Here is a 57671-nt window from a genome sequence, read left to right on the forward strand (position 1 = left end):
TCTGCGTTGGATTGTTGGAATACTGCGGTTGTCTTGTGGGTCACTTTAAACAGGGCGGGTGATCCCCCTGTATCGACAAGTAACTTACCCCCGAGTAAGTTCACTGTCGAGTACAGCCCTCGTAACGCTGGGAGAAAAACAACAATGGCTAAGCAAGTTCGGAAGGTCGCCATCCTCGGCGGTAACCGCATTCCGTTCGCGCGCTCGAATGGTGCGTATTCGCACGCATCGAACCAGGACATGTTCACCGCGGCCCTCGACGGACTCGTCGCCCGCTTCGGGCTTCAGGGCGAAGAACTCGGCCTCGTCGTCGGTGGCGCGGTGCTCAAGCACGCCCGCGACTTCAAGCTCATCCGCGAGTGCGTTCTCGGCTCGCCGCTGAGCCCCTACACCCAGGCCTACGACATCCAGAAGGCTTGTGGCACTGGACTTCAGGCAGCGATCAACGTTGCCGACGCAATCGCCGCGGGCCGTGTCGACTCGGGTATCGCCGGTGGCACCGACACCACCTCGGACGCCCCGATCGCCCTCGGTGACAACACCCGCGAGGTGCTCCTCGGCTTCAACCGTGCGAAGACCACCCTCGAGCGCCTCAAGCTCATCGGTCAGCTGCCGGCGAACCTCGGCCTGGACATCCCGGCCAACGCCGAAGTCCGCACCGGACTGTCGATGGGTGAGCACGCTGCCATCACCGCAAGTGAGATGGGAATCGCACGTGAGGCGCAGGACGAACTGGCCGCGGCCAGCCACGTCAACATGGCTGCTGCGTACGACCGCGGGTTCTTCAACGACCTCGTCACGCCGTACCTGGGTCTGACCCGTGACGACAACCTGCGTCCGGGCAGCAAGGTGGAGAAGCTCGCGACCCTCAAGCCGGTCTTCGGCCGCAACCTCGAGAACCCGACCATGACGGCCGGTAACTCGACCCCGCTGACCGACGGTGCGTCGACCGCGCTGCTCGCGTCGGAGGAGTGGGCCGCCAAGCACAACATCGAGCCGCTGGCCTACTTCGTCGACGGTGACTCGGCTGCCGTCGATTACGTCAATGGCAAGGACGGCCTCCTCATGGCGCCGACCTACGCCGTGCCGCGGATGCTGGCTCGCAACGGCCTGACCCTCCAGGACTTCGATTTCTACGAGATTCACGAGGCGTTCGCGTCGGTCGTGCTCGCCACCCTCAAGGCGTGGGAGAGCGACGAGTACTGCAAGGACCGCCTGGGCCTCGACGGTGCGCTCGGTCCGATCGACCGCAGCAAGCTCAACGTCAACGGCTCGTCGCTCGCTGCCGGACACCCGTTCGCGGCGACCGGTGGTCGAATCCTGGCTCAGACGGCCAAGATGCTCAAGGAGAACGGCGGCGGTCGCGCCCTCGTTTCACTCTGCGAGGCCGGCGGTGGAGGCACCGTCGCAATCGTGGAGGCTTAGCCCCCAATAAGTGCCGGGTTGGCGGATTCGGTGTAACAGACACCCTCCGCCATCCGATACTTACGGTGACCCCGTGTTGCTGCCTGACCCCCGACCCGGCAGCCCCACGGGGTCATTCCATTTTCTGGAGCGACTTCGTGTTCTCGCCCATTGCTCCCAGAAAAATGCAGCCAACCCGTGACCTGTACCTGCCGTTTTGGTCCGCGGTTGAGATGCCCGTCCGACCTACGCTTCAGTTCAGCGAGTTGGGATCGGCATTGGAGGAACTCTGAGCGCGCGTGTGTTGCCGCCTGGAGGCGGTAGAGAAGCCATCGAGGAAATCACTGACGTCCTACCGCCGTATACCGGTGGGGGATATTCAGACCCCAAGCCGAAGACTCCACCGCCGCCACCGCGGCGCATCATTCCGGAGATCAAGGTCCCGATTCCGCGACCGTCACGCGTCGCGATGATCACCGCGGGTGCGTTCGTCGCCGCGGGGGCCCTTTACTCCCTCGATCTGGCGCTGACCACCGGCGAGATACCTCGTGGAGTGGAAGTCGCCGGGATCGATGTCGGTGGCCTCGACGCGCAGCAGGTCGACGCCGTGCTCCGCCATGACCTCGACCGCAAGCTCGATGAATCGCACAAGATCGTCGCGGGTGAGGTCGAGACGAACTTCGTCCCGTCGCGCGCTGGTCTCGGGGTGAATTACGAGCTGACGATCGCCGGCTTGCCGAAGCAGTCGTGGAACCCGATCACGCGCTTCGCGTCGTACTTCACGACGACTGAGGGCAATCTCGTCACCACGGTCAACGAGTCCAAGCTCAACAAGGCGATGGACAAGATCAAGGGCGTCGCCCAGCGGGACAAGGTCGAAGGGTCGGTCCGAATCAAGGACGGACGCGTCGTACCGATCTACCCGCTGAACGGTCAGAACCTCGAAGAGGACCAGGCGCGGACTGCGCTGATCGACGGCTGGGCCGAAAACGCTCCGGTTCGACTGCCGGTTCACATCGACCCCACCGGAGTCACGCAGGACGCGGTGAACTTCGCCATCAACGGCATCGCGAACCCGGCGGCGACTTCGGACGTCTCCTTCGAAGGCAAGGACGGCGAGAAGGCCACGCTCAAGAAGAGTGACATCGGGGACGTGCTGCGGTTCGAGTCGGACGGCAGCGGCGGCCTCAAGCCCGTCTACGACTACGACGCGGCCGTGAAGATCCTGGCTCCCCAGCTTGCCAGCACCGATGTTCAGGCCACGGAGGCGACCTTCATCTCCACGGGAAGTGGCGTGCAGGTCACGAAGTCGGCCGAGGGCGAGATCGTCGATTGGCCCAAGACGCTCGACCAGTTGCCAGACCTCCTGCAGCAGACGATCGGCACGCGTGAGGCCAAGGCGATCTACAAGAAGGTCCAGCCGAAGCTGACTCAGCAGCAGGCCAACGATCTCGGCATTCGCGAGGTCATCGGAGAGTTCAACATCGGCAAGCTGGACTGGTGGTCCGGCGTCAACATCCGTACTGCTGGAGCCCTGCTCAATGGCACGGTCATCAAGCCGGGCGAAACCTTCTCGTTCAACGACGTGACCGGTCCGCGGACGGCCGACGAAGGCTATGCGGCAGCGCCGATGATCGTGGACGGCCGGCCGAGTAAGGCCGCCGGCGGTGGCGTCAGCTTCCTGGCGGGGGCGATCTACAACGCGGCGTTCGAGTCGGGTCTGCAGATCACCGAGCGTCGCAACGCGCCGTACTACGACGGGATGATGCCGGTCGGTATGGATGCGTGGGTCGATGGCCCAGGTGCGGATCTGAAGATCAAGAACAACTCCAAGCACGGCGTGATGATCGAGGTATATGCGACGACCTCGAAGGTCAGCGTCAAGCTGTGGGGCACGAAGTCGGTTGACGTCGACCTCGAGACCGGCGACCGCCACGACATCACCTATGCGCAGTTCAAGCAGATCCCGAGGGGCCCGACGTGTGTGTGGTCGGACGGCGCCGAGGGCTTCACAGTGACCGAAACGCGAGTGATCACTGATGCCGACACCGGCAAGGAGACCGCGCGGGAGAAGACCGACGTGAAGTACGGCCCCAAGCCGAAGATTGCGTGCGTCTGATCGATCCGATGAAGAACGGCGGCACCCAACGGGTGCCGCCGTTCTCGGTGCGTGGGGTGCTGCGCGTCGTCAGTTGGCTTGCGGTAGGCGCGGGAGCCGCCGGAATCGCACTGGATTTCGTTCGCCTGCAGAACACGCTCGTCATCATTCTGGTGTCCGGTGTTCCGGTCCTCGTGCTGGCGGGAGTGATCGGGTTCGTCGGGCTGTCCTTACTCCAGCGTGGGAGAGAGGCGGCCGTCGCGGGCGTGTTGGCGCTCGTTGGAATCGGTACACAGCTTCCGTTGTTCGTCGCGTCGGACGTTCCCGACCACGGGGTTCGCGTCATCGTCATGCAGGCCAACGTCCTGTTCGACGGCGCTGATCCGAACGCGTTCGTCCGTCAGGTTCGCGACAACCACGTCGAGATCCTCACCGTCGACGAGTTGACCCCGGGTGCGGCGGAAGCATTCGGGAAAGCCGGCCTCGGGGAGCTCCTGCCATACCGCTACCTCGAGCCGGCGACCTTCGCGACCGGCACCGGGATCTACAGCCGATACCCGCTGTCGGACTTGGTGTCGCACGACGGCTACTTGATGAATCAGCTGTCGGCCAGTATCGATGTGCCGCGTTTGGGACCGGTGACCGTGCACGCCTTGCACCCGATTCAGCCCCTGTACGGATCGGCGGATTGGGTTTCCGAGCTGAATCGGGTGCGCGGGATTCTCGACCGCAGCAATCTGAGGCAGCCCGCGATCGCCGGTGGCGATTTCAACGCCACGTTCGATCACGCGCAGTTCCGGGCGTTGCTGGATCGGTTCGAGGATGCGACGGATCAGGCCGGCGCCGGCTATCTCCTGACCTATCCGACCGACAAGTGGATCGCGCCCGCGGTGGGGGTCGACCACATTCTCGTCTCGGGTGGTGTTGCCACCGAGGTCCGGACCGTCGATCTACCGGGATCGGATCACCGGGCGTTGGTGGCGACGGTGACTCTCACGGGCACTTGACGGTCAGGTTGTCGGCCCCGACCGCAGTCGCATTGCAGCCGTTGGCGATGGCGCGGTTGTTGTTGTTACTCAGGCCGGCTTGCGCGTATCCGCCGTTCGTCGCGTAGGCGTAGTTGTTGTTGCCTGAGGAACTAGCCAAACTGCCGTTTCGCGAAATCGAAGTGTTGTTGTTGCCGCCGACTAAAGCCGCACTTCCGCCCGACGCGAAAGCGCGGTTGCCGTCGCCGCCATAGTTGATCGCGGTGCTGTCGTTGGTGGCCACAATGACGTTGTTGTTGCCGTTGGCCGCGAACGCGTCGCTGCCGTCACCAAGGGCGATTGCCGTGTTGTGGTCGCCGTTGGCGGCGTCGGCATCGGCGTTGTCTCCGACGGCAATTGCCTTGTTTCCGGTTCCTCCGACGGCTTTCGCGTCGCTGTTGTCACCGGATGCGATGGCAACGCTGCCGCGGCCCGACGCTTCGCATGATGCGTTTCCCGAGGTGAAGCCAGATGTCCCCGCCGCATGGCTGACCTGAACACAGCGGTTTCCGGTGGGAAGCGCCTGGGCCGTGGGGGCGGCGGCGAGAACGAATGCGAGCGCGCTCACCGTCCCACCCAAGGTTGTTGCGATTACTGGGCGGTGGCGAGGCGTCATAAGGGTCCACAGTATTGCCGGTCCGGTCCGAAATCAGCGTTCTGTCCGGATTTCAACCGTTCGCGTCGAGAAATCGAACGGCGTCTGCGATCACCGCGGCGACCTGATCCGGGACTTCGTTCGGCAGTAGGAAGACCGACCCTGGAATCGTGACGAGTGTGATCTGCGGTGCTGCCGCAAGTGTTCGACGCTCGGCGTCGGTCAGCCCGCCGTCGCTGTTCTTCTCCGCGTGCACGACCCAGGTGGGGACACCCGTGGCGACGAGGCGACCGGCCGGGTCGTCGCTCTCGAGGTAGTCCAGGTAGGCCGCGCAGATCCGGGTGATGTCCCGGCCCCGGTTCGCGCGGGCGTCCGCGCGCAGTTTCTTCGCGTGGCTCGCCTCGATGTTCGCGGTCCGGATGATGAGCTCGGTCGCCCACATGAGCGCCCTCATGGGGATTGGTCCGACCCGCTGCGACAACTGCACCACGCGCCGGAAGAACGCGGATTCATCGGGTGTCGTAAGGCTGATGCCGAGCAGAACGGTCGGCCCGGTGAACTATCCGGACAGCACCATCTCCAACGCGACCGACGCACCGTGGGAGAACCCGACGAGAACGTCGCAGCCGTGTGCCCGCGCAAACGCGGCGGTCTCCGTGGCCATCGCGGGAATCGTGTGGTTGTCCGGACCGAGCGGTGCGCCGGCGTTGCCGGGCAGCGTCGTGGCGACGAGTCGGACGCCTTGAAGTGCGGGTTCCGCCATGACGAGTTCGTACGACCGTGCCGCGCACGAACCGCCCGGCAGCAGCAGCGCGGCGTGCGCCGCGTCAGGTGGACCTGATTCCAGAAAATCCCACTTCGGAGGCATGTTTTCTCTCCTCGAGAGAGTTGGGATAATCATGTCACCGTCAGGCGAAGCTGAGAATCGTCCCGGGTGGGCATGCACCACCCCTAGGAGTCCTATCTGGTGACTGTCACCCGGCCGCACCATTGACTTGTTCGACAATCACTAGGCCGAGAGGGACATCATGTCGGTCAACCGTAGGGGCACCAAAGCCATTGTTCTCATGATCAGCGCGGCAACGAGCATGCTGGTCATAGGGTGCTCGAGTTCGACCGACGACGGTCCTTCGATGCCGACGACTCATGCTTCGGTGTCAAAGACTTCCACGACAACGACGACGACCAAGAGTTCGGACAGCGACAACCCCTTCGGGTTTTCGTTCCCGAGCGACTCCAATTCGCCGGACGGAAACGACGATTCGGACAAGGGTTCCGGTGGTTCGGATAGCGATTCCGGTGGCGGGCCCACCCTGGATGCTGCGACCGGCTCCTACCCCGGCGACTGGAAGGGCGGGGGCCGGACGATGACTCTCAGCCCTGACGGCACCGGAACCATGAAGCTGGATGACTCCGAGTATGCGATCGCCTGGGCGAATGAAGGCGCCGGTATCACGGTCACGATCAAGTCGATCACCGTCAAGAAGGATGGTGCGGAGAAGGTCGGCAAGGTCTGGCACGGCGCACTCCAGAAGGACCCCGACAGCAGCAAGACCGTTCTGCACCTCGCGGACAAGGCGTCCGACCTCAAGGAGATGTTCAGCGGAATGTTCTGGTGCAACAACGACTCGGACAACAGCTTCTTGTGCGGCGGCGGCGAGTGACCGACTGACTGATTGACGAACACCAGAGCCTGGTCCCCGATTCGGGGGCCAGGCTTTGCTGTTTCTGCAGGTAAGAGGCTTGCAAGGGGGTGGGAACGTGAGCCCTAGGGTTCCTATTTGTGATGCCCGTCACACCGGACATTTAAGAGAGGCAGCGGAGCATTCAGCCGCTGCATTTTGTAGGAGTCCCGATGACCGACACCCTTGTCTTCGATACGCCCGTTCTGCCGTTCGAAGTCCCCAATCTGCCCGTGACGCAGGGAGCGCCCGAAAAACCACGACGACGGGGGCGCAAGTCGCGCCTGGTCATCGGGTTGATCAGCGTTTCGACCCTGGTGGGAACCGGCATTCTGAGCCACCAGCTGCAGACCGCGGCCGGCCCGCTCGACAAGTTCTACAACCAGACGATCCAGTGGGGGTCGTGTAAAGGCTTTGAAATGGGCGGACCTGAACTCAACCATGGACTGCAATGCGCTCGGGTCACGGTTCCGCTCGACTACTCGAAGCCCGACGGTGAAACCGCATCGATCGCGATCTCCCGGTCACGAGCGACGGGAAACAAGATCGGCTCAATCCTGGTGAACCCGGGCGGACCCGGCGGCTCCGGCCTGTCGATGCCGACGGATGCCGGCTACAGCTCCACGCTCGGCGAGAACTTCGACGTCATCGGGTTCGACCCGCGCGGAATCGGCGCCTCGACCCCGGCGATCAAGTGCACCACCACCTCCGAGATGGACCAGAGTCGTCAGAGCGACGGTTACGACAACACGCCCGCTGGGATCACGGCGCAAGAGGCTAGCACCAAGGCGTGGGTATCCAGCTGCGTCAAGCGGTCCGGACTCAACCTTCTCGCACATGTCGGTACACGCGACGTTGTGCGGGACATGGACATCATTCGTGCCGTACTCGGCGATGACAAACTGACGTACGTTGGCTACTCGTACGGCACCCGACTTGGTGCCACCTATGCCGAGATGTTCCCGGACAACGTGAGGGCGATGGTTCTCGACGGTGCTCTCGACCCCACGCAAAACCGGTCCGACCAATTGGTCAAGCAGAACCGGGCATTCCAGCAGGCCTTCGACGACTACGCCGCGTACTGTGCGCGGTTCGCCACTTGCCCGCTTGGTAACGATCCGACGAAAGCGGTATCGAACTATCGCGTGCTCATCGAGTCGCTGATCGGCAATCCTGCCGAGACCAAGGATGGCCGTGGCCTCAGTTATGGAGACGCACAGACAGCGGTGAGCCTGGCGATGTACTCACCCGCGTTGTGGGGCTACTTGACCCAGGGTCTGAGCGAGGTCACGCAGGGCACAGGTGACACGCTGCTGATGTTGGCCGACGCCTCCTATGGCCGCCGTGCGGACGGAACGTACACCAACGAACTCGACGCTCGCATCGCGGTTCGCTGCGTCGACGATCCCGCCGCCACCGACCGAGACGCACTCGGCAAACTCGACACCGCGATCCGTGAAGCTGCGCCGTTCGAGGACGATGGACGCGGCACTGGGCTCGCACCACTGGATACCTGCGCCTTCTGGCCGGTCCCGACGACCTCGAAGCCCCACGCCATCAACATCCCCGCCTTGCCGAAGATCGTCGTCGTCTCGACGACACATGACCCGGCAACGCCGTACCAGGCCGGTGTCGATCTAGCGCGTCAACTGCGTGCGTCGCTGCTCACCTACCAGGGCACCCAGCATGGAGCGTTTTTGAACTCCGGCAAGTGCATCGACGACGCCGTCATCGCCTACCTGCGGGACCTCAAGGATCCTGGCAACCTGACCTGCGCGCCGGACACCAAGTCCTGACCGCACAAACAGAAAGGCTGGCTCCCGGAAATCCCGGGAGCCAGCCTTTTCACGTTGACGTATCAGAACGCGGCTTCGTCGAGCTCCATGATGTCGTTGTCCAGCGTGGCCAGAACGTTCTTGACGCTGGTCAGCAGCGGCAGCGAGTTGCGAGCGAAGAACTGCGCAACCGCGACCTTGCCCTCGTAGAAGCTCTTGTCGGCGCCGGCAGCGCCATTGTCGAGAGCAGCCAGCGAGACCTCGGCGTGGCGAAGCAGCTGCCAGCCGATGAGCAGGTCACCGACGGCCATCAGGAAGCGCACCGAACCGGTACCGACCTTGTAGAGCTCGGCCGGGTTGTCCTTGGCGGCGAACATGGGGCCCATGAGCGAACCGGCCATGGCCTGAACGTCCTCGAGAGCGGTCTTCAGCAGCTGACGCTCGTTCTTCAGGCGACCGTTGCCGGCCTCACTGTCGATGAACTTCGTGATCTGGCCGGCGACGTGCGCGAGAGCGACACCGCGGTCCTTGGCGATCTTGCGGAAGAAGAAGTCCAGGGCCTGGATGGCCGTGGTGCCCTCGTAGAGCGAGTCGATCTTCGCGTCACGGATGTACTGCTCGATCGGGTAGTCCTGGAGGAAGCCCGAGCCACCGAGAGTCTGAAGCGACTCGGTGAGCTTCTCGTAGGCACGCTCGGAACCGACACCCTTGACGATCGGGAGGAGAAGGTCGTTCACGCGGAACGCCATGTCGTGGTCCGCACCCGAAGCGGCGAGAGCGGTGTCGTCGTTCTGGTGAGCGGCGGTGTAGAGGTAGATCGCACGCAGACCCTCGGCGTACGCCTTCTGGGTCATGAGGGCGCGACGAACGTCCGGGTGGTGCGTGATGGTGACGCGCGGAGCCGCCTTGTCCATCATCTGGGTCATGTCCGAACCCTGGACGCGGCTCTTGGCGTACTCGAGGGCGTTGAGGTAACCGGTCGAGAGGGTACCGATCGCCTTCGTGCCGACCATCATGCGAGCGTTCTCGATGACGTCGAACATCTGGGCAATGCCGTTGTGGACGTCGCCGACGAGCCAGCCGACGGCCGGGGTGCCGTGGAGACCGAACGAAACCTCACACGTGGCCGAAGCCTTGAGGCCCATCTTGTGCTCGAGGCCGGTGACGAATGCGCCGTTGCGCTCACCGAGGGTCTCGGTCTCGAAGTCGAAGTGGAACTTCGGAACGAAGAACAGCGACAGACCCTTGGTACCCGGGCCAGCGCCCTCGGGGCGGGCGAGCACGAGGTGGAAGGTGTTCTCGAACAGGTCGTCAGCGTCGGCCGAGGTGATGAAGCGCTTCACACCCTCGATGTGCCAGGTGCCGTCGGCCTGCTGGACGGCCTTGGTGGTGCCGGCGCCGACGTCCGAACCGGCGTCCGGCTCGGTGAGAACCATGGTGGCGCCCCAGCCGCGCTCAGCTGCGACCTCGGCCCACTTCTTCTGCTCGTCGGTTCCGTTGTGGTGGAAGATCTGGGCGAAGCTGGCACCAGCGGCGTACATGATGATCGCCGGGTTCGAGCCGAGGCCCATTTCCTGCAGGGCCCAGGTGACGGCGCGAGGTGCCGGCATACCGCCGAGCTCCTCCAGCAGACCGACCCGGTCCCAGCCACCATCGGCGTAGGCGCGGTACGACTTCTTGAAGCCTTCGGGGATCGAAACCGTGTGGGTCGACGGGTCGAACACCGGGGGGTTGCGGTCGGTGTCGGCGAACGACTCGGCCATCGGACCCTCGGCGACCTTGCTGAACTCCTTCAGCATCTCGCGCACAGTGTCTTCGTCGAGATCGCCGTAACCGCCGGCGGCGAGAACGTCACCAATACCAAGGACCTCGAACAGGTTGAATTCGATGTCGCGGACGTTGGACTTGTAGTGGCTCATCTTGAGACCCGTATTCCTTTGCTCTTCGTTGAGCTGGTGCGGACTAGAGTTCAGTTCCGCCCAGGGGTGCTACCCACCGGTAACTTAATAGCCATGTTACTGGCCAGTAGTTTTGCTGTTCAAGTGTTCAGCTAAGGCTGTGATGCGAAATACAGGTCCCCCCGCGCAAGGAGGATGAGTGAGCATCGCAGCGACGAAGGAGCGAGGAGCGGAGCGAGGGACGGTGCGCGCAGAAGGCGCCGTAACGTAGGTCTCATGCCGAATGAACTGCTGGTCACGACCAGTGCCGGTAATGCATCTGTCGTAGTGGATACCCCGACTGGCGAGCCTCGTGGACTTGTCGTCCTCACGCACGGCGCCGGTGGCGGCATCGAAACGCTCGACCTCCATGCGGTTCGGGATGCCGCGGTGGCGCGCGGTGCGGTCGTTGCGCGGGTGAACCAGCCGTACGTCGTCGCGGGCCGCCGGATGCCACCCCGCCCGCCGGTTCAGGACCCGGCCTGGATCGAAGTGATTCTGCAACTGCGGCAGCGCTTTCCGGGACCGCTGGTGCAGGGCGGGCGAAGCAATGGTGCGCGCGTGGCATGCCGGACGGCGACGTCGGTCGAGGCGGTCGGGGTCCTGGCTCTGGCGTTCCCGCTGCATCCGCCGGGCAAGCCGGAGAACTCTCGCGTCGAGGAGTTGCGGGGAGCAGGCGTTCCGGTCATCGTCGTGAACGGGGCGAATGATCCCTTCGGCATCCCGGACGCCGGCGATGCGCAGGAGGTTCACGTGCTTCCGGGTGAGGCGCATTCGTTCAAGAAGTCGCGTGCGGAGATCCGCGCCGCGGTGGACCCGTGGTTGGAGCGCTGGCTCAGCTAGGCCGGTGCGCGGTGACGAGGCAGTCGATAGCGACACCTTTTTCGGTCGCGCGGTGCAGCTTCTGGGCGATATCGATCGTCAACAAGTCCTCGACGTCAGACACGATGTCCTCCGGTGTGTAGAGAACCTCGGGGTCTTGAGGTCCGCCGACGCCCTCGGCGATGTTCGTCGAGTCATGCCCGAGGACCACGAGCGTTCCGCCCGGTGCGAGTGCCTGCGCGCAACGACGCATCAGGTCGCGTCGCTCGGTCTCTGGAAAGTGAAGATAGGCGCTGATGATGAGGCTGAATTCCCCGGGAATGTCCCAAGAGGTGAGGTCGGCCTCGACCCACGTGAGCCGATCGCGAGTCCGGCGGGGCAGTTTGGTGGCGATGGTCGCGCCCTTGTTGAGGGCGACTCGGGAGAAATCGACGGCGGTGACCGTCCAGGCGTTCAGGGCGAGCCATATCGCATGACGGCCTTCTCCGCAGCCGAGATCGAGCGCGCGACCGCGATGCAGCGGCCAGGCCTGCGCCACGATGACGGGATTGGGCGGAGCGCCCCACACGAGTTCGGTGGATGCGTAGCGGTCGTCCCAGGCTTGCGCATCCATACAGGAGAACCTAGCTCGTCAGAATCTTCTCTCGAAGGTCAACCGAGTGGTTCGCCCGTGCTTCTTGCGGCTGTTCGGTCGCACGGCAGAGCCTGCCGAGCACTAGCGCGACCGGAAGCGCCGCGAAGGCCCACAATGCGAGGGCGATGGCGATGACCATAGGTCCAGAATCCTCGAATTTGGCGAATACGCAACCATATGGCTATCGAAGTTTCTAATTAGTGCGCAATGTCATACGAATGTGATACACGGCATGGCCGTCGTCGTGCCCGAACGTTCTTGCTGGGCAGGGGATGTTTCTCCGCCGCGCGAGCATGCGTCGGTGAAGGAAACCAACTGGTTGGTAATGAAATTAGCTAAATAATAACTACGCTGAAATGAAAACAGGCCGCCGGCGAACTTCGCTGGCGGCCTGTATCGGTCGTCTAGCCGCCGAGAGCCGTGAGGAGTGCAATGACCGAACCGCCCGTGGCGGCGCCGTTCATGATGATGCCGAACACCGCGGCCAGCACTTTGAGAATTGCCATTTCAAACCCTTTCGATGCGAAGAACCCATCGCCGCGGAACTGAATTGAGCGTCGAGCGAGTGCTCATCAGCCGGAGACGCTCAGACCTGGTCCCCGAGTGGCTTGGATCAAGCGTATGGGAGGTTCTGGGCCAATCCGTCGATGAGACCTGATCGTTGGCCGACCGTAATCGGCGCCTCCCGAAAGTCCAATTCCCTTGGTGTAAATGGCTATTTGATTCCGAAGGCCGTTTCAAGCTCAACGACCGCGTCGCCGGAATAGACCGCGAGATGCTGCAGATGGGGAGCGTTGTCACGACAGCCGATGAACCCGACATTCAACGTTCCCGCATAACTCAAGCACGTGATGTTGAGTGCGGTCCCGTGCATCGGAATCGAGACCGGGTAATCCGATTCGAGTTTGTGCCCACGGAAATAGAGCGGTTCGGTCGGTCCCGGGACGTTCGAGATCATCACGTTGTAGGTCGGCGGCAGCACCTGGCCGAGTCCGGCCTGCGCGGTGCTGGTCTGGACGACGAACGGCGCCGACAGGATTGCTGTGTAGGCGAGGATGGCGTTGCGGGTCATCCCCTCCATCTGCTCTTTCGCGGCGCGAGTCGACGCGATGATCGACTCGATCCGCTCCTTCGGGTCGTCGATATGCGTGCTGAGGTTGGCAAGCATGCCGGCGACCGCGTTGCCGCCGCCCGGATCGTCCTTGGGCCGAACGTTGACCGGGATGAAGGCGATGAGGGGCTTGTCGGGGAGCTCGCCAAGTTCGCTCAAGTAGCGTCGCAAGCCGCCTGCGCAGATCGCCAGCAGGACGTCGTTGAGCGTCCCACCGGTGGCGGCGGCGATGCGCTTGAGACGCGGGAGGTCGTACTGCTGCGTCGCGAACCGTCGGTTGCGGCTGATCCGGTTGTCGAAGATCGTGCGCGGTGCCTGAAGTGACGGCACGAGTGCGTTCGCTTCGTCCCGGCGCGACCGGTTGACCTTGACGAGGGCCTTGAAAACATCGTTCAGCGAGGTGAACCCACTGCGGACGGTGTCCACGACGCCGCCGAGGCTCGGTGCGGGAGCCGAATCGAGCAGCGAAGCGCGCTCGCGACGCGTCGGCGGAACGGCGAAGAAAAGTGGTGTCCCGGTGTCGTCGGGGTCTTTCGAAAGAGCGCGGCTGAGCAGCTTCGCGGCGGTGTATCCATCGACGAGCGAGTGGTGCACCTTCACGTACAGCGCCAGATTGCCGTTCTCGAGCCCTTCGATCAGGTGCGCTTCCCATGGGGGTCGTGAGAGATCAAGGGGGCGAGAGTGCAGCCGAGAGATGAGCACGCCGAGTTCGCGCTCGTCACCCGGGCTCGGGAGAGCGGATCGACGCACGTGATAGGTCGGGTCGATCTCGGTGTCGGTCACCCAGCGCTGCATCGGATGCAGCAGGAAGTTCGGGTACGCGAGCTTGAGGTTCCACGGTGGCTCGACGACCACGGACGCGAGTTCGTCGCGCATCTGGGCGGTGATCTCCTCGGCCCGGGCCCCATTGGTGGGCTTGAACTGCAGCAGACCCGCCACGTGGAGCATGGTCTCCTGCGATTCGACCGTCAGAAAGAGCATGTCGAGGGGAGAAAGACGCTTACCGGCCACGAGTGCACATTAAACCGACCCCATATATCAGGGCCGATATCGGGGCAAACCCCGATGCCCGCGCGGACCGCCGACCCTAACGTTGGTGTCATTGATCGCGCAGATGGACTGGCGATCACGACGAAAGGTAAGGGGTCATGGCGACTCTGGTACGCACCCGCGACGGCAAGATGATCGCCGGTGTCTGCTCCGGCATTGCACGCACGTACGGCTGGGACACCACCGTCGTTCGTCTCGTGTTCCTGCTCTCGTGCCTGTTGCCGGGACCGCAGTTCCTCATCTACCTGGTGCTGTGGATCGTGATTCCGCAGGAGAAGGAGCCGGTCGGGTATTACGCACCGCCGGTCGTGACCACTCACCACGACGTCTGACAGATGGGGGCCGATTCGGCCCCCATCTTCTTTTTTGCGGTCGTAATGTCAGACCTAACGCTGCCCGCGTCATATCCATCAAGCGGAGGGAAGACCGATGGCCGCACCAGATTTCGACGTTCTCATCGTCGGTTCGGGATTCGGCGGCAGCGTCACCGCGCTGCGCCTCGTCGAAAAGGGGTACAAGGTAGCCGTTCTCGAGGCCGGTAAGCGCTTCGAGGACGATCAACTCCCCAAGACCAGTTGGGACATCCGCAACTTCCTCTGGGCGCCGGCGCTCGGTTGCTACGGCATCCAGCGGATTCACCTGCTCAACAATGTGCTGATTCTCGGCGGTGCCGGTGTTGGCGGGGGCTCGCTGAACTACGCGAACACGCTCTACATCCCACCGGAGCCGTTCTTCCAGGACCCGCAGTGGAAAGACATCACCGACTGGCGCTCGGAGCTGACTCCGCACTACCAGCAAGCCGAGAAGATGCTCGGCGTCGTCATCAATCCGCACATGACCCCAGCGGACGAGATCATGAAGTCGGTCGCGGATGACATGGGCTTCGGCGACACGTTCGTCCAGTGCCCGGTCGGCGTCTTCTTCGGTGAGCCTGGAAAGACCGTCCCAGACCCGTACTTCGGTGGCGCGGGCCCGGACCGCACCGGATGCATCGAATGTGGCGACTGCATGGTCGGCTGCAAGCACAACGCGAAGAACACGCTGGTCAAGAACTATCTCTACCTTGCCGAGAAGGGTGGCGCCGAGGTCATCCCGATGACGACGGTCACCCAGGTCAAGCCGGAGAAGGACGGCTCCTGGACGATCAAGACCCGGCGCACCGGCGCGAAGTTGGTCAAGCATCGCAAGACCTTCACCGCGGCGAACGTCGTCATGGCGGCGGGCACTCGAGGTACGCAGAAGCTGCTGTTCGAGATGCGGGACAAAGGCAAGCTTCCGGACATCTCGGAGAAGTTGGGCGTGCTGACCCGCACGAACTCCGAGTCGATCGTCGGCGCCGCGAAGTGGAAGGTCGACCCCGAACTCGACCTCACCCGGGGCGTCGCGATCACCTCGTCCATCCACCCCACGCCGGACACGCACATCGAACCGGTGCGATACGGCAAGGGATCGAACGCGATGGGCTTCCTGCAGGGACCGATGACCGATGGCGGAGGCAGCATGCCGCGGTTCCTGAAGTTCCTGCTCGCCGTGATCCTGCATCCGCTGCAGTTCGCGCGGTTGCTCACGGTCGCGAACTGGAGTGAGCGCACGATCATCTCGCTCGTCATGCAGCATCTCGACAACTCGATCACCACGTACACCAAACGCGGTGTCTTCGGTCGGAAGATGGCGAGCAAACAGGGCCACGGAGAACCGAACCCGACGTGGATCCCGGTGGGCAACGAGGTCACGCGAGCGGTCGCCAAGAAGATCGGCGGTTTCGCCGGCGGCACCATCGGCGAGGCGTTCAACATCCCGATGACTGCACACTTCCTCGGCGGCGCGGCGATCGGCGCGGATGCCGATAAGGGCGTCATCGACCCGTACCACCGGGTGTACGGCTACCCGACGATGTATGTGACCGACGGTGCTGCGGTTTCGGCGAACCTCGGAGTGAACCCGTCGCTGACGATCGCCGCGCAGGCCGAACGTGCTGCGTCGATGTGGCCGAACAAGGGCGAGGCCGATACACGTCCGGCGCCGGGATCGGCGTACGTTCGCGTCGATGCCGTCGCGCCGAACTCGCCCATGGTTCCAGCCGGCGCTCCGGCCGCGCTCGTGATCCCGACGTCGAGCCTGTTCCGGGACAAGAAGCCCGCGAAGGTGCCGAAGGAAGCGACGGTCCAGTAACGACCGATGGATTGCCGTATCAGGGACCCGATCAGGTCCCCGATACGGCAATCCATCGGCGTTTGGAAGCTGGATTCTCAGGTAAGCGCGATCACCAGGTCCCGCACGTAATTCGGGTCCTCGAGGCGCTCGCCGAAGATTTCGCGCAGCTGTCCCACGCGGTATCGAACGGTCTGCGGGTGCACGAAAAGGTCTTCCGCGACGAGATCGCGGCGGCCGTCGGACAATGCGTGCAAGAGCCACGATCGGAGCGTGACCAGCAGTTTCTCGCGAGCTGCCGGTCGGAGATCGTCGAGCGGCGCGAGAACTCGGTCGGCGAGGTCCTGGCGGCAGGCGGGGTCGGCATGGACGGTCAGCGCGGCGAGGTGAACGTCGGCCTCGGCTGGATCGCCGGTGATCGTGCCGTCCCGGACAAGCTCCAAGAGGCGCAGCGCACGGCGGTTCGATTCGGCGACCTCGAGCCAGGGCACCGAGGGGCCGACCACCGCGCGACGGCCCCGCAACGTCGTGACGAGGCGTTCGCGCGCTGCACCCGTGACATCGGGAACGAGGAATGTCCACACATCCGCACCCTCGAACAAGAGTGATCGCGCGTCGATCCACGCGACGACGTCATTGGCCTGCGAACTCGGGATCAGAACTGCGGTCAGCGTGTCTGGCGGCACCCATTCGGCCTGCTCAGCGGCATGTATGACCGATTCGGGTGTGGTCTCGGGGATCGTCAGCATCCGGGCAAGTTCACTGCGCAGCCGCTCGCGTTCACGACCCACTGCGTCGAGAGCGGCCGCATGTCCGGCCGCGCTCGCCAGTGACAGTTGATCCGTATAGGCGAAGACCGAGGCGGCGAGAAGGACGATGTCCGCTGGACTTGCCTTGCCTTCTAGAAGCGAATCGCCCATTCGGACCCACGCTGCACGACTCCCGACGCGGAAGGCGGCGTGCAAACCCTCCATCGTGCGGCCCGCATTCGCTTCGCCGCGCCCGAGTTCGTAGGCGCCGCGGATCGCGGGTGCCAGGGCGTCGGCCTCTTCCCGCTCGCCCGTGGCGGCGTCGATGAAAGTCCCCAGTGACAGCGCGACACCGAGCTGGATGTTCTCCCACATCCGGCTGCTCAGAGTTCCGGCGTAAACGGGGACTTCCGCGCGGATCGCCGCGACGGCCTGAACGCCGGCATCGGGGAGGACTTCGCGTAGCATGCGGCGGGCTTCGTCGGGCAGTTTCAGTTCCCCAGCGTTACGAACTGACCAACTGGGCGGTGTTGCCATATGAACTTTTATACCAGGCGAACAAAAACGTGATCTAGATTCACCAGTCACGGTCAAGCCATATTTCGCCGAAATCGAAACACTGGTTGCCATGACGCAAATCGTGGAAAAGCCTCGCTCTGCGCGCAAAGCGCTGGGGCAGCGAGTAGCCGCGTTCGCGCACCGAATCACGACTCCGTTGGTTCCGGACGACTACATCGATCTGTTCAATCCGCTGTGGTCGGCGGAGACCCTTCGGGGCCGCATCACCGCCGTCAAGCCGGAAACCGCGGACGCCGTTACCCTCACCATCCGTCCCGGCCGCGGCTGGTCGACGCATGTTCCGGGGCAGTACCTCCGCTTCGGAGTCGACATCGACGGCATTCGTCGCTGGCGGGCCTACTCGTTCACGAGCGACCCCGCTCGCCAGGACGGACTCATCGAGATCACCGTCAAGGCGATTCCGGAGGGGCTTGTCAGCAACCACGTCGTGCAGAACGCGAAGGTGGGCGAGTACGTCCACCTCAGCCTTCCGGAGGGCGACTTCGTCCTGCCGGAGACGAAGCCGGCGAAGATCCTGTTCCTCACGGCCGGTAGCGGTGTCACGCCGATCATGGGCATGCTCCGCACGCACGACCTCGATGACGTCGTGGTTCTGCACTCGGCGCTGACCCGCGATGGCGTCATCTTCGGTGATGAGCTGCGCGCGCTGCACACCGCCGGAACCATCCGTCTGATCGAGAAGCACACCGACGTCGACGGCCTTCTCGACATCACGACCCTGGACGAGATCGTGCCGGACTGGCGCGAGCGTGACGTGTGGGCCTGTGGTCCGGCTGGCCTCATGGCCGCGGCCGAGGCGCACTGGACTACGAACGACGTCGTCGACCGACTGAACATCGAGCGCTTCAAGCCGCACATCGCGGTCGAGGCAGGTGCCGGTGGCACCGTCTCGTTCACCAAGTCGAACGTCACCAAGGAGTTCGACGGTGGCAAGCCGATCCTTGATCAGGCCGAAGAGGCCGGAGTCATCATGCCGTTCGGCTGCCGCATGGGTGTCTGCCACCGCTGCGTGCTTCCGATGAAGAGCGGCGCAGTGCGCGACCTGCGTGACGGAACCATCACCACCGCGGCGCCCGGCGACGGCGTCATGATCCAGACCTGCATCAATGCAGCTGCCGGCCCATGTGAAATCGAGAACTGAGGTAGAGCATGACCCCTACATTGAAGGCTCCCGTATCTCTCGGCGGCGCAATCAACCCGCCCAAGCCCAGCCCGGTCGCGCACTTGACTGCTGCGGACATCGAAGCGCTCGGCAAGGAACTCGACGCCATCCGCGACGAGGTGCTGAGCACCCGCGGTGAGCGCGACGCGAAGTACATCCGCGCGGTCATCACGAACAACCGTCGACTCGAGCTCGCCGCCCGTGGCGTGCTGACCTTCTCGCTGTTCCCGCCGGCTTGGTTGCTCGGCACCGCCATGCTGTCGGTCGCGAAGATCGTCGACAACATGGAGATCTCGCACAACGTCATGCACGGTCAGTGGGACTGGATGCGCGACCCGAAGATCCACTCGAGCACGTGGGAGTGGGACAACGTCAACCCGTCCGAGCTGTGGAAGCACACCCACAACGAGGTGCACCACACCTGGACCAACGTCGTCGGCAAGGACAAGGACCTCGGTTACGGCGTCCTGCGCATGGACGAAGCGCAGAAATGGAAGCCGTTCTACCTCGGCGGACCGGTCTACAACACGCTCATGTTCCTGCTGTTCGAGTACGCCGTGGCCATTCAGGACCTCGAGCTCGGCAACCCGCGACTGCGCAAGTCGGAGCGCGCTCGCCGCACCAAGCTCGTGACCGAGAAGATCGCGAAGCAGGGCGCCAAGGACTACCTGCTGTACCCAGCGCTCACCGGTCCGTCATTCATCCCGACGCTGTTCGCGAACCTGACCGCCAACCTGGTCCGGAACATGTGGACGCACTCGGTCATCTTCTGCGGCCACTTCCCGTCGGATGTCCAGACGTACGAGTACGACACCATCAAGGACGAAACCCGCGGTGACTGGTACATCCGCCAGATGATGGGTGCCGCCAACATCGACGGCGGCGCGGCCATGAACTACATGACCGGCAACCTGTCCTTCCAGATCGAGCACCACCTGTGGCCGGACCTGCCGAGCAACCGGTACGTCGAAGTGGCACCCAAGGTGCGGGAGATCTGCGAGCGATACGGAATTCCGTACGTCAGCGGTCCGCTGCCGAAGCAGGTCTACGAGGCGTGGGCCAAGGTCGTTCGCCTGTCGTTCCCGAACAACTTCTGGGCCGACACCAAGCAGACGATCACGAACCTGCCGAACCGTCTGTTCAAGCGCGCTGGTCGTGTCGCCGGGAAGGTCATTCCGTTCCCGACGCCGCTGCGTCAGCGTCTCGCCGCTGCCTGATCTGACAACTCAAAACCGACAACGGCCGTCCGCGAAAAATCGCGGAACGGCCGTTTTCGTGTGGACTTGAGAATGGCACCCCGCTCAACCGTGGTGCCATTCCCCGGCGTAATAGCGCCGTGCTTTTCCGTGTTGCCGTGCCCGAGTGGACGTGGCCTCTTTCAAGGAAATCTCGGGACACGCGGACTTGGATTTCACCTGGCCGCGAAGGCCGTCTCCAACACGTCAGCTCGCGTGCAAGCGCGAACTGTTGAGTGGGGCCGGGTGGAATCACCGCGGGATCCTTTTCGCGGCTGCGGCCGACGTTGATGGGAACCGGTATTACCGGGCCATCGTTACGGACTGACCGAGGCAAATCCGTTCCAGTCCCACCTCAAGTACACGCCCGATGTGCCTCGGTGTCGATAGCTGGCACGGATGACCTCATCCAGAGACGATCGTGATTCCGATGAGCGTGTAGCTGATGAGGAGCGCGGCGAGAGGAATCTGGCCCAATCGCCGGAGTCGCGGCTTGATCGCGTCGGTCGCGATCGCTTGCGTGGTGAGTGCGGCGAGCACGGAGCCGCTCATGATCGCGATGAACTGAATGATCGCGATCGTGGTATTGGAAATGAACCCGTAGCGGGTAGCGCCGCCGCCGACGACGAGCAGGTAACCGGCCTGGCTTTCGAACAAGGCGGCGGGAAGGTGGGTCGAGATCGCGTACGAGACCACCACCGGAATCAGTACGGGCGTGAACGCGGTGAATGCCGACCGCCCGGACTGCATGAACTGGCGGATCGCCCAGGTGCAGGCAAGATAGAGAGCTCCCATCGCTCCGCTCGCAGCGACGAGGACGACGGTACTCAGGGCGATCGACTGAACGGCGTCTCCGTCGGGCGGGTTGATGACCAGGTCAACGCCCGGCCAGAAGGAAAAGTGCACGAGGCCGTCGAGCGCCGCCGCGCCCATGAGGATCATGACGAACGCGACGAGAGGGCGGTCGAGCGGCTGCGTAGGCCGGCGTCGGAACGGTGCCAGCCGAGCGATCAGGGCGGAGTAGACGGCGAACGTTTCGCAGCGATCGAACCATCGCGGACCGAACCAGGCGCCACCGGCAATGTGGATGACTGCGTAGACGGAGATGAAGACAGCCACCGCGCGCGGCCAGTCGCCCTCTTGGCTGACTCCATCGAGAACGAGATAGATGAGGAGACCAGCGACCGCAGGCCAGTACCCGATTCGATTCGGCAAGTCGGGACGGCTCGTCGTTCGGCGCAGTCCAGATATCAGGAGCGCGAGTGTCCGGAGGGGGTTCACGTACCGGTACACGTCGCCGAACAGCAATGACGCCGGCACCAAGCCCACCCAGAACCACACGTAGAACCAGGTGGTCGCCGGATTGGAGCCGACCGCGGAAGGACCGATCCATGCCTCGATCAGCAGAACGTCAAGAGCGAGGAGTCCGACGATCCGCAAGCAGGCGTGAGTGACCGCCGAGTCGCAGAAGTGACGGTCGGCTCGGGGTAGTGCAACGCCTGATGGGTTCCGCGGGTACCGGTTTGCGGTCATCGCGAAGGTGGCGATGACTGACAGGGACGCAACCAGGACCGTCAACCACAGTGGAATCGGCAGGCTGATTCGGGCGAGTTCGCCGTGGGCGAGCAGCACAAAACAATCTTGTATTGCTTTTCGTGCGCGGAATTGTGTTTGGGCGTTAAGTTCGGCCTGTGGCAGGCGTCGCTTCGCCGCGGCATGCCGCGTCCGTAGACCTCGAACCGAGGGGCCCGGTTACCCGGATCGAATTCGGGCGTCTCCTGGTCGTCACTGCGTTGGTCGGCGTCGGCGCAGGTGTCGGCGGCGCGCTGGTCACGCTCCTGCTTCACCTCCTGCAAAATGTGGCTTTCGGCTACTCCGAAGAGTCCTTCCTCACCGGTGTCGAGCAGGCGTCCGGTCTTCGCCGCGTCGTCGTGATGACGTTGGGTGGACTCATCGTCGGAGTCGGGTGGTGGGTGCTGAGGAAGTACTTCACTGTCGTGCCCACGACGGACGGGCTTCGTAATCGCGATCCACGGGTGCCGTTCTTCACCACGATCGCCGATGCGCTTCTCCAGGTCATAGCGGTGGCACTGGGTGGTTCGATCGGACGTGAGGGGGCGCCCCGGCAGGTGGGTGCGGTCATCGCCGTCTGGATTGCCGCCTACTCCGGCCTGACGGTTCAGCAGCAGCGTCGACTGCTTGCGTGCGGCGCGGGGGCCGGACTGGCTGCGGTGTACAACGTGCCGCTGGCGGGTGCGTTGTTCACGCTCGAGATTCTGTTGGTGTCGTTTGCGCTCGCCGATGTCCTGGCCGCGCTGCTCACGTCGGCGATCGCGGTCGGGGTGGCGTGGATTGCACTCGGAAACAAGCCGACCTACGACGTCGCCCCGGTCGTCATGTCGAGCGCGGTGCTGGTGTTCGGCCTGCTGATCGGACCATTGGCGGGACTGGTTGGTGTTGTCCTGAGCAAGTTGATGGACTTCGCGCAGTCTCACCAGCCGCACGGGTGGCGGATTCCTATCTTCACCACTGGGGTGTTCGCCGCGGTCGGAGCGCTGTCGATCGTGTTTCCGCAGTTGCTCGGAAACGGAAAAGGCCCTGCGCAACTCGCGTTCGACGGGGCGCTGGCCCTGCCGGTGTTCGCCGTTCTCCTGGTGCTGAAGCCGGCGGTCACCGCGGCGTCGCTGGCGAGCGGTGCAAAGGGTGGAACGCTCACTCCAGCCCTCGCGACGGGCGCGATGCTCGGGGCATTGATGGGCGGCCTGTGGTCACACCTCTGGCCGGGTGCGCCCACTGCCGCGTATGCGTTGATCTGTGCGGCAGCCGTGCTCGCGACGACGCACCGCGCGCCGTTCACCGCGATCGTGCTCGTTCTCGAGTTGACCCATACCGGCAACGCGCTGCTTGTTCCGCTCATCATCGCGGTGGTGGTGGCGTACATGCTCAGCAGTCGGTTGATGGCGAAGCGGATGACGGATCCGGTGTGATCAACTGGGGAGATAGCTCGCCGTCAGCACCTGCGGATAGGCGCTAAGTGCTTGAGTCTCGGTGCGCGCGTAGATCGTGAAGACCACGATCTTGTCGTCGCTCGGATAAGCCATCGTGAGCCGAACGGGGAAGTCCGGGTTCGGATTCTTCGTGTCCAGCCAGATCTCGATGCCGTCTGAATGGCGGACGGAACCCTCGTCGATCCCCGCGACCGAGGGGCGGCCTGTGCAATCGAAGGCAGCGCCGACCACGACCCAGCCGTCGCGATGGTTTCCGCCCGCGGTCTGGCCGGCGGAATCGACACCGCAGTCGCGGAGCACCTTCTCTTCGCCAGCCGTGATGAGGCTCCTCGCCAGTGCGTCGTGCAGAGTCATCTGTACGGAGAGCTGAGCGTTCGTAGTGAATCCCTCGAAGGGCAGCAGCAGCGGATCTGGCCGGGTCGTCACGACCCATGCGTACGTCGCGACCAGGGCGGCGGCGATGACCGCGGCGATTGCCTTCGGCGCCCACTTCGGTCGTGGGTGCTTGACCAGGAATGCCCGTTCGATGATCAGCCACGACACCGTTCCGGCGACCACCGACAACGCGAGGGTGATCGATGCATAAACGGCCAGCGTGCGAAGGGGGTCCGTCGGAGTGATGCGCTGCGAGAGCCACGCCAGGATCGGAACGTGGTAGAGGTAGACGCCGTAGCTGACCCAGCCGACGTACCGCACCGCAGTCAGTTCGAAAGGACGACGCAGTGCGCGGGGGCCGTAGGCCATTCCGAGAAGGCAGAGACCGAGTCCGATCGCGAACGGCACCCGTGAGTAGGCCGTCATATCCGCACTTGTGCCCCACGTCAGCAGAACCAGTTCGGTGACGACGATGGTCATCACACCGGCGACGAATGCGGCGATCGCGACGGGTCGCGACGTCCAACGCCCGGTCGCCTCGGGTGAAAGCTTCCGCACGACCTCCAGGCGGGCCAAGACCAGGCCCACGGCGAAATCGACCGCGAAAGCCGGAAGCTGTGCGCCGAGGCGATTGCGGATCACTTCGGCATTCGCCACGACTCCGGTTCGGAGTTCGGCACGCGCGTCGACCGTGTGGATCAGGTAGTTGACGACCGCATCGAGTGAATGAAGTGACACGTACGCCCACACGAGGGACACCACGATGGCGATGGGGAGGGCGATCCGCCAGCGTCGATACATGAATGCGGCGGCTGCCAGGGGAAGAACGAAATACCACGTGAGCTCGACGCCGAGGGTCCACCACGGACTGTTCAGCCCGTTGAAGTTTCGCGATGCGACTGGCACGTAGTTCTGCACGAACAGCAGCACGCTGCCGAGATTCCAGAAGCCGAGCGAGCCTTCGATCGCGCTTGTCGGCAGGGCCTTCGTGCCGGCGTACGCCGCGAGTACGGCGATGATGCTGACGTAGTAGGCGGGCGCAATTCGGTGGATTCGGCGCGACATGTAAGTGCGGAAGGAAGGCCACGGTCGGCCCCTCAACTCCGCGGTGAACCACGGTCGCGTCAACAGGTATGCGCTCAGGATGAAGAAGACGTCGATCCAGATGTAGCCCGTCTCGAAGATGATCTCGGCGCCGCCGAACCTCGGCCGGCCCGCGAACTGCCAGGAATGCGTGGCCAGCACCATCACCACGGCGAGTGCGCGGACGCCGTCCAGGTAGCCCTCGCGAGCATTGACCACTTCGTCGACACCCATGAGGTTTTCGAGGGAGCGGCGTGAGGTGGTGCTGACCTGGTCAGACGTCAGCACCGGTGGCCTCATCGCTCTGAGTATGCCGAAGTTCGAGGAAATAGTGTGTGAGCCCAGGGTCCGAAGGCGGTAGAACAAGAGCATGGGAAAGCATGCGGTCGTCGCGGTCTATCTGCTCGCGATGATTGCCATCATCGTCGGCGTAGACATCACGCTTTTTCGCCACTATCTGTTCCCGCGGCTGCTCGTGAACATCGGAATAGTCTTCGTGTTCGCGGCATTCTGGTTCAGGTTTCAGTGGAGCCGATGACGGGAATCGAACCCGCGCTGTCTGCTTGGGAAGCAGAAGTTCTGCCATTGAACTACATCGGCAAGGGGGCCTCCGGGCCCGATGTTGGCCACTGTAGCAGACGTGGTGCGGACCACATTTTCACCGCACGTTAGCCTTCTTGGGTGCTTCTTTCCGACCGTGACATCCGCGCTGAAATCGAGTCGGGTCGCCTCGGCATCGACCCCTTTGAACCGGGCCTCGTGCAGCCCTCGAGCGTCGACGTGCGACTGGACAGCCTTTTCCGGGTGTTCAACAACACCAAGTACACGCACATCGATCCGGCTCTTCGCCAGGACGATCTGACGACTCTCGTCGAGCCCGACAAGGGAGAACCTTTCGTTCTCCACCCGGGTGAGTTCGTGCTCGGTTCGACGCTCGAATGCTGCACACTTCCGCATGACCTGGCGGGTCGCCTCGAAGGTAAGTCGAGCCTCGGACGTCTTGGGTTGCTCACGCACTCGACAGCCGGTTTCATCGATCCGGGGTTCAGCGGTCACATCACGCTCGAACTGTCGAACGTCGCGAACCTACCGATCACGCTGTGGCCGGGTATGAAAATCGGGCAGTTGTGCCTCATTCGATTGTCGAGTCCGGCCGAGCATCCTTACGGTTCAAGCGCGGTCGGATCGAAATATCAGGGCCAGCGCGGCCCCACGCCGTCGCGCTCATACCTCAATTTCCCCGGTAAATGAAATAAACATCACGCGACACGCCGTTAAACAATTGTTATCACCAGTCAACTTACTCGTGTTGAATCTGTTACTGGAATAGACTTCCTTGGCAGGTGATTCGATGACGAATCGGCCTCCATGTCCAGACCGGGTGCTGCGAGTGAGGCGGAAGTGACGGCGGTTTTAGGTGTCTACGCGGGAGCAGAGGCAATCAGCCTTGTTCTCGTTTCGATGCTGGAAGCCACCGAAGATCATCACCAGACCATCAAAGTCACCGGCGATCACGTCGCGACCTTCGCTGAATGCATTGGAGTCGCGGTCGCCGCGATGCCCACTCTGGCCGGGCTCGGGATCTGCTTGGATGATCCGAGTCTTCGCGTCGAGCTGACCGAAGCGCTCCGGCACGAAGGCATCGTCAACTTCCGGATCGTCGATCGTAAGAGTGCCATCGCCTCGTACCACAAGCGCGTCAACAAACCTGCTGGGTTCATGAGCGCCACAACGGTGCTCGCCCTTGGCGCCGCGGAGTATGCCTACCGGAAACCGGTCCGGGGTTTCTCGGTCGCCGGGCGGCCCAGTCGCCTTCCCGGTGGTCCGGTTGGCGCCGCTGCGGCCGCAATCGTGTGTGCCGGTGCGGTGACAATGGGCTACGCGCAGACCGGTTTCAACGGTGCTTCGGAGAACGCGCCCGGTGGCCCGACTTACGCGTTCCCGACTCCGCCGAAGGGTGCGAAGCCGCGTCCGATCCACATGAACGTCCGGCCCGTATACAACGTGTCGCCGGAACCGGCGGACTCGACGCAGCAGTATTACTACTACCGCGCGCCGCAAACCCCGGATGCGCCGCTCGAGGTCATGATGCCCGACGGCAAGGTCATCAAGGTCGACCTGCCGCCGATGCTCGTACCGCCGCGCGACATTCGCACCTGGCTGCGTCAGTTCCTCATGCCGACGAAACCGGAACAGCAGCAGGCACTTCCGGTGCCGGCGCCACCACCGCAGCAACAGCAGCAACCGGCGCCGCCTCCGCCACCGCCACCGGCGCCCTGATCAATCTTTGGCGCGCGCCAGCAGAACCGCGATTCCCGTCGTGAGCGGTACCGACAGTGCGAGCGCCGAACCACCGATCGCGGATCGCACGATTTCGATGGCTATCGCATCTCCGGTGAGAACGTCGCTATAGGACCGTCCGGCGATGCTGAACAGCATCAAGAGGGGAAGAGCGCCACCCGCGTACGCCAGGATCAGGGTGTACACCGTGCTGGCGATGTGGTCGCTGCCAACGCGCATTGCGGAGCTGAAGATCTGCCGCCGCGAGAGGTTCTTGTCGAGCGCCGCGAGTTCGAACGCCGCCGACGCCTGCGTGATCGTGACGTCGTTGAGGACACCCAACGAACCGATGATGAACCCGGCGAGGAGCAGCCCCGTAATGCTGACCTTCTGGAGGTAGACCTGAACGAGGCTGTTCTGCTCCTCGGACAGTCCCGTGATCCGGGTGGCCGCGATCGCCGCGTAGGACAGGATCGTCGCCACCACCATCGAGGCAAGCGTGCCGAGCAACGCAGCGCTCGTGCGCATGTTGACTCCGTGCGCCAGATAGAGCACGGCGTACAAGATCGCCGCGCCGGCGACCATCGCGACCTGAATGGCGGGCTCGCCATTCATCAGGGCGGGAATCATGAAGAACACGAGGACGCCGAAGACGATCACTAATCCGGCGAGCGCGCGGAAGCCACGCCACCGGGCGACGGCGACCGTGATGATCGCGAAGATCGCCGCGACCACGAACAATGCCGGGCCGCGCGAGAAGTCGTAGAACCCGTAGATCGATCCAGTCTTGTCGCCGCCGTGGTCGAGCCGAATGCTGTCGCCGACGGCCAGCGTCGGTTGCCCCGGACCCTTGGTGATCTCGAGCAGGGTTCGCTTGCCCTCGTCCGCGCCGGATTCGATCGCGACGATGTTTCGCTGGCAGGTGTAGACCGCCACTGGCGGGGAGACGGGTTGGTCGGTGAACACCCGCCCGTTCGAGGGGCTGCCGCACGGGCCCTGGTTCTGGTCGACGATCGTGCCCGATTCGGTCTTCACCGCGGCGCCGCCCGCGGACTGATAGGGCAGCGGGATGGCCACCGTCTGCTTGCTGGGCCACAGCATCACTGCGCCGAAGAAGACGACTATGCCGCCGAATACCAGCAGCCCGATGACGATTTTCCGTGCGAAATCACCGATTTCGATCGGTTCGTCGTGGCTGTGCGAGTGCGAGTGTCCCACGCACCAAACGGTAGCTGAGACATGGGCGCACCGTCCCTCAGTCCGCTCCTCGCTGCGTTCCTCGCTTCGCTCCGGTACTCGCTGCGATGCTCCCTCGTCCTCCTTGCGCTACTGGGAGTAGCTCGCCAGGAAGTTTCCGAAACGTTCGATGGCAACTGCCAGGTCCCGCGCCCACGGCAGCGTCACGATGCGGATGTGGTCGTGGTTCGGCCAGTTGAACCCAGTGCCCTGCACGACCAGGATCTTCTCCTGAAGCAGCAGATCCTGGACGAGACGTTCGTCGTCGTAGATCTCGTAGACCTCGGGGTCCAGCTTCGGGAACGCGTACAGCGCGCCCTTCGGCTTGACGCAGGTGACACCCGGAATCGCATTGAGCCGTTCCCACGCGATGTCGCGCTGTTCGAGCAGCCGTCCACCCGGCAGGATGAGGTCCTCGATGCTCTGATGGCCGCCGAGCGCGACTTGAATCGCATGTTGCGCAGGCACATTCGGACACAGTCGGGACGAGGCGAGCAGGTCGATGCCCTCGATGAATCCGCGCGCATGCTCCTTCGGGCCCGTGATCGCCATCCAGCCGGCGCGGTATCCGGCGACTCGATACGTCTTCGACAGACCGTTGTAGGTGATGCACAGCAGGTCGTGCGCAAGGCTGGCAACGCTGATGTGCTTCGCGTCGTCGTAGAGGATGCGGTCGTAAATCTCGTCGGCGAGTAGCAGAAGCTGGTGCTGCCGGGCGATGTCGACCAGGTGCTGCAGCACCTCACGCGAGTACACCGCACCCGTCGGGTTGTTCGGGTTGATGATGAGCAGCGCCTTGGTCTTCGGCGTGATCTTCGATTCGATGTCGGCGAGGTCGGGCTGCCAGCCGTTCGACTCGTCGCAGAGGTAGTGGACCGGTGTGCCGCCGGCCAGGCTCGTCATCGCCGTCCACAGCGGGTAGTCCGGTGCCGGAATCAGCACTTCATCGCCGTTGTTGAGCAGCGCCTGCATGGTGATCGTGATGAGCTCGGAGACGCCGTTGCCGAGGTAGACGTGGTCGACGTCGAGCTCGGGGAAGCCCTGGACCAGCTCGTATCGGGTGACGATCGCGCGTCGCGCCGACAGGATTCCCTTCGACTCCGAGTAGCCCTGCGCATACGGGAGTGCGGCGATGATGTCGCGGACGATGACGTCCGGAGCTTCGAAGCCGAACGGCGCCGGGTTGCCGATGTTGAGCTTCAGGATGCGGTGGCCCTCGGCTTCGAGGCGAGCGGCGTGGGCATGCACCGGGCCACGAATTTCGTAGACCACGTTCTGCAGCTTTTCCGACTGACTCAGCACGCGGGGGTGCAGGTGCTTTTGCGGGCTCACGAGTTTCATCGTGCCATCCCGGTCAATTCGGCTCGCCCCCAAATGAAAAGTGGGCAGTCAACCGCAATCAATGCGGTCGACTGCCCACTACCGGACGATCAGTTGAGCGTGAGGCTGCCGACGAACGAGGTGTCGTGATCGGTTCCTTCGGCATCGGCACCCTTGAATCCGGCCAGGTAGGCGACCGATTCGTCCGGGCTGAGCGCGATCGAGAACCAGGTGTCGGTGACGCCGCCGAGGTCGGTCAGGATTCGGCCGCTCTCGCCGAACGTGGTTTCCAGCGCGCCGTCCTTGGTCAGCAGGACGACCATCGCGTTGCCGTTCTTCGACTCCTTCGTGCCCGATCCGGCGATGAGGATGCGTCCGTCGCTCAGGACTGCGACGTTCCGACCGCGGTCTTCCTCGCCGATGTGGTCGAGGCGGGTGACGCCGTTTGTGCCGAATGTCGTGTCGAGGTCGCCCTTCGTAGTGAACCGATAGGCGATCATGTCGACTTTCTGCTCTTCGGTGTCGCGGCCGTAACCGGTGAGGACGTAGTCGTCGCCCTGAGGCGCCACCCAGTACGACTCGGTGACAGCTCCGAGCACCTGGTGCATCGCGTATCCGCCCGTGCCGAATCCGGTGTCGAGCACACCGCTCTGGTCAGCGCGGATGACGACCGGACGAACGATGCCGTCGGCACCCTTGGCGTACCCGGTGCCCACGATCTTGTCGTTGTGAACGATGAGGTTCTTCGTGCTCGCGGTCGAGGTATCCGGGATGTCGATTCGCGTGACTCCGTCCGTTCCGAAGGCGGTGTCGAGGGCGCCGTTGTCGGTCATGCCGATGAGCACGAAGTCGGCGTCGGTGCGCCCTGGTCCCGCGAGGGTGCTGCCGAGGAGGGTGTATCCGCCCTTTGGTCGAGTCACGATGCCGGTCGCGGCGTCGCCGATGAACGTCTTCTCGTCGATGGCGGTGCCGGCGCCGAGGTCGATCCGGGCGATGCCTCCGGTGCCGAATCCCGCGTCGAGCTTCCCGCTCTTGTCGAACTGGACCGCGACGATGTCGGTGTCCTTGGCAGCGTCTCCCGCGGCTGCCCCGTCGTGTTCGGCGGTTCCGAGTACCAGCAGCTTGCCGTCGGCGAGAGGAAGCAGGGTTCGTGCCTGCTCTCCGGTCGTACCGGGGCTGACGTCGACAGTGGCGATTCCCTTGTCACCGAAGGAGGTGTCGAGTTTGCCATCTCGGGTCACTCGGGCCACCGCGAACTGCTGATCTTTGCCGACGGTGGTGAACCCGGCGGCGTAGATGGAACCCTCGGGACCCAGCACGACGCTCGTCAGCCGGTTCTTCGCATCTGCTGACAGCGGTACCGCAAAGATTCCGTTGTTGCCGAATGAGGAAGTGAAGCTGGCCTTTTCGGGCACGGTGGGGACGGGTTCGACCTTGGCGGCCTCGCTACTGCTGCACGCGGTGAACGCCAACGTGGACAACGTGGCGGTGCTCAGGAGAGCGCGTTTCATCAAGCAATCCTCCGGTTCGGTTAGGTAAGGCAAACCATACAACAGGATCCGCGATTGGTGCGCTTTGTCCGGTTTCGCGACAATGACGAAAGGCACGAGCACGATCGAACCGCGACGGTCGAGACAACGACCACGCCGACGGAGTTGGCTAAAACGCTCCCGGGAATTGTTCGGCGAGTTCGGCTTTCGAACGAACGCCGGGTACGTCCGCGAGGTCGACTCCACCACCAGCGAACAAGCCCTGGATCCGCTCCACGTTCCACGACTCGATTCCGCGCATCATGAACGACGGGGCCCCGGAATAGAAGCGGATCAGTAGTCGCTGGTCTCGCCGGCCGGGCGCGCCGTTCCGCAGCGTGTACACGCCGGCTTCGGCGACATCGTTGCAGTCGATCTCGTGCGTTCCACCCATGACCTTGTGAATCGTCACTGTGCGGCCGATGCGTTCCATTCGCGTCCGCCGGTGAACCAACTCCGCGAGACCGCCCGCGATTACCACGAGGCCGAGGAGGGCGATCCCGCCAAAAAGAACTCCGAACAGCTTGGTGACCACTCCCGCGCCAATCAGTACCAAGACGCCCAATACCGCCCACACGGTGGGCATGGCGGGTCTGACTTCGTGGAGATTGTCGGTCACCAAGTCTCCTACCCCGGAGGTGTTACTGGATCAAGCGTACTGCGGACAGAGGACACAAATGTCCGGCATGCGTGCGGTTGAAAACGAAAGTGGGCTGGAACCATAAGGTTCCAGCCCACTTTGTCTCGATTTACTGCCCCGGAGGCTTCAGTCCGCCCTTGAGACCGAGTCCAGCAGCGCCTGGCTTCGGAAGGCCGGCTGGCTTGGGAGCCTCCGCAGCGGGAGCCTCCGTTGCCGGTGCCTCAGCGACGGGAGCTTCCTCCGCAGGTGCCTCCGGCTCTTCCGCCTTCGGTGCCTCTTCAGCGGCAGGCGCAGCGGGTGCTGCCGGTGGCTTGAGTCCGCCCGGTGCGGGGAGACCAGCCGGCGGCTTCAGGCCACCGGGGGAGCCCAGTCCGCCCTTGAGGCCGAGTCCGCCAGCGGCGGGTTTCGGGGCAGCCGGAGCTTCTGCTGCCGGAGCGTCCGCAGCCGGAGCTGCCGGGGCAGCCGGAGCGCCCGGCGGCTTGATTCCGCCCGGAGCAGCCAGTCCACCCGGAGGCTTCAGTCCACCCGGAGCAGCAAGGCCACCTGGTGGCTTGAGTCCGCCCGGTGCAGCGAGTCCACCCGGAGGCTTGAGACCACCCGGAGCGGCCGGTGCGCCCGGAGGCTTGAGGCCGCCCGGTGCAGCGAGTCCGCCACCCGGGGGCTTCAGTCCACCCGGAGCAGCCAGTCCGCCCGGCGGCTTGAGGCCCGTGGCCGGGGCCGGGGCGGCAGCGGCCGGTGCAGCAGCGGCCACCGGTGCCTCAGCCTTCGGCTCGGCCGCAGCCGGAGCGCCGACCGTGACTTCTTCCTTGCGCGGCTTGCCGGGCGTGCGGCTGAACGGTTCGAAGGACGGAAGCTCGGTCTTGCCGCGCTTGACACCCTCGAGGAGCAGCTGGGACACGTCCTTGACGTCGACGCCCACACCGCGGCCCTGGTCCGCAGCCGAGGTCAGACCGTCGGCGACCATGACCTTGCAGAACGGGCAACCAACCGCAACGGTGCCGCCGACCGAACCGGCCGCATCCAGGGTGGCGATGGCTTCGTCGACACGGTTCTGGTTGATGCGCTCACCGATGTGCTCTTCCATCCACATGCGGGCACCACCGGCGCCACAGCAGAACGAGCGGTCGCCGTGACGCTCCATCTCGACGTGGACCATGCCCGACGACTCGATGAGCTCACGCGGCGGCGTGTAGACCTTGTTGTGGCGACCGAGGAAGCACGGGTCGTGGTACGTGACCTGCGGTCCGTTCGCGTCGGCCGGCTTCACCGGAACGAGGTTGCCGTCGCGCACGAGGCGGTTCAGCAGCTGCGTGTGGTGAACGACCTCGTACTCGCCGCCGATCTGCGGGTATTCACGCCCGAGGGCGTTCATGCAGTGCGGGCAGGTCGTGACGATCTTCTTGCGGGCCACCGGACGGTCACCGAACGCCTCGTCGAGGAGCTCGATGGCCTGCTTGGCCAGCATCTGGAAGAGGAACTCGTTACCACCACGGCGGGCCGAGTCACCGGTGCAGGTTTCCTGCTCACCGAGGACCACGAAGTCGACGTTGGCGCGGTAGAAGAGCTCGGCGGTTGCCCGAACGGTCTTCTTGGCCTGGTCGTCGAACGAGCCGGCGCAACCGATCCAGTAGATGTACTCGACCTCTTGCGCGAGCGGCTCGCCGTCCCAGATCGGGATGTCGAAGCCGAGGCCCTTGGCCCAGTCCATACGGCCGGAGTTGGCCTGACCCCACGGGTTGCCCTTGTTCTCCAGGTTGCGGAACAGAACTCCGAGCTCGCCCGGGAACTCCGACTCCATCATGACCTGGTAGCGGCGCATGTCGACGATGTGGTCGATGTGCTCGATGTCGACCGGGCACTGCTCGACGCACGCACCACAGTTGGTGCAGCTCCACAGCACGTCCGGGTCGATGACACCGCCGGACTCGAGATCGCCGACGAGCGGACGGAGAGCCTGCTCGGCGTTCGTTCCGGTGATGCGCTCGAAGCCGTCTTCGGGAACCGCGTGGCCGTGCGGGGCATGGCCCTTGACCTCGACCGAACCCTCTTCCGGCATCGGCTTGTCGCCGAGAACGTACGGAGCCTTTGCGAACAGGTGGTCGCGGAGGTTCATGATGACGAGCTTCGGGCTCAGCGGCTTGCCGGTGTTCCAAGCGGGGCACTGCGACTGGCAGCGACCACACTCGGTACAGGTCAGCATGTCGAGGCGACCCTTCCAGGTGAAGTCGTCGACCTTGCCCTTACCCATGATGTCGTCTTCGCTCGGGTCGTCGAAGTCGATCGGGACGCCGTTAGCCTCCACCGGAAGCAGCGGTCCGAGACCGTTCGGTAGACGCTTCGCGCCGACGTTCAGCGGAGCCGTGAAGATGTGCAGGTGCTTGCTGTGCATGACGATGTACAGGAAGACGAGCATGACGCCGATGTGGCCGAGGAGGCCGATGCGGTCGAGAACGCCGTTGGCACTTTCCGGGCCCGTCCCGAAGACCGAGAACACGTGGTCACCGAGGAAGTTCGAGAAGAACGCGCCCGGGTTGTCGAAGTTGCCCGCTGCCTTCGCCGCGCCGCGGAAGAAGAACATCGTCCAACAGACGTTGAAGATCATGAAGAGGATCGTCCAAGCGCCGCCGAGGTGCGAACCGTAGAAGCGGGACTTGCGCTCCTGCTTCTCCGGATCGTGCTTGATGCGGATGAGCGCGAAGACGCCGAGCGACAGGATGCAGGCGATGCCGATGAAGTCCTGGGCAACACCCAGGAGTGACAACAGGTTCAGGTCGCCGACACCGATCCGGCGCAGCAACGGCAGTTGGAACTGCTCGTTGAACGTCGCGCCGTAGGCCTCGATGTACACCGTCGACATGATGAGGAACGCGTACATGGTGAAGAAGTGCGCGAGGCCCGGCACCGTCCACTTGAGCAGCTTCTTCTGTCCGGCGACCTCGACAAGCTCAGCGGTAAGCCGCTTCGGGATGTCGGTGGTCACGCGGCCCGTGGCTGGCGGGCCGGATGAGATCAATCGGTACAGGAAGTTGCCTCGTTGGGCGGCGAGAGCCACCGTGGCAAGGGTTCCCAGCATCACGATGATCAGAGTGGCGATGAACACAGCATGTGTCACGGCGGCTACTCCTCAACGTTCTTCTATGAATGACTGAAAGTGATCATAGGCGGCGAAATGCCAACGTAATAACTGTCTCGGTACGCCCGTTATCCAAGTCCAAGAGGGCTGCTACCTGCGGAATTAGTTAGGGTTGGCTCAGAAGTGCTGGTCGACGCCGAACTGGTCGGCATTTGGGACGTCGTGGACGTTTTCGAAGTCGTGGACGGCTTTTCCGTCGTCGCGGTGGTCGTCTGCGTGGTTTCTTCGTCAGTGACCGTCTTCGACGTGAAATTGCTTGAATCGTTTGCCGATTCGCTGGACCTACCGAATGCAGATGTGAAGTTCGCGAAGTTCGGGCTCAGGTACAACAGTGTCCCGATGACGGTGATCACAAAAAGCAGGAGAAAGAATCCGGAGAATCCCGAACCCGACGATCGACGGGGCTGTGGGGGAACGCGAATCGGTGCGAATTCCATCGTCGGGGGTGAGTACCGGGGTGGCGAATACCGAGGCGGCGCGGGACGCACCGCCGGGGCCGACCACGCGGGGCTGGGCTGGGCCGCTCGAGTCGGTGTCCAGGCGCGCTGCGCGGCCGGGGCATCGGGCATCTGCGAGTAGGCCAGGAGCGGTGCTGCGGCGGCCATCCGCGGAACGACGAGTGTCGTCGTCGACTCGGCCAACGACGCGGCTGCGAGTCGAGCACCGCGGTAGGCGGCTTCGTGGTCGGTGGGAACACCGTCGTCTGCAACCAGCGCAACTTCGTCCAGGCCGAGAGACAACAACGACGTCCGCACGGACTCGACGGTGTCGGCCGACCAGTCGTTCGGGTAGGTCGCCACAATCGAGTCGGGCGGTGCGATCCGGGTGGTGACGTCGCCGAGTAATGCCAGCATCGACGTTGCGATCAGCGTCGGGTCGGGGGTGTTCGTCGTGGGGCTCGCGCCCGTGAATTGGGTAGTCCGCACGAGATACTCGGGAGTCGTGGGGGCGGAGTCAGAGACCACCGCCGCAACACTCTCGGCATTCCCGATGCGCAGGCCAACGCCTGTCGCCATTCCGGGCACCTTTCGATTCGTCTTCTCAAGACAAATCGCTGCCGCGCGGGTGAACCGTTAACCGGATGTGATGCGACAAACAGGCCGGAAAGGCTTAGTGCCCGGCCGAACCGTGGCCGATTGCACGCAACATCGACATCATTTCCGGGCGCGATTCGGCACCAAGTCGGATGCGGATTCGGGCGACGTGATGCTCAACGGTCTTCGCCGAAATGAATAGCCGGGCACCGATGTCTTTATAGGTGTGACCGAGGACGAGCAGGTTCGCGACCTCAGTTTCCCGCTCGGACAGCGCGCTCGCCGCGGTGGCGGTGCCAGTTCGGTCAGCGGCAGGGCGAAGAGACCGCGCGACCTGCAGTAACGCCGTTGCGTCAGCGGTATCCGAGGCACGCAACGCGGCCTCACTCGCCAACCGGGCACCGTCCCAGCTGAGGCCGATCGTCGCGAGCGTCTGTGCTGCCTTCGACACCTCGTCGGCGTCGAATTGGCCACGCAAAACCGCGAGCCAGACGCGGCCCGCAGCGGCCAGTGCCGCCGAGTGCGGGTCCCCCTTGGTCTCGGACGCGTCGCGGAGCGCGTGGGCGTGCGGAACCAGACGCATCGGCTGGTCGGCCAGGATCGCGGCCTGAACGGCATACCAGTGGTACGTCGACGACCACGCTGGCGGATCGCCGAGTCGCCGCAGCAGATCGTCGAGTTCGTCGACGAGATGCGAAATGACGTCCTCGTCGCCCGTACGGATCGCGCCGAGCCACAGTTCGCCGATCGGGAAGATCGAGAACAGATCGGCATTGACCGTGTCCAGGAGGTCCGCGGCATCGCGCATGACGACCGTGAGGTCGCCGATGTCGCCGGACCGGCGAGCCAGGCTGCAACGCAAGGCCAACGCCCACAGCGCTTCCCGTTCGGTCATCGTCTGCAGATCGAGGTCCGCCAGCATGCCGCGAGCGTGGTCCTCGGCACCCGCGAGCAGCGAGGTCCAGGCGGCGAGCAGCAGATGGAGGTCGCCGAACCAGCTGTCTACTGAATCTGCGGCGACGGTCCGCTCGGCGATACTCGCGGCCCGGGCGATGTCGCCCGTGTGGAGCGACATCAGGATCGCGATCGCGTTCGCCGAGACGATGCCCGGCTCGTCTGATCTCGACATCGCCGCGGACCGGATGGCCGCGGTGCGGGCCCGGCGCGCGTCACCGTTGATCGACTCGAGCAACGCCATCGCCAGATCGCGGAAGCCGATGACCGTGTCCGAGGGCGGACCGGCGAAGGGCGCACGAACGAGCGCCGCAGCGAGCGCGGTGTTGCCGACGGCAACCGCGGCGGTTGCCGCCGGACCGACGTTTCCGCTGAGGGCCTCCGGGCCCAGCCAGCCAAGCAGGTCGACCGAGCGGCCCAGGCGTGCGCGACGAGACCAGATTGCCGACGACAGCTGAGCTGCCGTCGTGACGTCGTCCGGCGTCGACGCCGGGTTGCTAATGATCCGGTCCGCTGCGTTCAACGCACCGACGAAGTCGCCGGCCGCCGCCGACGACATTGCCCGCGACACGAGCGACGCGCCCACGGTCTCGAGGCCGCTCATCCGGCCGGCACCAATGGAATACCGATGACGGGCACCTGGATCGGATTCGACGGCAGCTGAACCGTCGGCACCGAGGGCATGGTCGGTACGTACGGCGGAGCCTCCGACGGCGGGGGTGCGATGGTCGGCGGCGGTGGGGGCGGCGGAGCCGGCTTCGTGGTGGCCGGTGGCTTGGCTGCGGCCGCGGCTGCGGACGTCGTCGTCGCGGCGTTCGCGGCAGCCTTTGCTCCCGCCTGCACTGGGCCACCGGTGGCGACGGACTTTCCGGACTCCGTTGGGCTTCCGACGAGGTTCTGCGAAGACTTCGTCGTCGAGTGCGGGGCCGGTGTCGTGGTTTTGGCGCCGATGATCTCGCGCACCTGTTCCGGCAGCGGCGCGACTCCGGTACCGACGGCAAGGCCGCCGGCGGCGAGAGCAGTGACCGCAGCCGCGGCACCGATGATGACGCCGAGTCGGCGAGCGCCACGACCCACGGCGGCGGCCGCGGGCTTGATCGGCGTCGGGGTGCGCACGGGGGCGAGACGAGTCGCGGCTGCCGCGGCCGGGGCGGCGACCGGGATCGGCGCGACGAACCGAGTCGCCGCGACCATCGCGTCGGCGGCCAGCATGGCCGCGCCCAACGTTGCAGTGAACTGCGGTTGCGGCGAAACGGTGACGGGAATTCCGAACTCGGCCGAAAGAAGTTCGGCGACAAGCGGAATCGATGCGCCGCCACCCACCAAAACGAGGTGTCCGAGGGTGCTGACGCCGGCGCGACTGACGAGGCCACGCGCGAGGCCGGCGGACTCGATCACGAGTGGGCGGATGAGGTCTTCGAATTCGTCACGAACCAGACGAACTTCGCGGCGGGCGTTGCCGATGTCGATCGGCAAGGTCGTCTCGATCTCGGACGACAGGGCTTCCTTGGCGGCCGTGCAGCGCGTGCGGATCTCCGCGAGCACCAGTTCAGTTGCGGGGTCGAACGGGTCGAGGCCCGTGGTTGCCGAGTTGGCGAGCACCTGCTGCAGGACGACGTGGTCGAACGCGGATCCGGAGATCTCCTCGGTGTGTACCGGCTGGGCGAGTTGCCGGGCGTCCGACGGGTCGACGACGGAGATGTCGAGCGATGAACCGCCAAGGTCGTAGATGAGCACGGGGTCGCCGGAGACAGTTCCTTCGCGCGCCTTGAGCCACCGCACGACCGCGGCGGAGTCGGACACCGTCGTGGCGTCCGGGAGCCCGGCACGAGACAGGGCCTCGCGCAATGTGTCCGTTGTGTAGGTGCTCCAATGCGACGGATAGGCCACCATGACGGGGCCGTCGACTTTCATCTCGACGGCAGCTTCATGCACCAGGCAGCCGACCGCGGTCGCAACGAGATCCTCGCCCGCGTAGGTCGCGCCGTCTTCCGCGAGAATTCCGACCGGATCGCCCACACGTGCGGCGAATCCATCGATCACGACCGAACCGCCGGTCGCAGCACTGCGAACTCGTCGGGCACCCAGTACCGGTGGGGCGTCCGTGGACAGGCGAAGCAACGTCGGGTAGCTCGTCACCGGCAACCCTGCGTCACGATCGTTGCGCTGCTCGACCGGACAGACCGCAGCCGTCGAGTTGGTCGAACCGATCGCTACTCCTAGACCGGAACTCATCGCACCCCCTCTTTTAAACATCCCAAATTGCTCACAATCATCATCAGTCACAACAGTGTGCGGTAATGAAGCGTTGAACTATGACCAGAGAGCCGGGAACTTCCCCTAATTGATATCGACCCCCTAACCGGAGTCGGGCCCCAAGAACGGTGTTCTACCCCGTTCTGAGAGTCCGGTCAGGACCGTAATTTCAGGTACAAGGTTCCACAGCTATAACCGACCGCAAGCCCGACGCGGACAACGACGACCGTCAGGAGACACGCAATGACCCCGAACGCGGTGCTCGACTTCATTCTCAACCTGCTCCGGGATGAGAAGGCTGCCGCTGCTTACTGCGCAGACCCGGCGCAGTCGCTTCACGCTGCCGGTCTGAGCGGTGTGTGCGCGGCGGATATCTCCGCGGTTGCGCCGATGGTGGCGGAGTCGGCTGTTGCCGGTTCCGGGGTACTCAGTGCTGTGGTCAACGCTGGCGGCCCGAACTCGGCGGTCGCTGGCGTGTCTGTTGATCCTTCGGCGCAGGCCGTTGGTGCGCTTGGCGCTGTTGCCGGTGGTCAGGCGAACGGCTCGATCGACCCGTCGCTCAACCTGGGTGGAACGTTCGGCGGAGCCGGCGGAGGTCAAGCGGGGGCCAACGGCGGCTTCTCGTTTGACCCCTCATTCGGTTTCGGCGGCAGCGCCGGTGCAAACGGTGGCGTCCAAGCCGGCGGTGGCGGTCAGGCCGGTGCCAACGGCGGCGCTTCGTTTGACCCGAACTTCGGCTTCGGCGGAACGTTCGGCGGCAACGGCGGAATCGCGGCCAACGGTGCCAGCAGCCTCGCGTTCAACCCTTCGGTTGACCTCAGCGGTGGCGCTGACCTCGCGGGCGGCCTCAACGCCGCGGCGGGAGCTGGTGCGGATGCCGCGGCGGACGCGGGCGCTTCGCTGGCCGGTGGCGTGGACTCGACACTCGATGCCGTCGGAAGCCTCGGTGGTGGCCTCACGAGCGCACTTGGTGGCGGCATCGGCGCCGGCCTCGGACTCGGTGGCGGTGCACAGGCCGGTGGCGGTGCTGAGCTTGGCGGCAATGTCGGTGCCGGCGGTGGCGGTGACGCACAGACCCAGATCGTCGACGGAATCGGCGGAGGTCTTTCGGCAGGTGGTTCGGCATTGACCGGACTCGAGACCGACCTCGGTGGATCGCTTGCCGGCGCGGGCGGCGGCTGGAGCGACATCGACGCGGGCGCCTTCGGAAACGGTGGATTCGACGGAGGTGCCGGACTCGGCGCGGACCTCGGTGGCGCGCTGAACGGTGCTGCCGGTGGTGGCGCTGACTTGGCTGGCGCTCTCGACGGAGCTGCCGGTGGAGTTGCAGGTGCTGGCGCGGACCTCGGTGCTGAGCTTGGTGGCGCTGCGGGTGGTACGGGTGATCTCGGTGGTGCCTTGACCGGCGCTGCCGGCGGGACTTCGGACCTTGGTGCCGAACTTGGTGGTGCGGCTGGCGGTACGGGTGACCTTGGCGGTGCTTTGACTGGCGCGGCTGGTGGTACTTCGGATCTTGGTGCCGAACTTGGTGGTGCGGCTGGCGGTACCGGTGACCTTGGCGGTGCTTTGACCGGTGCTGCCGGTGGAGTTGTCGACGGTGGAGCCGACCTTGGTGGCGCCCTGACTGGCGCGGCTGGTGGTACTTCGGATCTTGGTGCTGAGCTCGGTGGCGCGGCCGGCGGTACGGGTGACCTCGGCGGTGCTTTGACCGGTGCTGCCGGTGGAGTTGCCGACGGTGGAGCCGACCTTGGTGGCGCCCTGAACGGCGCCGCTGGTGGTACTTCGGACCTTGGTGCTGAGCTCGGTGGCGCAGCCGGCGGTACGGGTGACCTCGGCGGTGCCTTGACCGGTGCGGCCGGTGGAGTTGCGGGCGGCGGCGCGGACTTGGGCGGTGCTCTTGACGGCGCTGCTGGTGGAGGAGCTGACCTCGGTGGCGCTCTCGACGGCGGCGCTGGTGCGGGTGCCGGCGGCGAGGGACTGTTCGATGGCGCTACCGACACTGGGGCCGGACTGTTCGCCGGCGGCGACGGCGCGGGCGACGCGGCGGGTGGCGTCGACAGCCACGGTGGCGCTCTCACCGATGGCGGATGGGGCTTCTTCGCACACGGCTGAGGTGGGTCCACACACCTGGCAACGTGATCGACATGCCGCCGCGCGTATTCCGCGCGGCGGCATCGTCGTGTGTAAGCCTTATCCCGAAGACCTTGACCGAACGCGGAGCGGAGCACGATGAGCCTGGCAGATTCGCTGGTTGCGCTGCTCGATGAAGCGGCCGCAGTCGCGCAATCCGCGGATCGTGACGACCTCGTTCCGCGTCTGAAAGGCGCCCGCGATCGCGTGCTCGACCCGCGGCGCCGGATCATCGTCGTGGGCCCGCTCAAGCAGGGCAAGAGCCAGTTCGTCAACGCCTTGACAGGCTTCGACGTCTGCTCGATCGGCGACGACGAGACGACCGCCGTGCCAACTCACGTCTATGCGTCAGCCGTACCGAAGGCGAATCTTGTTGTCGCCGAGGGCACTGGGATGCAGTCGTCGGTGGACATCCCGATGGATCAGGTCATCGGCGTGACGCCCGACCACCCGGCGGGCCGCGGACGGCCGATCCTTCGGCTCGAAGTCGGAGTTCCGAGCAAGTTGCTCGCCGCCGGCATCGTCGCGATCGACACCCCGGGTGTTGGCGGACATGCGAGTCCGCACTCTTCGAGTGTTCTCGGCCTGATTCCGGCTTCCGATGCCGTGCTCGTTCTGTCGGATTCCACGACCGAATTGACCGACCCGGAGGTCACGTTCCTCCGCCAGGTGTCCGGACTGTGCCAGTCCGTGGCGTTCCTGCAGACCAAGACCGACGTGTCGCCGCATTGGCGTGAGATCGTTGCCGCCAATCAGCGCCACCTCGAGAAGGCGCAACTCGACGTTCCGATGATCCCGATCTCATCGGTGTTGCGACAGCACGCCGTCCGGCTGCAGGACCAGAGCCTCGCCGAAGAATCCGGTTTCGGACCGCTGCTCGAGTTCATCCGGGACCGCGTCATCAAGCCCGCCGACGAGAACACGATCCGCGGAGTCGGACTCGACGTCCGCGCGACGGTGGAGCACCTGGCCGTCGCGCTCGATTCCGAACTCGCCGCTCTGCGCGATCCGAACTCGGCGCAATCGGCTCTGACGGATCTGCGGCAGGCGCGCGAGCGGGCCGAAGACCTGGTGAAGAAGACGTCGCGTTGGCAGACGACGCTGGGTGATGGCATCACTGACCTCGCAGCAGATATCGATCACGATCTCCGGGACCGTCTGCGCCGCGTCACGCGCGAAGCCGAGGAGTGGATCGACGACAACGACCCGGCCGACAACTGGCAGCGACTCGTCGATTGGATGGTCGAGCGCGTCGGCGAAGTCGTCGGCGACAACTTCGTCTGGGCGCATGAACGTGCGGTGTGGCTCGCCAAGCAGGTCGCGACGCATTTCGGGGAATCGGGTGCGGTCGCGCTGCCCAAGCTCAACGTGGGCGAGATCGACGGGATTCTCGAGCCGGTGCATGAGATCGGCGATATCGATGATCGGCACATCGGGCTGACACAGAAGGTGCTCGTCGGCATGCGCGGCTCGTACGGCGGCGTGCTGATGTTCGGCCTGGTCACGACGTTCGCGGGACTCGCTCTGGTCAACCCGATCTCGATCGGCGCGGGTGTTCTGCTCGGCACGAAGGCCTATCGCGAGGACCGCGGAAATCGGCTCACCGCACGCCGAAATGAAGCCAAGGCGGTCATGCGTCGCTTCACCGAAGACGTCAGCTTCCAGGTGAGCAAGGAATCGAAGGACCGGCTGCGTCACGTGCAGCGCGTGCTTCGAGACCACTTTGCCGAACTCGCGGATCAGTCGCTGCGTTCGCTCAACGAGTCACTCCGACTCGCGCAGGAGGCTGCGGCGACCGCGTCGACGTCGCGCACTGCGCGGATCGCACAAGTTGAGCAGAAACTCGCGGCCGTCCGCGGTCTACAGGCCCGCGCGGACCGGCTGATTTCGGGGGCGGTCAGGACGTGAGCGGCGACGCCGTTTCGTCGGCTGCGCGATCGCTCCTCGATCGCGCAGCCCGACTCTATGCACACGATCCCGCGGTGTCCGCGCAGGTAGCGGACTGTATCCGGCGTCTGGACCAACCCCTGCGCATCGCGGTCGCGGGAGCGATCAAGGCGGGGAAGTCGACGCTGCTGAACTCTCTCGTCGGGCAGGCCGTCGCGCCGACCGACGCGACCGAATGCACGCGGGTCGTCACGTGGTACCGCCATGGCCAGCACCCGACTGTCACCGCGCGGATGGCCGACGGCTCGGCGGCGAACGTCCGTGTGGTGCGAGTGGAGTCCGGTCTCTCGTTCGATGTCTCGGACCTGGATTCGGACCGTATCGAGCACATCGACGTCGAATGGCCGGCCCCCGCGCTGGCAGCGACGACGATTGTCGACACCCCGGGCACGTCATCGCTGTCGCACGACGTCTCCGCACGCACGCTGGCGATGTTCGCGCCGGTCGAGGGCACGTCGAATGCTGACGCGGTCGTCTACCTGCTGCGGAGCCTGAGTGAAGGGGACGTGTCGTTCCTCAAGCAGATCGCGGCGCACATTGCTTCGGATGCGGGGCCGCTTGGTGTGATCGGCGTTGTCTCCCGCGCCGATGAGGTCGGTGCCGGCCGCATCGATTCGATGAATTCGGCACACGAGATGGCGGCGCGCTTCGCCGGTGAGCTCGAGCGGAACGGCCTGTGCCAGGCGGTCGTGCCCGTGGCCGGCCTGCTCGCCTTTGCCGCCAAGACCCTGCGCGAGGCCGAATTCTCGGCGTTCCTGGCGCTCGCCGCGGTGCCGGTCGACGATCTCACGCTCGCACTGCTGTCCGCGGATCGATTCGGCCGCCCCGACATGCCGCTTCCGGTCGACCCGGGTCTGCGGGCAGAGCTGGTGAGGCGCTTCGGATTGTTCGGAATCCGGCTGGCCGTCACCATGATTCGACTGGGCGTGCGGGACTCCACGGCGTTGGCCGCGGAGTTGTTGCAGCGCAGCGGGATCGAGGAGCTGCGAACACTCATCGACATCCAATTCGGGCAACGCGCGGAACAGCTGAAGTCGCACTCGGTGCTGACCGGCCTGGCCCGCGTGTTGCAGGCGCATCCGGTCGGCGATTCCGGTCGGCTTCTGGTTGATGTGCAGCGCACGCTCGCGGACGTTCACGGGTTCGCCGAGCTTCGTCTGCTCGGCCGTCTTCGCACGACGAAATCGCCGCTGCCCGAGGCGGATCAAGCGGAGCTCGTAAGGCTTATCGGTGGGCTCGGTGTCCACCCGGTCCGGCGACTCGGACTCCTGGAGCAGGCGGATCGCGGGACTATTCATGCGGCGGCGGTCGCGGCTGTGCACAAGTGGCGTCAGCGGGCGAAGCACCCACTTCTCGATCGCGGAACTGCCAAGGCGTGCGAGGTCGCGGCTCGCAGTGCCGAGGGGATCGTCAAGCAGCTGGCGCAGGTCTGAGGGTTCTGCACCGCCAGGCCCCCGTTTTCGCCGCGGACAAGGGACCTCATGGTGCGCGGGTCCGGCCTCCGAAAATTTTTCTGGATTCCTGGAACAAAAGTTGAGTGCCCTCCGTTCAACTTTATGAAACCTGAGCGAGACTGACTCAAGATTCTTCTTGACGCACGAGGGACTGTGTGGCAAAGATTGAGTCAACCCCGCTCAGGTGGGGAGATAGCTCATCAATTCAGGAGGAATCCAAATGGCTCGTGCGGTCGGAATCGACCTCGGAACCACTAACTCGTGTGTGTCCGTGCTGGAGGGTGGCGACCCAACCGTCATCGCCAACTCCGAAGGTTCGCGCACCACGCCGTCGGTCGTCGCCTTCGCGAAGAACGGCGAGATTCTCGTCGGTCAGCCGGCGAAGAACCAGGCCGTCACCAACGTCGACCGCACCATTCGTTCGGTGAAGCGACACATGGGTGAGGGCACCTGGCACGCCGACATCGACGGCAAGAACTACACGCCGCAGGAAATCAGCGCTCGCGTGCTCATGAAGCTCAAGCGCGACGCGGAGGACTACCTCGGTGAGACCATCACCGACGCGGTCATCACTGTGCCGGCGTACTTCAACGACGCGCAGCGTCAGGCGACCAAGGAAGCCGGCCAGATCGCCGGCCTCAACGTGCTCCGGATCGTCAACGAGCCGACTGCGGCCGCACTCGCGTACGGCCTCGACAAGGGCAAGAGCGAGCAGACCATCCTCGTCTTCGACCTCGGTGGTGGAACGTTCGACGTCTCGCTCCTCGAGATCGGCGACGGTGTCGTCGAGGTTCGTGCGACCTCCGGTGACAACCACCTCGGTGGTGACGACTGGGACCAGCGCGTCGTGAACTGGCTCGTCGAGAAGTTCAAGGGCAGCTCGGGCATCGACCTCACCAAGGACAAGATGGCGATGCAGCGTCTGCGCGAGGCTGCCGAGAAGGCCAAGATCGAGCTCTCGAGCTCGCAGAGCACCTCGATCAACCTCCCGTACATCACGGTCGACGCAGACAAGAACCCGCTGTTCCTCGACGAGCAGCTGTCGCGTTCGGAGTTCCAGCGCATCACGCAGGACCTCCTGGACCGCACGCGTGCGCCGTTCCAGCAGGTCATCAAGGACGCCGGAATTTCGGTCAGCGAGATCGACCACGTTGTCCTCGTTGGTGGCTCGACCCGTATGCCGGCCGTCTCGGACCTCGTCCGTGAGCTGACCGGTGGCAAGGAGCCCAACAAGGGCGTCAACCCGGACGAGGTCGTCGCCGTCGGCGCCGCTCTCCAGGCTGGTGTTCTCAAGGGTGAGGTCAAGGACGTTCTGCTCCTCGACGTCACGCCGCTGACCCTCGGTATCGAGACCAAGGGTGGCGTCATGACCAAGATGATCGAGCGCAACACCACCATCCCGACCGAGCGGTCGGAGACCTTCACCACGGCCGATGACAACCAGCCGTCGGTGCAGATCCAGGTCTACCAGGGTGAGCGTGAGATCGCCTCGCACAACAAGCTGCTCGGTTCGTTCGAACTGACCGGCCTCCCGCCGGCACCGCGCGGCGTCCCGCAGATCGAGGTCACCTTCAGCATCGACGCCAACGGCATAGTGCACGTGACCGCGAAGGACAAGGGCACCGGCAAGTCGAACACGATCAAGATCCAGGACGGCTCGGGCCTGTCCAAGGAGGAGATCGACCGCATGGTCCGCGACGCCGAGGCGCACGCTTCGGAGGACAAGGCTCGCCGCGAAGAGGCCGAGACCCGCAACCAGGCCGAGTCGCTCGTGTACCAGACCGAGAAGATCGTGAAGGAGAACGAGGACAAGATCCCGGGCGACGTCAAGATCAAGGTCGAGGCGGCCATCAAGGGCGTCAAGGACGCGCTTGCCGGCACCGACACGAACGCCGTCAAGGCTGCGGTCGAGACGCTTGCGGCCGAGGCTCAGGCCGTCGGCCAGGCGATGTACGCACAGGGTGAGGGCGAAGGCGCACCGGGCGCTGGAGCAGGTGCCAGTCAGGCTGCTGACGACACGGTCGTCGACGCCGAGATCGTGGACGAAGACAAGTGACCGAGCCGCAGGACGACGTCACTCTCGAGGAGACCGAAGCCCCAACCGCCGAAGAAGCGGTTGAGGCTTCGGCCCCCGAGGCCGACCTGCTTGCCGAGCGCACCGCTGACCTGCAGCGCGTGACCGCGGAGTACGCGAACTACCGTCGACGCGTCGAGCGTGACCGCCAGGCCGTGGTCGATGCCGCCAAGGCATCGGTCGTGATGGACCTGTTGGTCGTGCTCGACGACCTCGACCGTGCGCGGACCCACGGCGACCTCGAGACCGGGCCACTGAAGTCGGTGGCGGACAAGCTCGTCGTCGCGCTGACGAAGGTCGGTCTGCAGTCGTTCGGAACCGAAGGTGACCCCTTCGAGCCGGCGCTGCACGAGGCTGTCCAGCACGAGGGCGATGGATCGAATCCGGTCGTCGGCCTCGTGATGCGCAAGGGCTACCGGCTCGGGGAGCGGGTTCTCCGCCACGCGCTCGTCGGCGTTGTCGACGCCGAACCTGAAGTACCGGCCGAAGCTGAAGATTCGGCTGACAATTAGTAAGCGAGAGGGGGAAACGCCGTGAGCCAGCGCGAATGGATCGAGAAGGACTTCTACGCCGACCTCGGCGTTTCCTCCGACGCGACGCAGGACGACATCAAGAAGGCGTACCGCAAGCTCGCTCGCGAGCTGCACCCAGACCGGAACCCCGGGAACGCCCAGGCAGAGGAACGGTTCAAAGCGGTCAGCGAAGCCAACTCGGTGCTGTCCGACGCGACCAAGCGCAAGGAATACGACGAGACTCGTCGGCTCTTCAAGTCGGGCGCCTTCGGGCGCGGCGGCTTCAGTGGTGGCGGGTACCCGGGCGGCGCAGGTGGTCAGACCTTCACCTCTGATTTCAATATCGGAGACATCTTCGGTGGTGGAGCTGGTGCCGATGGCGGCCTTGGTGACATCCTCGGCGGCATCTTCAACCGCGGCGGCCGGTCGTCCCGACCCAAGCGCGGCGCGGACGTCGAGGCGACCACGACCCTCGAGTTCCGCGATGCCACGCGGGGCGTCAAGATCCCGCTCCGCATGACGAGCCCCTCCGCGTGCATCACGTGCCACGGCAGCGGTGCCCAGCCGGGCACCAGCCCGAAGCAGTGTCCGCAGTGCAAGGGCAGCGGAATCGTGAGCCGCAACCAGGGTGCCTTCGGATTCAGTGAGCCCTGCGACATGTGTCGAGGCAGCGGTTCGATCATCGAGAACCCCTGCAACGACTGCGGTGGCAGCGGCGTACAGAACCGCACGCGCACGATCAACGTCTCGATCCCGCCAGGCGTCAAGGACGGTCAGCGGATTCGCGTGCCCGCGCAGGGCGAGGCGGGGTTGCGGGGCGCTCCGGCAGGCGACCTGTACGTCACGGTCGCGGTCAAGCCGGACAAGGTGTTCACGCGCACGGGCGACGACCTGAACCTGACGGTTCCGGTCAGCATCGGTGAATCGGTACTCGGCACGACGGTGTCCGTCCCGACGCTCGATTCGCGCGTCAGCGTCAAGGTGCCGCCCGGCACCGCCGACGGACGCAAGCTGCGGATCAAGGGCTACGGCGTCCCACACAAGGACGGTTCGAGCGGCGATCTGCTGGTCACCGTGAAGGTCGTTGTGCCGCATGATCTCTCCGGCGACGCGCTCGAGGCTCTCAAGGCCTACGCGGAGGCGGAGAAGGCGGCCGGCTTCGATCCCCGCTCCGGGTGGGCAGGTGCGTAATGGCCGATCGTCGCAATCTTGGCCCGACCGAGACTGAGCTGTTCGTCATCTCGGTCGCGGCCGAGCTGGCAGGTATGCACGCGCAGACGCTACGGCAGTACGACCGCCTCGGCCTCGTCACGCCGCAGCGCACCAGCGGCGGTGGGCGTCGTTACACCTCGCACGACGTCGACCTCCTGCGCGAAGTGCAACGTCTCTCGCACGACGAGGGCGTCAACCTCGCCGGCATCAAGCGGATCATCGAGCTGACGAATCAGGTCGAGGCTCTGCAGGAACGGGTCAAGGAATTGATCGACGAGCTCGCGCAGGTGCATCGCAGCTACCGGCGCGATCTCGTTCACCTTCCCCGCAACAATGCGCTCGTGGTCTGGCAGCCGCCAACGCGCTGATTTCTCACTTGCACGTGGGCACGGCGACCTTGATGTCCGCGGCTCGGGTGAGCGGCTGGGCTGGGACCCGTGCAGCGCCGGGCGCCGTCGGCTCGATCAACCGATACTGCAGCGTCTTCGTCTGACCCGGCTCGGTGATGACCACGGCCGCGAACAGCGGATGCCCCAGTTCACTGCCCGTGAATTCGAACGCGGTCTTGGCGTCGATGGTGAACGACTTCAGCTGCGCACCCTTGGTGCCGTAGACCATGACAATCGACCGGTTCGTGCCGGGCGGTCCGGCGTACTTCGTGTCCGGGGTACGTCGCCCATAGATGTACGACGGGTATTTGGTGCTCTTGGGTGCGTTGTTCGTGAGCGTCACGGTGACCGTCGACTCTCGCGTCGGACCAGTGCAACTACCGGCCGAGTACGAGATCTTGCGGTCCATGTAGTAATCGAGCTTGCCTCCGGCGCCGTTGTTGAGGACGACGTTGGCATAGGGCGCAGAGTCGTTCGGAACGGCATGCCCAAGCACGGTGTCACCGAGCAGCGCTTGAACCTTGGGGTTCGCGCTCCACATCATGAGCCGTGAGTCATCGAGCGCTTTGAGGACGGCCTTGGCTGCGGCGGACTTGGACGTCGTGGGTGCGGTGACGGCATTGATCACTCCGCGGGAAATCGACTGCAGGTACTCCTTGCGCGCCTCCTGCTGTGATTGCGCGGGGTAGCGGAAGTAGGCCTCGTTGAGCGTGATGGCAGCGACGTTGTCGGACCGGATTTCCTCGCCGCTGGCCAGCCGAATGGGTCCCGTGGCTTCCAGCAGGTAGGACAGTGCGATCGGGTCGGTCGCGATGACTCCATCCACCTTGCCGCCGCCGCTCTGCATCCAGATCGACCGCCAGATCTGCGCCGCATACGGGAAGTTCGCGCTGAAATTCGCGTTCTGCCAGTTCGTGGTTGCGTCCCAGCGTCCGTAGTTGAAGTTGAATTCCTTACCGAGATTGATCGACTTGAAGTTGTCGATACCGAGTCCGAGGTTGCTCGCCGACTTGTCGATCGTGATCGCGCCGTCGTGGACGGTGAGCATCGCCGTGCCGCCCATGAGGCCACCGGTGCCGCGGGACTCGGAGTTCGTCTGGAAGACCATCAGATAGCGAACTTCGCGGCCTTCGCCGAGTAGTGCTGGCAGGACGGGTCCCAGCTGATGCGCCAGATCGAGAGCCTCACGGAGTTGGTGGCTCTGCGACTTGGCTTTGTTCAGCTTCCGATCCAACGGTGGCAGGAAGCCGGTCGTTTCAATCGTCGCCGCTCGCGCATCAATTCTTTCCGCCGCGACGCGGGCCGCATCCAGCGCGGGAAGCCCTTTCTTCAGCGCCGCTATGTCGATGCCCGGCCCGGCCGCATCCTGCCGCAGGGCGTGTACGAGATCGCTTGCGGCGATGGGTTGAACGACGTCGGACAGTGTCTGTTCAAGCACGTCGACAGCGCCTTGGGCGGCGACGATCGGGCGTCCTATTCCGGGCACCTTGGCGATCCAGGACAGGGGTGCGGCGGTGACGGTCGACCTGGCATCGACCGCTTTGGCGATGGCGGTGGAAACCGAGTTGCGGGCGGCCGTCGCATCACCCGACAGGACCGTGGACTTCGCCTCGTTCGTGGCGTCGAGGGACTGCTTTGTCGAGATGGCGAGCGACCCGAGCGACCACACGCACCACAGCACGAAGAGCGCGGCGCTCAGCGCCACGATCCGGAGGGGCTTGCGACGCAAACCCTCAATACCGCGATGCAGCCAATGTGGCGCAGTCATCGCTCGATCCTTTCCGCTGGGGTTTTCGTCGATCGTGTGGCCACCAATTCCAGGTGCCGAGGAAATGCATGATTGCCGGCACCAGGAGGCTGCGAACGATCAAGGCGTCGGTCGCCGCCATGATGGCCAGCCCCAGTCCGAACATCTGCATGAGTGCAATACGGGAGGTGACCATCGCCGCGAACACGATGGCCATGAGAAGGGCGGCCACCGTCACGATGCGTCCGCTCCGCCCGATTCCGAGCGCGACGGCGGATTGATTCGCCGCGGTGTCCCGTTCGGACTCGAGCCATTCCTCGCGGATTCGGGACAGCACGAAGATCTCGTAGTCCATCGACATCCCGAACGCCAGGCAGAACATCAGGATGAGCATCGCGGGAACGATGTATCCCGACGGGGTGACGCCGATTAGTCGCGAGAAGTGGCCGTCTTGAAAAATCCAGACGATGGCACCGAACGCGGCCGTCAGGGACAGCGTGTTGAGAACGATCGCCTTGAGCGGAAGCAGCACGCTACGCGTGAGCAGGAACAACAGGACAAAGGTCGAGATCACCAGGATCAACGCCGCAGTCGGAAGTCCGTCGCGCATCGAGTCGACAAGATCGACGTTCGCCGCGGCGGCGCCGGCGAACAGAGCCGGTACCGGACTCGGGACCGCGCGCAACAAGCGGATCTGGTTTGCCCCGGCCTGGGAATACGGGTCCTCGTTCGACTGGATGAGGATCAGGTCCCGCGACATCTTGATCGGTGCCGACACGTGAATTGGTGCGCCGGAGGCGAAAATGCCGACCGACGAGAGCACGGTTCCCACTCCGGGCACCGCGGACAGGGCCTGGGCATAGTCCACCACGGCTTGGTCGGGACCACCGAAGTCGGGCAGGATCGCGACCGAGGTCGCGGCGGGATCGCGCGGGAATTCGTCGCGGATCGCGTCGCCCACGACGCGACTCGATGCGCTGCCGGCGATGACCCGGTCGTCCGGAACACCGAACCGGATGTGCGCGAACGGCGTGACCAGGACCGCGAGTGCGGCGACGACGACGATCGTGACCGTTCCCGGCCGACGAGCGACCCGCAGTGCGGTGCGATACCAGACGTTGTCGGTCGGGGAGTCCTTGATCGGCGGGCGGCCGAACCATCGGCGCACGTCCGCGGCGTTGACTCGAAATCCAAGGAGTCGCAGCGCCGCGGGGACGAAAAGCACCGATGCGAGCGCGCTTGACGCGACCACGCATAACCCGGCGTAGGCGAAGGTCCGCAGGAAGTACTGGGGAAAGACCACCAGTGCCCCGAGTCCGCACCCGACGGTCACCGCGGAGAACAGCACGGTTCGGCCCGCCGAACGGACCGTGCGGCGCATGGCCTCGGAGGGGTCGTGACCGCGGCTGAGTTCCTCGCGGAACCGGGTCACGGTGAGCAGGCTGTAGTCGATCGCGAGGGCAAGGCTCAGTGCGGTCACCATGTTCATCGCGAAGACCGACACGTCGGCGACGTTCGTCAGCGCCCGGAGACTTGCCAGGCTGATCGTCGCCGAGAAAACCCCGATCAGCAGCGGCAGCAGGGCGGCGACGAGACTGCCGAAGATCCAGATCAGAACCAGCGCGGTGATCGGGATCGCGATTGCTTCGGCGAGTATCAGGTCCTTCCGGGCCTGCTGGTCGATCTGTTGACCGATGAGGGCATAGCCGCCGCAGGTGATCGTCACACCGTCCCTAGTCCCGGTCAACCTGCTCTGGAGGTCGTTCGCCAGACGCGGGGCGTCGTTGTCGGTACCGAGGACCTGCACCGCGAGGAGCGCGCTGCGGGAGTCCGAACTGCGGAGTTGCGCGGCGATCGGACCCGGTGACGACCAGGCGGAAACGAACCCGGTCAGCCCCGGCGTCTGCTCGATCTGCGCCGACACCTCGGCGGCCACAGCCCTGACGCGCTGACTGTCGATCGATTGATCCGACGTCAGGAGTACATAGAAGTTCGGCAGCCCGAACTGGTATTTGCCGCCCAGCATCGCTGCGGCGACCGACGACTCGGCGTCATCGGTGAGGTATCCGCCGCCTTTGAGGTACTGCGGAGCACTGGCTCCGTAGGTCCCCGCGCCGGCCGCGACCAGGAGACCGGCGAAGAGGATCGCCAGCGGGAAGCGGGCGATCGCGGAGGCGAGACGGTCTAGCAACTCGATCTCCGGTCAGACACCGAGTCCGCGTTCGAGCAGCGGCCAGGAAGCTTTGAAATCCTCTTGCCAGTAACCCCACGAGTGGTTGCCGACCGGCTTGAAGTTGAAGGTCGCCGGAATGCCCAGCGAATTCAAGCGGCTGGAGAAGCGCAACGTGCACACGTCGGTGGCGGCTTCGATTCCACCACCCACCACGACCTGATTCGCCAGTGCTTGCATCGAACCATTGATTCCGGGTGCGTCGAGGCGATCCATGCCACCGGGTATGCCGGTGCCACTGCTGACGTAGATCGTGGCTCCGCGTAGTCCTTCGGCGTGAACGTACGCGTCGTTCGCCGCCCAGTCGGGGTCGCCGGATGGCCCCCACATCTGGGTCGCGTTCATGCCGGCCACGTGTTCCATGGTCATCCGCACGGACATCTCGCCCGCGGTATCGCTGGTCTGCGCGCATGCGCTGTAGGCGGCGACGGCTTTGTATTTACCGGGATTCTTCGCCGCGATTCGAAGTGCCGCGGTGCCGGTGCGGGACATACCCGCAATGCCGTTGACCCCGTTCGTTTTCAGGGTCGAATCGATGATCGGCGGCAGTTCCTGGGTGACGAACGTTTCCCATTGGTAGACGTATCCCTCGGGTCCCGGAGACTTCCAGTCGGCCCAGTAGTTGTCGGCCGACGTCGACGGGCTCACGACGTTGACGTTCTTGTTCGCGAGGAAGGCGTTGAGGTCAGTTACCTGGGCGCGGTATTCACCATCGAGCAAATAGAGGGTCGGCCGCGGTTTGCTGGTGTCTGCGGCGCGATTCACGTGCACGGTGAAGTCGCGATTCATCGCGGCCGAGTGCACCGTCAGCGTGAGAAGTCGCCCGGATTCCGTGGAACTGACCAGGTGTGCGGTGTCGGCGTGGGCGGGAACGCCGGCTCCGAGGAGATTGAATGCGACAATCGCTGAAAGCGCCGTCGCTCGTCTCATGAACCTCACAAAACACTCCCTCCTCACGCAAGCTAACAACGCGCGACCGCACGTTGTCAGCGGTCGTTATGGGGTCGGAACCGTCCCGATGTGCGATCGCCGTGTATTCCATTCAGCGGACAGATTTGTATGTCCTTTAGGGGACACGTGATTCCAGTCGAGAATCACCCGAGAAAGTGCGGCGCGCTTCTTTGATATCCGTTTAGCCCGAGTGCAGACTCGGCATGACAAATTGCCCTAACCGGTCGAGCTGGCAATGGCGCAGGGTCCGGGTGGTCGGGGAGACGGAAGGTTCGCAGAGGCAGGCGAATGACCGACAACCAGGACACCGGTATTGCCGTCGCGTTGGTGACGCATAACGGCGAGCGATTCCTACCGGAGCAACTCGCATCGATCGATCGGCAGACCGTGCGTCCCGACGTGGTGTTCTGGGTCGACGATGAATCGACCGACGCCACCTGTGATCTCGTCCGCAAAGCATTCGCAAACAGCGGTATTCGCTTGGTGGAACTCGATGCCCCAACGCGTTCCGGCGGCTTGTTCACCCGCATCGCGCGCAACTTCCAGACCGCGATCTCGGCGGCCGCCGACTATCCGTTCATCGCGTTGAGCGATCAGGACGACGTATGGGTGCCGACCCGGTTGGAACGCCAGCGTGACCGACTGACCCGCGGCGCGCTCATGACCATCGCGGACGGCCACGTCATCGACGAGGACAGTGCGCGCACCGGCACGACCATGCGACACCGATTCCCGGTTCCGCTCGAGTGGACGGGGTGGGCCAGCACAGAACGCCTCGAAGCCGTCCTCCGGCAGCCCATGGCCACCGGTGCCGCGTCGATGATCTCCAATTCGCTTCTGGAACTTGCGCTTCCGATCCCATCGGGCTGGCTGCACGATCGCTGGCTGTCCCTGGTTGCCGCGGCGCGCGCGCATCTCGATGTCGATCAACGCCAACTCATCGAATATCGCGTTTACGACGAGCAGGCGGTCGGTGTCGACGGGGAGACCCATCTCGTGGGATGGCGCCGAATTCGGGTCGCGGCGTCGCGCCCGTTCGCATCAGCGCGCAAGTTGCTCGACCTTCGACTGCGTTTGCGAAAGGTCGCGGTCGACGCACACCTGACGCAACTGCGAACGCGGGAGATCCTCCGGATCTACCTCACGTCGTTTGGGTTTGAGGCGACGTGCCCGAACTCGTCGTGTTCATCATCGGTCCCCACTGCGGTTGCATACCAACGTGTCCCAGTTGGTTCGGCGGCTGCATGCGGGTGCGAATCTGATTGATGTTCCGGACGAAGTCGACGATCGTCTGGGTCGACTGATCGACGATGATCGTGGACACCCCGAAGTCGCCGCCCGCGAGCGGCAACGCCGGAATGTGAAAGTCGAAGTAACCCGTTCCCGGGCTGATCGAGCCGTGTTGTTTCGCGCCCGCTGAATTACCGCGCCATACCTCGACGTCGCCGGGCGAGTACAGCACGATCGTGAACTGGGGTTCGGCGATGAACTCCTCCGCCTCGTATCCGATGCGGAGCGTTACCGAATCGCCGACACCGAAAGCGCCGCGCGGTGCTCGACCAAGACCGTCGAGAACCTCGACCTCGGTCACCGTGACTTCGCCCGAACCCCAACGGGCCCGCCCGCTGTCATCGGTCCACGCCTGGGGGCGCAGTGCTTCCTCGTACGCCGTCACCACGCGGGTCGTCTCGCCGAAGTCGCGAACCTTGCCCTTCTCGAGCCACAGCGCGGTGTCGCACATGCTGGTCAGGACCGGCAGTGAATGCGAAACGAGCACGATCGTTCGGCCCGAACCGGTCAGTTCAGCGAACTTCTCGCGCGACCGCTGCTGGAACGAGGCGTCGCCGACGGCGAGCACTTCGTCGAGAAGTAGGACGTCGGGTTCGACGTTGATCGCCACGGAGAACGCAAGCCGGATGTACATACCCGAGGAGTAGTTCTTGACCGGCTGGTCGATGAATCGCTCGACACCGGACAGGTCGACAATGTCGTCGAACTTCTTGCGGATCTCTGCCTTGGGAATGCCCAGGATCGCCGCATTGAGGTAGATGTTGTCCCGTCCCGACAGCTCCGGATGGAACCCCGATCCGATCTCGAGGAGGGCGGCGAGCCGGCCCCGGGTCGTGATCGTGCCGGACTCCGGGAACAGGATCTTGGCCAGGCACTTCAGCAGCGTCGACTTACCGCTGCCGTTCTGCCCGAGCACAGCCAGAGCGCCGCCTTGTGGGACCCGGAACGACACATCACGGAGCGCCCAGAAGTCGTCATGGGAGTTTCGGCGCCCACCGATGATGGCGGCTTTCAAGGTCTGGTTGTTTTCCTTGTGCAGCCGGAAACGTTTGGAGAGGTTCTCCACCTCAATGGAAAACTCAGTCACAGTGACATCTCCCTCGCTCCGCTCGGGGTGTTCGCGGGCTCTATGGGCGCCGCCTTCCCTCGTCGCGTCAACGGCTCGTTCCTCGCCGCCGCCGACTCCTCAGTCCAGACGCCACCCAGCCCGCTCACAGTTCCTCCGCCAGTCGCTTTTCGAAGCGTTTGAAGATCCACAGCCCCAGGGTGAACGTCCCGATTCCCCACAGCGTGCACAGCGCGATGGTCGACAGCGGCGGAATCGTGTTGTCGTACAGCAGGCTCCGGAAGGCCGTGACGAACTGCGCCATCGGGTTGGCCATGTAGATCCCATGGATCGTGAAGAAGCCCCAGAGCGGCCCGGTTGCGGCGGACCGCTGCTCGACGAGAAGCACCGGGTAGAGAACCGGTGTCATGAAGAACCACACCTGCAGCAGGATCGTCGTGAAGTGCTGGGTGTCTCGGATGTACACGTTGAGAATCGACAGCATCAGCGAGATACCCGTCGCGAACAGGTACAGCGTCGCCATCACGATGGCGACCGGCACGATGTACAGCCACGGCTTCGAGCCGGCGATGATCAGCGCCACCAACAGCACGCCCATCTCGATCATCCACGTGACCACTCCGGCCATCGAGTTCGAGACGACGAGCGAGACCCGGGAGATCGGGACCTTCTTGATGAGGTGGGCGTTGCCGACGAGCGACGTCGTGCCCGAGTTCACGGTGGCGGTGAAGTACAGCCACGGCAGCAATGCGCACAACAGCCAGAGCGCGTACACGTCCATGCCGCTGTTCTTCCCCGGCGGCGGTTGCACTCGCATGATGAACGAGAACACGACGGTGTAGACCGCCATGATCGTGAGCGGGTTGGCCAGCGACCAGAGGTGGCCCAAGGCGGTCGCCTTGTACCGGCTCTTGAGATCGCGGGCGACGAGGCTCTGGATCAGCTCCCGGTTTTGGCGCAGTTCGGTGAACGCGGCCTTGGACATGGTCAGCGTCCTCCGTTTAGTTTTCGCACGCGATCGCGCACATTCTTCGCGGCGTCCAACGCGGCACCGGTCACTCGGTATCGGCGCGCGCGGGACACCACCGCTTGCCGCAGCTCATTGCGCCGGGCGATGAGCTTGGTGACGTTAGTGCGCGGAATGGTCGGATCGATCTGCTCGGCTGCGGCCTGACGCAGCAGGTCGGCGCGGCGCGCGTGATACGTGTCCGAGCCCTCCGCCGCGCCACCCGCGGACTTGCGGAGGTGGATGTAGAACTCGCATCCGTTGGGTCCCGCGATGCGGATCGGAACGAGGTCGAGCAATCCGAGGTAGCGCAGATCTTCGATGAGAAGTTCAAGGCTCGCCGGGGTGAAGGCCGAGCAGTGCGTGTCGACATACGGCCGTGCGTCGGGTGAGTCGACGAGGGTGTTCGACCAGGCTGCGAACGCGGTATCGAGTTGGCCGTCGGGCTCTGGGGTGCGGGTCTCGCCCGGCATCCATGCCCCGACGCCGGAGACGCTCGACTTCAGGTGCGACCCACGGAAAACCTGCGCCGGGGTGGGCTGGAGCCGCCGTTCGTGGAAGGCCTCGAGCCATTCCGACAGCTCGGTGGCGGGCCGGAAGTAGTCGAAGCAGAAGCGACGGTCGGGGACCGCCATCGTCAGCACGCCACCGTCCTCGAGCAATTCCGAGCACCCCTGCAGGAACCGGATCGGATCCGGAAGGTGCTCGAAGTTGTGGGACGACACGATGTACGCGAAGCGCTGCGCCCCGTACTGGGCGCGAACCAGGTCCACGAGGTCGACCGCGGAGCCCACGACGTCGACATC

At 64.5% G+C, this 57671-nt stretch carries 45 protein-coding genes, 1 tRNA gene and 1 pseudogene (1 of these 47 only partly in view); 22 read left to right on the forward strand and 25 right to left on the reverse strand.

Annotated features, from left to right (window positions below; translation table 11 throughout):
* Positions 1–144 precede the first annotated feature (144 nt).
* The 3 genes from F600_RS0102890 (at position 145) to F600_RS0102900 (ending at position 4509) form a co-directional block, all read left to right on the forward strand.
* Entirely contained in the window at positions 145–1425 is a 1281-nt protein-coding gene (locus F600_RS0102890) for an acetyl-CoA C-acetyltransferase (protein WP_018159085.1), read from the forward strand.
* 280 nt (positions 1426–1705) lie between these two features.
* Entirely contained in the window at positions 1706–3523 is a 1818-nt protein-coding gene (locus F600_RS26635) for a VanW family protein (protein ID WP_018159086.1), read from the forward strand.
* Positions 3514–4509: an endonuclease/exonuclease/phosphatase family protein gene (locus tag F600_RS0102900; RefSeq protein ID WP_018159087.1), complete on the forward strand. Its 996-nt coding sequence runs from the start codon at positions 3514–3516 to the stop codon at positions 4507–4509. The genes F600_RS26635 and F600_RS0102900 overlap by 10 nt, the downstream gene beginning before the upstream one ends.
* On the opposite strand, the gene F600_RS0102905 is transcribed toward F600_RS0102900, so the two are convergent.
* The 3 genes from F600_RS0102905 to F600_RS0102915 form a co-directional block, all read right to left on the reverse strand.
* On the reverse strand, positions 4496–5095 hold the full coding sequence (locus tag F600_RS0102905; protein ID WP_018159088.1) for a hypothetical protein: 600 nt from the start codon (positions 5093–5095) through the stop codon (positions 4496–4498). The genes F600_RS0102900 and F600_RS0102905 overlap by 14 nt on opposite strands.
* Positions 5096–5195: 100 nt before the next feature.
* Entirely contained in the window at positions 5196–5576 is a 381-nt protein-coding gene (locus F600_RS0102910; RefSeq protein WP_156024383.1) for an alpha/beta fold hydrolase, read from the reverse strand.
* A 105-nt stretch (positions 5577–5681) separates the two neighbouring features.
* The gene (locus F600_RS0102915; protein WP_018159090.1) at positions 5682–5990 is read right to left on the reverse strand and encodes an alpha/beta fold hydrolase; all 309 of its coding nucleotides are present in this window, start codon (positions 5988–5990) and stop codon (positions 5682–5684) included.
* 265 nt (positions 5991–6255) lie between these two features.
* On the opposite strand from F600_RS0102915, the gene F600_RS0102925 reads away from it, so the two are divergent.
* Positions 6256–6786 (forward strand): hypothetical protein, encoded by a 531-nt coding sequence (locus F600_RS0102925; RefSeq protein ID WP_018159092.1) that lies wholly within the window; start codon positions 6256–6258, stop codon positions 6784–6786.
* A gap of 191 nt (positions 6787–6977) precedes the next feature.
* Positions 6978–8600: an alpha/beta hydrolase gene (locus F600_RS0102930; protein ID WP_018159093.1), complete on the forward strand. Its 1623-nt coding sequence runs from the start codon at positions 6978–6980 to the stop codon at positions 8598–8600.
* Between the two features lie 62 nt (positions 8601–8662).
* On the opposite strand, the gene F600_RS0102935 is transcribed toward F600_RS0102930, so the two are convergent.
* Positions 8663–10498 carry an acyl-CoA dehydrogenase gene (locus F600_RS0102935; protein ID WP_018159094.1) on the reverse strand — a complete coding sequence of 612 codons (1836 nt, stop codon included), beginning with the start codon at positions 10496–10498 and terminating at the stop codon, positions 8663–8665.
* Between the two features lie 255 nt (positions 10499–10753).
* On the opposite strand from F600_RS0102935, the gene F600_RS0102940 reads away from it, so the two are divergent.
* Positions 10754–11359 carry an alpha/beta hydrolase family protein gene (locus F600_RS0102940; RefSeq protein ID WP_018159095.1) on the forward strand — a complete coding sequence of 202 codons (606 nt, stop codon included), beginning with the start codon at positions 10754–10756 and terminating at the stop codon, positions 11357–11359.
* Here F600_RS0102940 and F600_RS0102945 read toward each other — a convergent pair.
* From F600_RS0102945 to F600_RS0102960, 3 genes are all read right to left on the reverse strand, one after another.
* Positions 11352–11951 carry a class I SAM-dependent methyltransferase gene (locus tag F600_RS0102945; protein WP_018159096.1) on the reverse strand — a complete coding sequence of 200 codons (600 nt, stop codon included), beginning with the start codon at positions 11949–11951 and terminating at the stop codon, positions 11352–11354. The genes F600_RS0102940 and F600_RS0102945 overlap by 8 nt on opposite strands.
* Before the next feature lie 10 nt (positions 11952–11961).
* Positions 11962–12111, reverse strand: a complete 150-nt coding sequence (locus tag F600_RS31465; RefSeq protein ID WP_018159097.1) for a hypothetical protein — start codon at positions 12109–12111, stop codon at positions 11962–11964.
* 576 nt (positions 12112–12687) lie between these two features.
* Positions 12688–14094 (reverse strand): WS/DGAT/MGAT family O-acyltransferase, encoded by a 1407-nt coding sequence (locus F600_RS0102960; protein ID WP_026306105.1) that lies wholly within the window; start codon positions 14092–14094, stop codon positions 12688–12690.
* Between the two features lie 137 nt (positions 14095–14231).
* On the opposite strand from F600_RS0102960, the gene F600_RS0102965 reads away from it, so the two are divergent.
* Positions 14232–14465 carry a PspC domain-containing protein gene (locus tag F600_RS0102965; RefSeq protein WP_018159100.1) on the forward strand — a complete coding sequence of 78 codons (234 nt, stop codon included), beginning with the start codon at positions 14232–14234 and terminating at the stop codon, positions 14463–14465.
* Positions 14466–14562: 97 nt separating this feature from the next.
* A complete protein-coding gene (locus tag F600_RS0102970) occupies positions 14563–16305 on the forward strand; it encodes a GMC oxidoreductase (RefSeq protein WP_018159101.1) in 1743 nt (580 codons plus the stop codon).
* A 77-nt stretch (positions 16306–16382) separates the two neighbouring features.
* Here the strand turns inward: F600_RS0102970 and F600_RS0102975 are convergent, their stop codons facing one another.
* Positions 16383–17663: a helix-turn-helix domain-containing protein gene (locus F600_RS0102975; RefSeq protein WP_081628682.1), complete on the reverse strand. Its 1281-nt coding sequence runs from the start codon at positions 17661–17663 to the stop codon at positions 16383–16385.
* On the opposite strand from F600_RS0102975, the gene F600_RS0102980 reads away from it, so the two are divergent.
* Entirely contained in the window at positions 17662–18753 is a 1092-nt protein-coding gene (locus F600_RS0102980; protein ID WP_018159103.1) for a ferredoxin reductase, read from the forward strand. The two genes, F600_RS0102975 and F600_RS0102980, sit on opposite strands and share 2 nt — an antisense overlap.
* 8 nt (positions 18754–18761) lie before the next feature.
* Complete coding sequence (locus tag F600_RS0102985; protein ID WP_081628683.1) at positions 18762–19991, forward strand: fatty acid desaturase family protein; 1230 nt, start codon at positions 18762–18764, stop codon at positions 19989–19991.
* A 423-nt stretch (positions 19992–20414) separates the two neighbouring features.
* Here F600_RS0102985 and F600_RS0102990 read toward each other — a convergent pair whose 3' ends face one another.
* Positions 20415–21641: a hypothetical protein gene (locus tag F600_RS0102990; RefSeq protein ID WP_018159105.1), complete on the reverse strand. Its 1227-nt coding sequence runs from the start codon at positions 21639–21641 to the stop codon at positions 20415–20417.
* A gap of 59 nt (positions 21642–21700) precedes the next feature.
* Between F600_RS0102990 and F600_RS0102995 the strand changes: the two genes are divergently transcribed.
* Positions 21701–22996, forward strand: a complete 1296-nt coding sequence (locus F600_RS0102995; protein ID WP_018159106.1) for a chloride channel protein — start codon at positions 21701–21703, stop codon at positions 22994–22996.
* Here F600_RS0102995 and F600_RS0103000 read toward each other — a convergent pair whose 3' ends face one another.
* On the reverse strand, positions 22997–24775 hold the full coding sequence (locus tag F600_RS0103000; RefSeq protein WP_162141380.1) for an acyltransferase family protein: 1779 nt from the start codon (positions 24773–24775) through the stop codon (positions 22997–22999).
* Between the two features lie 70 nt (positions 24776–24845).
* Between F600_RS0103000 and F600_RS31970 the strand changes: the two genes are divergently transcribed.
* A complete protein-coding gene (locus F600_RS31970; protein ID WP_169518397.1) occupies positions 24846–25013 on the forward strand; it encodes a hypothetical protein in 168 nt (55 codons plus the stop codon).
* Here the strand turns inward: F600_RS31970 and F600_RS0103010 are convergent.
* Positions 25002–25075, reverse strand: a tRNA-Gly gene (locus tag F600_RS0103010). The two genes, F600_RS31970 and F600_RS0103010, sit on opposite strands and share 12 nt — an antisense overlap.
* An 81-nt stretch (positions 25076–25156) precedes the next feature.
* Here F600_RS0103010 and dcd point away from each other — a divergent pair.
* Together dcd and F600_RS0103020 are read left to right on the forward strand one after the other, a co-directional pair.
* Positions 25157–25726, forward strand: coding sequence for a dCTP deaminase (gene dcd / locus F600_RS0103015; RefSeq protein WP_018159108.1), 570 nt, complete (start codon positions 25157–25159; stop codon positions 25724–25726).
* A gap of 150 nt (positions 25727–25876) precedes the next feature.
* Positions 25877–26755 (forward strand): hypothetical protein, encoded by an 879-nt coding sequence (locus F600_RS0103020; RefSeq protein ID WP_156024384.1) that lies wholly within the window; start codon positions 25877–25879, stop codon positions 26753–26755.
* Here the strand turns inward: F600_RS0103020 and F600_RS0103025 are convergent, their stop codons facing one another.
* The 8 genes from F600_RS0103025 to F600_RS26650 form a co-directional block, all read right to left on the reverse strand.
* Positions 26756–27973, reverse strand: a complete 1218-nt coding sequence (locus F600_RS0103025; protein ID WP_018159109.1) for a YibE/F family protein — start codon at positions 27971–27973, stop codon at positions 26756–26758.
* A gap of 108 nt (positions 27974–28081) precedes the next feature.
* Complete coding sequence (locus F600_RS0103030) at positions 28082–29332, reverse strand: pyridoxal phosphate-dependent aminotransferase (RefSeq protein WP_018159110.1); 1251 nt, start codon at positions 29330–29332, stop codon at positions 28082–28084.
* A gap of 89 nt (positions 29333–29421) precedes the next feature.
* The gene (locus F600_RS0103035) at positions 29422–30822 is read right to left on the reverse strand and encodes an NHL repeat-containing protein (RefSeq protein ID WP_156024385.1); all 1401 of its coding nucleotides are present in this window, start codon (positions 30820–30822) and stop codon (positions 29422–29424) included.
* Between the two features lie 148 nt (positions 30823–30970).
* Positions 30971–31459 carry a hypothetical protein gene (locus F600_RS0103040; protein WP_018159112.1) on the reverse strand — a complete coding sequence of 163 codons (489 nt, stop codon included), beginning with the start codon at positions 31457–31459 and terminating at the stop codon, positions 30971–30973.
* A gap of 130 nt (positions 31460–31589) precedes the next feature.
* A complete protein-coding gene (locus F600_RS0103045; RefSeq protein WP_156024390.1) occupies positions 31590–34553 on the reverse strand; it encodes a (Fe-S)-binding protein in 2964 nt (987 codons plus the stop codon).
* Between the two features lie 128 nt (positions 34554–34681).
* Complete coding sequence (locus F600_RS0103050) at positions 34682–35629, reverse strand: hypothetical protein (RefSeq protein WP_018159114.1); 948 nt, start codon at positions 35627–35629, stop codon at positions 34682–34684.
* A gap of 94 nt (positions 35630–35723) precedes the next feature.
* A complete protein-coding gene (locus tag F600_RS32545; protein ID WP_018159115.1) occupies positions 35724–37205 on the reverse strand; it encodes a helix-turn-helix transcriptional regulator in 1482 nt (493 codons plus the stop codon).
* Complete coding sequence (locus F600_RS26650) at positions 37202–38836, reverse strand: Hsp70 family protein (RefSeq protein ID WP_018159116.1); 1635 nt, start codon at positions 38834–38836, stop codon at positions 37202–37204. The genes F600_RS32545 and F600_RS26650 overlap by 4 nt, the downstream gene beginning before the upstream one ends.
* Positions 38837–39100: 264 nt before the next feature.
* Between F600_RS26650 and F600_RS32550 the strand changes: the two genes are divergently transcribed.
* The 7 genes from F600_RS32550 (at position 39101) to F600_RS0103095 (ending at position 48554) form a co-directional block, all read left to right on the forward strand.
* The gene (locus F600_RS32550; protein ID WP_018159117.1) at positions 39101–40969 is read left to right on the forward strand and encodes an IniB N-terminal domain-containing protein; all 1869 of its coding nucleotides are present in this window, start codon (positions 39101–39103) and stop codon (positions 40967–40969) included.
* A gap of 117 nt (positions 40970–41086) precedes the next feature.
* The gene (locus F600_RS0103070) at positions 41087–42895 is read left to right on the forward strand and encodes a dynamin family protein (protein WP_018159118.1); all 1809 of its coding nucleotides are present in this window, start codon (positions 41087–41089) and stop codon (positions 42893–42895) included.
* Positions 42892–44367 carry a dynamin family protein gene (locus tag F600_RS0103075; protein ID WP_018159119.1) on the forward strand — a complete coding sequence of 492 codons (1476 nt, stop codon included), beginning with the start codon at positions 42892–42894 and terminating at the stop codon, positions 44365–44367. The genes F600_RS0103070 and F600_RS0103075 overlap by 4 nt, the downstream gene beginning before the upstream one ends.
* 241 nt (positions 44368–44608) lie before the next feature.
* The gene (gene dnaK / locus F600_RS0103080; protein ID WP_018159120.1) at positions 44609–46444 is read left to right on the forward strand and encodes a molecular chaperone DnaK; all 1836 of its coding nucleotides are present in this window, start codon (positions 44609–44611) and stop codon (positions 46442–46444) included.
* Positions 46441–46974 carry a nucleotide exchange factor GrpE gene (grpE, locus tag F600_RS26655; protein ID WP_018159121.1) on the forward strand — a complete coding sequence of 178 codons (534 nt, stop codon included), beginning with the start codon at positions 46441–46443 and terminating at the stop codon, positions 46972–46974. Before dnaK ends, grpE begins: the two co-directional genes overlap by 4 nt.
* A gap of 21 nt (positions 46975–46995) precedes the next feature.
* Positions 46996–48165, forward strand: coding sequence for a molecular chaperone DnaJ (gene dnaJ, locus F600_RS0103090; protein WP_018159122.1), 1170 nt, complete (start codon positions 46996–46998; stop codon positions 48163–48165).
* Complete coding sequence (locus tag F600_RS0103095) at positions 48165–48554, forward strand: heat shock protein transcriptional repressor HspR (protein ID WP_018159123.1); 390 nt, start codon at positions 48165–48167, stop codon at positions 48552–48554. Before dnaJ ends, F600_RS0103095 begins: the two co-directional genes overlap by 1 nt.
* Before the next feature lie 4 nt (positions 48555–48558).
* Here F600_RS0103095 and F600_RS26660 read toward each other — a convergent pair whose 3' ends face one another.
* From F600_RS26660 to F600_RS0103110, 3 genes are read right to left on the reverse strand one after another with little or no spacing between them, the layout of a single operon-like run.
* Positions 48559–50343 (reverse strand): DUF4012 domain-containing protein, encoded by a 1785-nt coding sequence (locus F600_RS26660; RefSeq protein ID WP_081628686.1) that lies wholly within the window; start codon positions 50341–50343, stop codon positions 48559–48561.
* On the reverse strand, positions 50309–52513 hold the full coding sequence (locus F600_RS0103105; RefSeq protein WP_018159125.1) for an MMPL family transporter: 2205 nt from the start codon (positions 52511–52513) through the stop codon (positions 50309–50311). Before F600_RS0103105 ends, F600_RS26660 begins: the two co-directional genes overlap by 35 nt.
* A 12-nt stretch (positions 52514–52525) precedes the next feature.
* On the reverse strand, positions 52526–53482 hold the full coding sequence (locus F600_RS0103110) for an alpha/beta hydrolase (protein WP_018159126.1): 957 nt from the start codon (positions 53480–53482) through the stop codon (positions 52526–52528).
* 309 nt (positions 53483–53791) lie between these two features.
* On the opposite strand from F600_RS0103110, the pseudogene F600_RS32645 reads away from it, so the two are divergent.
* Positions 53792–54331: pseudogene (locus F600_RS32645) on the forward strand (glycosyltransferase); the annotation flags it as partial.
* A gap of 313 nt (positions 54332–54644) precedes the next feature.
* On the opposite strand, the gene F600_RS0103120 reads toward F600_RS32645, so the two are convergent.
* From F600_RS0103120 to F600_RS26665, 3 genes are all read right to left on the reverse strand, one after another.
* Positions 54645–55880 carry an ABC transporter ATP-binding protein gene (locus F600_RS0103120; protein ID WP_156024386.1) on the reverse strand — a complete coding sequence of 412 codons (1236 nt, stop codon included), beginning with the start codon at positions 55878–55880 and terminating at the stop codon, positions 54645–54647.
* Positions 55881–56004: 124 nt separating this feature from the next.
* A complete protein-coding gene (locus tag F600_RS0103130; RefSeq protein WP_018159130.1) occupies positions 56005–56844 on the reverse strand; it encodes an ABC transporter permease in 840 nt (279 codons plus the stop codon).
* A gap of 2 nt (positions 56845–56846) precedes the next feature.
* On the reverse strand, positions 56847–57671 hold the 3' portion of the coding sequence (locus tag F600_RS26665) for a class I SAM-dependent methyltransferase (protein WP_018159131.1). 198 nt of this gene lie beyond the right edge of the window; only the last 825 of its 1023 coding nucleotides appear in the window; the start codon falls outside the window, past its right edge; its stop codon occupies positions 56847–56849.

The organism is Smaragdicoccus niigatensis DSM 44881 = NBRC 103563 (genome assembly GCF_000380645.1).
Taxonomy (GTDB): Bacteria; Actinomycetota; Actinomycetes; order Mycobacteriales; family Mycobacteriaceae; genus Smaragdicoccus; species Smaragdicoccus niigatensis.

Coding starts and splice junctions, on each gene's coding strand:
- F600_RS0102890 (WP_018159085.1), top strand. CDS start 145: ATGGCTAAGCAAGTTCGGAAGGTCGCCATCCTCGGCGGTAACCGCATT.
- F600_RS0102910 (WP_156024383.1), bottom strand. CDS start 5,576: ATGAGGGCGCTCATGTGGGCGACCGAGCTCATCATCCGGACCGCGAAC.
- F600_RS0102915 (WP_018159090.1), bottom strand. CDS start 5,990: ATGCCTCCGAAGTGGGATTTTCTGGAATCAGGTCCACCTGACGCGGCG.
- F600_RS0102925 (WP_018159092.1), top strand. CDS start 6,256: ATGCCGACGACTCATGCTTCGGTGTCAAAGACTTCCACGACAACGACG.
- F600_RS0102930 (WP_018159093.1), top strand. CDS start 6,978: ATGACCGACACCCTTGTCTTCGATACGCCCGTTCTGCCGTTCGAAGTC.
- F600_RS0102935 (WP_018159094.1), bottom strand. CDS start 10,498: ATGAGCCACTACAAGTCCAACGTCCGCGACATCGAATTCAACCTGTTC.
- F600_RS0102940 (WP_018159095.1), top strand. CDS start 10,754: ATGCCGAATGAACTGCTGGTCACGACCAGTGCCGGTAATGCATCTGTC.
- F600_RS0102945 (WP_018159096.1), bottom strand. CDS start 11,951: ATGGATGCGCAAGCCTGGGACGACCGCTACGCATCCACCGAACTCGTG.
- F600_RS31465 (WP_018159097.1), bottom strand. CDS start 12,111: ATGGTCATCGCCATCGCCCTCGCATTGTGGGCCTTCGCGGCGCTTCCG.
- F600_RS0102965 (WP_018159100.1), top strand. CDS start 14,232: ATGGCGACTCTGGTACGCACCCGCGACGGCAAGATGATCGCCGGTGTC.
- F600_RS0102970 (WP_018159101.1), top strand. CDS start 14,563: ATGGCCGCACCAGATTTCGACGTTCTCATCGTCGGTTCGGGATTCGGC.
- F600_RS0102980 (WP_018159103.1), top strand. CDS start 17,662: ATGACGCAAATCGTGGAAAAGCCTCGCTCTGCGCGCAAAGCGCTGGGG.
- F600_RS0102975 (WP_081628682.1), bottom strand. CDS start 17,663: ATGGCAACCAGTGTTTCGATTTCGGCGAAATATGGCTTGACCGTGACT.
- F600_RS0102985 (WP_081628683.1), top strand. CDS start 18,762: ATGACCCCTACATTGAAGGCTCCCGTATCTCTCGGCGGCGCAATCAAC.
- F600_RS0103000 (WP_162141380.1), bottom strand. CDS start 24,775: ATGAGGCCACCGGTGCTGACGTCTGACCAGGTCAGCACCACCTCACGC.
- F600_RS31970 (WP_169518397.1), top strand. CDS start 24,846: ATGGGAAAGCATGCGGTCGTCGCGGTCTATCTGCTCGCGATGATTGCC.
- F600_RS0103030 (WP_018159110.1), bottom strand. CDS start 29,332: ATGAAACTCGTGAGCCCGCAAAAGCACCTGCACCCCCGCGTGCTGAGT.
- F600_RS0103035 (WP_156024385.1), bottom strand. CDS start 30,822: ATGAAACGCGCTCTCCTGAGCACCGCCACGTTGTCCACGTTGGCGTTC.
- F600_RS0103045 (WP_156024390.1), bottom strand. CDS start 34,553: ATGCTGGGAACCCTTGCCACGGTGGCTCTCGCCGCCCAACGAGGCAAC.
- F600_RS0103050 (WP_018159114.1), bottom strand. CDS start 35,629: ATGGCGACAGGCGTTGGCCTGCGCATCGGGAATGCCGAGAGTGTTGCG.
- F600_RS32545 (WP_018159115.1), bottom strand. CDS start 37,205: ATGAGCGGCCTCGAGACCGTGGGCGCGTCGCTCGTGTCGCGGGCAATG.
- F600_RS26650 (WP_018159116.1), bottom strand. CDS start 38,836: ATGAGTTCCGGTCTAGGAGTAGCGATCGGTTCGACCAACTCGACGGCT.
- F600_RS32550 (WP_018159117.1), top strand. CDS start 39,101: ATGACCCCGAACGCGGTGCTCGACTTCATTCTCAACCTGCTCCGGGAT.
- F600_RS0103070 (WP_018159118.1), top strand. CDS start 41,087: ATGAGCCTGGCAGATTCGCTGGTTGCGCTGCTCGATGAAGCGGCCGCA.
- dnaK (WP_018159120.1), top strand. CDS start 44,609: ATGGCTCGTGCGGTCGGAATCGACCTCGGAACCACTAACTCGTGTGTG.
- F600_RS0103095 (WP_018159123.1), top strand. CDS start 48,165: ATGGCCGATCGTCGCAATCTTGGCCCGACCGAGACTGAGCTGTTCGTC.
- F600_RS26660 (WP_081628686.1), bottom strand. CDS start 50,343: ATGACTGCGCCACATTGGCTGCATCGCGGTATTGAGGGTTTGCGTCGC.
- F600_RS0103110 (WP_018159126.1), bottom strand. CDS start 53,482: ATGAGACGAGCGACGGCGCTTTCAGCGATTGTCGCATTCAATCTCCTC.
- F600_RS0103130 (WP_018159130.1), bottom strand. CDS start 56,844: ATGTCCAAGGCCGCGTTCACCGAACTGCGCCAAAACCGGGAGCTGATC.